The organism is Streptomyces sp. NPDC043870 (assembly GCF_056435785.1).
Genome location: NZ_JBWKDT010000035.1, coordinates 1 through 55,663, shown reverse-complemented (window position 1 = coordinate 55,663; position 55,663 = coordinate 1). Strand labels below are relative to the sequence as shown.

Here is a 55,663-nt window from a genome sequence, read left to right as displayed (position 1 = left end):
ACGTCTCCGCCGTCGTACCGGCAGCGCAGGTCCTTCGCACAGACGCTCTTCAGCGCCTGGTTGTACGCCACGACCCGGTGGTGCACCAGGGCCCGCCGCTCCTGCGCCTCCTCGCTCAGATCATCCGCGTCCCCCAGCATCGAGGCGCAGATCCCGAGCTTCCAGATCTGCTTGCCCAGCGCATTGCCCCGCCCGGTCGACCACAGCCGCTTCAGGTCCGGCACGCTCGACACATACACATGGGCCTTGGGCGCGGTGCGCCGCAGCGAGCGCATCGCCGCCGCGAACGACTCCGTGAAGTCCGTCACCGGCGTCATCTCGTCGGGCGAGTCGCGGCAGGCGTCATTGGCGCCCACCATCACCGTCACCAGCTCGGGCCGGCGGGCCGCCGCGTCCGTCATCTGCGCGGGCAGATCGGCCATCCGCGCCCCGGACCGTGCGTGGTTCCAGGCGCGCTCCGCGGCCGCCGTCGTACCGAGCAGCCGCAGCGCGAGACTCCGTACGCCGGTGTCGGTGCCGGTCGCCCAGGACACCTCGGGGCAGTCGGAGAGTACGTTGCAGGCGTCGAAGCCGCGGGTGATGGAGTCGCCGACGGCGGCGACGGACGAGGGGCTGCGGTCCCAGACCGGTGTCGGGGCGGGGGAGGGGCGTGGCCGCTTCGGCGGGCCGCTCTGTGCGATGGGCGGCGGCGAGTCGCATCCGCTCAGCCCCGCCAGTACGACGAAGACCGCCGCCGTCAATGCGGCGACCGCGGCGCGCGGTCGAAGGCCCGTTCGCCCACTCCGCCGGATTTCACGCATCCTGCCCTCCCCGTAGGCGTCCTGGCGGGTGAAACCTTGGTGCGTACGGCCCCCCGGCCGGGCGGTACGACACACCTCGGCCGCCGACGCACGGTAGCTTTTCCCCCGTCGAACCAGAGGCACCTTTGCCGACCGGCTCCGGTAAATTACATCACGTCACATGCTGTCCGTTTTTCGGGTGTTTGCGGAGTTTCACTCCCGATGCTGTTTACTGAGGCCGCTGGGAAGGCGAACCTCGTCCCACACTGGAGGTCCCGGTGACGACACGTGGAGTTCTGTACGTGCACTCCGCACCGCGCGCGCTGTGTCCGCACGTCGAATGGGCGGTCGCGGGTGTGCTCGGACTGCGGGTCCAGCTCGACTGGATCCGGCAGCCCGCGTCGCCCGGCACATGGAGAGCGGAGTTCTCCTGGAAGGGCGAGCCGGGTACGGCCTCCAAGCTCGCGTCCGCGCTCCGCGGTTGGCAGATGCTCCGCTTCGAGGTCACCGCGGAACCGTGCCCCACGGCGGAGGGCGAGCGCTACAGCGCCACCCCCGAACTCGGCATCTTCCACGCGGTCACCGGCATCCACGGCGACATCCTCATCCCCGAGGACCGCCTCCGCGCCGCCCTCGCCCGCTCGGCCCAGGGCGAGACCGATCTCGAGGCCGAGATCGCCAGGCTCCTGGGCAAGCCCTGGGACGACGAGCTGGAACCCTTCCGCTACGCCGGCGAGGGCGCGCCGGTCCGCTGGCTCCATCAGGTGGTGTAGGGCCTGTCGTTCGGATCAGGCCGTACCCCCGACATGACCGAGGGCCCCATCTCCGGAAGGGAGATGGGGCCCTCGGTCATGTCATAGACGTCAGACCGTACGGAACGCCAGCACCACGTTGTGGCCGCCGAAGCCGAACGAGTTGTTGATCGCCGCGATCGTGCCCTCGGGCAGCGTGCGCGGTTCGCCGCGGACGACGTCCGCCTCGACCTCGGCGTCGAGGTCGTCGACGTTGATGGTCGGCGGGGCCGTGCGGTGGTGCAGCGCCAGGACCGTCGCGACGGTCTCGATGCCGCCCGCGCCGCCCAGCAGATGACCCGTCATCGACTTCGTGGCGGAGATCGCCACATGGTCGAGATCGTCGCCCAGAACCTTGCGCAGCGCCTTGATCTCCGCGATGTCGCCCTGCGGCGTCGAGGTCGCGTGCGCGTTGAGGTGGACCACCTCGGACGGCTTCAGACCCGTGTTGTCCAGCAGGTTCTGCACCGCCGCGGCGACACCGCGACCCGACGGCTCCGGCTGCGCGATGTGGTGGCTGTCCGCGGACAGGCCCTGGCCCAGGACCTCGCAGTACACCCTCGCGCCACGCGCCGCGGCGTGCTCGGCCGATTCCAGGACGACCACACCCGCACCCTCGCCGAGGACGAAGCCGTCCCGGGCCTTGTCGTACGGACGCGACGCCTTCTCGGGCTCGTCGTTGTTCTTGGACATCGCCATCATGTTGGCGAACGCCGCGATCGGCAGCGGGTGGATCGCCGCCTCGGTGCCGCCCGCGATCACGACATCGGCGCGGCCGGTACGGATCATCTCGACGGCGTAGCCGATCGCCTCGGCGCCGGACGCACACGCGGAGACCGGAGTGTGCACGCCCGCCTGGGCGTTCACCTCCAGACCGACGTTCGCGGAGGGGCCGTTGGGCATGAGCATCGGCACGGTGTGCGGGGAGACACGGCGTACGCCCTTCTCCTTCAGCACGTCGTACTGGTCGAGCAGCGTGGTCACACCACCGATGCCGGAGGCGATGACCGCGCCCAGCCGCTCGGGGAGGATCTTCTCGTCCTCGCCGGCGGGGGCCTTGTAGCCGGCGTCGGCCCACGCCTCACGCGCTGCGATGAGCGCGAACTGGGCCGAGCGGTCCAGCTTGCGGGCGAGCGGCCGGGGCAGGACCTCACCCGGATCCACCGCCGCCGGAGCGGCGATGCGGACGGGCAGCTCGGCGAAGCGTTCGCCCTCGAGGGGCCGGACGCCGGAGCGTCCCGCGATCAGACCTTCCCAGGTCGATGCGGAGTCGCCACCCAGCGGTGTGGTTGCGCCGATACCGGTGACGACCACGGTGCGATTGGTCGGGCTCACAGGAATTCTTTCTCCACGGTCTAATGAGGGTTCGTGAATCAGCGGCGCCACCGCTGGGTGGCGTACCTGATCGGCCTGGATCAGGCCTGGTGCTTCAGGATGTAGTCGGCGGCGTCGCCGACCGTCTTGAGGTTCTTGACGTCCTCGTCCGGGATCTTGACGTCGAAGCGCTCTTCGGCGGCGACGACGACCTCGACCATGGACAGCGAGTCGACGTCCAGGTCGTCGGTGAAGGACTTGTCCAGCTGGACGTCCTCCGCCGGGATACCGGCGATCTCGTTGACGATGTCCGCGAGACCTTCGACGATCTCTTCCTGCGTGGCGGCCATGTGGCGCTCCTTCGGTTGTAGCTGAGGGTTGATCTGGGCGTCGCCCGGAGAACCGGAAGATCCGGATGCTGCCTAGGGGAGGGTAACGACCGTAGCGGCGTAGACGAGCCCCGCCCCGAAGCCGATGACGAGCGCGGTGTCGCCGCTCTTCGCCTGCCCGGTCGCCAGAAGCCGCTCCATCGCGAGCGGAATCGAGGCGGCCGAGGTGTTGCCGGTGGTCTCCACGTCACGGGCGACCGTGACGTGCTCCGGCAGCTTCAGAGTCTTCACCATCGAGTCGATGATCCGCATGTTCGCCTGGTGCGGAATGAAGACGTCCAGGTCGTCGGCGGTGATCCCGGCCGCGTCCAGCGCCTGCTGGGCGACCTTCGCCATCTCGAAGACGGCCCAGCGGAACACCGCCTGGCCCTCCTGGGTGATGGCGGGGAACCGCTCGACGGTGCCGTCGCGGTAGTCCGTCCACGGCACGGTCTGCTTGATGGTCTCCGACTTGTCGCCCTCGGAGCCCCAGACGGTCGGACCGATCGCCGGCTCCTTCGCGGGGCCGACGATGACCGCGCCCGCACCGTCGCCGAACAGGAAGGCCGTCGCACGGTCCTCCAGGTCGGTCAGGTCACTGAGCCGCTCGACGCCGATGACGAGCACGTACTCCGCGGAACCCTCCACGACCATGCCCTTGGCCAGGGTCAGGCCGTAGCCGAAGCCCGCGCAGCCCGCGGAGATGTCGAACGCGGCCGGCTTGACCGCGCCGATCTTGTCCGCGATCTCGGTGGCGACGGCCGGGGTCTGCTTGAAGTGCGACACGGTGGAGACGATGACGCCGCCGATCTGCTCCGGCGTGAGCCCGGCGTCGGCGATGGCCTTGCCCGCCGCCTCGACCGACATCGCGGTCACGGTCTCCTCGTCGGAGGCCCAGTGGCGGGTGGAGATGCCCGAGCGGGAGCGGATCCACTCGTCGGAGGAGTCGATCGTCTCGAGGATCACCTCGTTCGGCACGACCCGGGTGGGGCGGTACCCGCCGACACCCATGATCCGCGCGTACGGGGCGCCCTGGCTGGGCTTGATCTTCGACATGCGCTACGGCTCCTTCGTCAGGCTGAGTGCTCGGCGACGAGCGTGCGGGCCGCGTCGAGGTCTTCGGGGGTCTTCAGCGCGAGCGTCTTGACGCCCGGCAGCGCCCGCTTGGCGAGACCGGTGAGGGTGCCGCCCGGGCACACCTCCAGCAGCGCGGTCACGCCCAGCTCCTTAAACGTCTCCATGCACAGGTCCCAGCGGACCGGGTTGGCGACCTGGCCGACCAGCCGGGAGATGACCTCGGCACCGGTGGCGACGGTCCGGCCGTCCTTGTTGGAGACGTACGGCAGCTTCGGGTCCGCGACGGTCAGGGTCTTCGCGGCCTCGTCGAGCGCGTCGACCGCGGGCGCCATGTGATGCGTGTGGAACGCGCCGGCCACCTTCAGGGCCACGACACGCCGAACGCCCTCGGGCATGTCGGACTCCAGCGCGGCGAGCTGCTCCATCGTGCCGGCGGCGACGATCTGGCCCGCCCCGTTGACGTTCGCCGGGGTCAGGCCGAGCTTCTCCAGGTGCGCGACGGAGACGTCCGGGTCACCGCCGAGCAGCGCCGACATACCGGTCTTCGTGATCGCGGCGGCCTCGGCCATCGCGAGCCCTCGTGTCCGTACGAAGCCGAGCGCGGCGGTGTCGTCGAGGACACCCGCGAACGAGGCGGCCGTGATCTCGCCGACGCTGTGCCCCGCGACGGCACCGGGCGTGATGTCACCCAGCGCGGAAGCGGACAGCAGACCCGCCGCGACGAGCAGCGGCTGCGCCACGGAGGTGTCGCGGATCTCGTCCGCGTCGGCCTTGGTGCCGTAGTGGGCGAGGTCGAGCCCGATGGCGTCGGACCATGCCGCGATGCGGTCGGAGGCGCCGGGGAGTTCGAGCCAGGGAGTCAGGAAGCCGGGCGTCTGAGCGCCTTGGCCGGGAGCGACGAGTACGAGCACCCTCACACTCTCTCTTGTGGATGGTCCCGGCCGCCCGTGGGGACAGGGACCAAGAACCGTCAGGGGAATTGTTGGTGTCCGACAAAATCCTAGGGCTGCTGATCGCCGTCTACCAGACGCCCGAGGATGAGTGCGATCCGTAGAGTGAACGCGGAGCGCACATCGGAGGGTGACCATCCGGTGACGTCGGTCACACGTCTGAGCCGGTAGCGGACGGTGTTGGGATGGACGAAGAGCATCCTGGCGGCGCCTTCGAGACTGCTTGCCTGCTCCAGATAGACACTGAGGGTTTCCAGGAGCGCCGAGCCCGCTTCTTCCAGCGGTCTGTAGATCTCCTCCACCAGTTGCTCGCGCGCGGACGGGTCGCCCGCGATGGCGCGCTCCGGCAGCAAATCGTCCGCCAGAACCGGCCGCGGGGCGTCCTGCCAGGCAGAGCACGCCTTCAGTCCGGCGGCCGCGGCCTGCGCCGACCTCGTCGCGGCGAGCAGATCCGCCACGACGGGGCCCGCGACCACGGGTCCGGCCGCGTACGGGCCGATCAGCGCCTTGGCGACATGCAGCGGATTGTCGCTGCCGCCCGCGATGACGACGAGCCGGTCGCCCAGCACTCCCGTCAGCACCTGCAGCTTTGCGTGGCGCGCGGCGCGGCGGATCGCCTCGACCGTCAGTTCGCTGTCCCCGTCGGGCGCCGTGCCCAGCACCACGCACACATGCTCGGGCGAGTTCCAGCCGAGCGCGGCGGCCCTGCTGACGGCGCCCTCGTCGGCCTCGCCGGACAGCACCGCGTTCACGACGAGCGACTCCAGCCGCGCGTCCCAGGCGCCGCGCGCCTCGGCGGCCTGCGCGTACACCTGGGCGGTCGCGAAGGCGATCTCCCGTGCGTACACGAGCAGCGCCTCGCGCAGCACCGACTCGTCGCCGGGCGCGGCGACCTCCTCGATCGCCGCCTCCATGACCTCGATGGTGGTCCGCACCATCTCCACGGTCTGGCGCAGCGTGATCGCACGGGTCAGCTCGCGCGGAGCCGTACCGAAGACGTCGGTGGAGATCGCCTGAGGAGTCTCGGGGTGCCGGAACCACTCCGTGAACGCGGCGATACCCGCCTGGGCGACCAGGCCGATCCACGACCGGTTCTCCGGTGGCATCGCCCGGTACCACGGCAGCATCTCGTCCATGCGGGCGATGGCGTTCGCGGCCAGCCGCCCTGAGGACTGCTCCAGACGCTTCAGGGTCGCGGAGTGCGGGTGGGCGGCGGTCGCAGGCAGGGTGGGTTCGGGTTCGGGTTGGGGCACGGGGACAAGAGTGCCTTATCGGGACGCCCGGGCGGAGCGGCGGGGTGCGGGGCGCTGCGTCGGGTCCGGCCGGGGCGCCGTGTCGGGTCCGGCCGGGGCGCTGCCCCGGGTCCCCGGTATGCCCTGCGGGCGGCTCCGAAGAGTCCCGGTACCGTCCGGCCGGCCCGGGTGTCCGTCCTCGATCGCCGGACGGGCTTGAAACGTGCCCGGCACCGGCGGGTGGGCCGGGGTATCCGTCCTCGAACGCCGGACGGGACCGGTCACGGGACCCCTGCGCGGGCTCTACCGTGGTGGCGTGATTTCCGTATGGCGCGCCGGTGGGCGCTACCACGGTGGCGACGCGTCCGCCGGTATCGAGTCGCTGCACGCCTTCTCGTTCGGGCAGTTCTACGATCCGGACAATCTGCGCTTCGGGCCGATCCTCGCCTGCAACGAGGAGCGGCTCGCCCCCGGCGCCGGGTTCGACGAGCACCCGCACAGTCACACCGAGATCGTGACCTGGGTGGTGGAGGGCGAGCTGACGCACCGCGACACAGCGGGCCACGCCACCGTCGTACGGCCCGGCGATGTGCAGCGGCTCAGCTCGGCGGGCGGAGTACGGCACTCCGAGCGCAACGACGGCGCCGTGCCCCTGACGTTCGTGCAGATGTGGCTCGCGCCGAAGGATCCCGGCGGTGAGCCGTCGTACGAGATCGTGCACGGCATCGCCGACTCCACGCCGTACGCGCTGCCGGAGGCCGGGGCGATGCTGCACGTACGCCGCCTCGCGGCGGACGAGCGGACCGCCGTGCCGGACGCGCCCTTCGTGTACGTGCATGTCGTACGCGGTGTGGTGCGGCTGGCGGGCGACGACCTCGGCCCGGGGGACGCGGCGCGGATCACGGACGCGGAGGGTCTCGAACTGTCCGCCGCCGTGGCCGCGGAAGTACTGATGTGGGAGCTGGGCCTCTAGGCCGGGTCTTCGAAGTCACGTCTGCCCGGCGACGCCTGGCACGCCCTCCCCGTAGCCCTTCGGGCACGGGAGGTCCCCCCGCTGCGTTGTCGTCGGTCGCCGATGCTCCGCATGGACTCTCCCCCTGCCTTCGGCGGGGGCCTCATCCTCCGCCTTGCGATCGCACGGACCAGACGCCGCCGGGCCCGCCCTTCGGGCGGACGACGCTACTTTGAAGACACTCCCTGGCGGGGCCCGTCCACGAACGCCTGCCAGGCGTCCCCCGCTGCCCGGATGGCGAACACCCGCCGGAAATCAGGCTGGAAACAACGCCTCAGCGCAGCGCGCTCTTCTGCCGCCACTGCTCCCACGACAGGTTCCACGCCCCGAAACCGTTGCCCGGAGCCACCGTGCCCTTGGTGTCCGCGCCCTTGATCTCGAACGGGTCGCCGGGCCGCACCTGCCCGTAGAACCACGCGGCGTCGCCGTCACTCATCCCGATGCAGCCCGAACTCCGGTTGGCGTTGCCGAAGTACTGGGCGTTCCACGGCGCGGCGTGCGCGTACATCCCGGACCAGGTCAGCCGCATCGAATAGTCGACCATCTTGTCGTAGGCGTCGCCGAGCCCGACCGTTTCGGAGTTCATGTTGATCGTGCCCTCCTTGGCCATCAGCACAGCGGTGCCGCGCCAGGAACGCTTGTCCCCGCCGGGGGTGCCGCCGGAGACCGGGATCTTCCGTACGGCCTTGCCGTCGCGCTCCAGCGTGAGCTGATGGCTGTCGAGGTCGACCTTGACGACCTGCCGCGCGCCGACGGTGAAGGTGGCCGTGTAGTCGCGTACGAACCAGCCGCCGTCCGTGCCCGAGTCGGTGCCGTTCAGCTCGGCGTTCAGCGTGACCTTGGTGCCGGGCTTCCAGTAGTCCTTCGGCCGCCAGTCCACGCGGTCCTTGCCGGACCAGTCCTCCAGCCAGCCCCACGACCCCTCGGTGCCGTCCGAGGTCGTGATCCTGAGCTGTCTCTCCACATCGGCCTTGTTCTTCACCGGGTTGTCGAACACCAGGGAGACCGGCTGGGCGATGCCGACGGTCGTTCCGGTGCCCGGCCGCCAGTCGACCTTGTTGACCTTGCCGGCCCCGGCGGTGGTGAAGGACTCCTTGGCGGTGCCGGTCGTGCCGCCCTTCGTACGGGTCACCGCCGTGACCGTGTACGCGGTGCCGGGCGCCGCCTTGCGGACCGAGGTCCAGAGCATGCCGCCGGCCGAGACCTTGCCGGCGAGCTTGCGGCCCTTGGCGTCGGTGACCGTGACCGAGGTGAGGCTGCCGCCCGTCGCTGTGACCGAAACCGGCACACCCGCCTTCGCCTGCTGCCCGCGAGGGCTGACAGCGACGGTCGCGGGGCGGTCGTCGGCCGCTTTCGCGTCGGTGCGCGCCGGGGCGGTGCCGGAGGAGGAGCAGGCGGCGAGCGGGGCCAGCAGCACCGCCGCGGCCGCGATCCGTACACGTATCTGAGGCAACGGAATCCTCCGTCGGAGTAGGGGAGTTGCCGCGACTCTAGGGCGGGAAAAGCGCAGGTGAGCGCCTTGAGGGCAATGTGACGGCGACTGGTGGGGAACGGTCATGGTCCGGTCACATTCGCCGCGTGGGACGGTCATGGGCGGCTGTGAGCATCCTCGGCGTCCCCGCGACAGCACGGGGAGGAAGAGAGGCTCACACCGTGTCAGCTCTGCTCGTGCCGCCCGGCCGCGGTCACGAAGAACGGAACCACGCCATCCGTCTGGGGCCCGTCACCGCCGAGACCTACCGTTCCTTCCTCGCGTCCCCCTCCGGTGCGGCCCTCGGCGCCGGATTCCTCCAGTGCCCTTCCTGGGCGGACGTCAAAGAGGGCTGGCGCGCCCAGCTGCTCGGCTGGGGGCCGGACCCGGAAGCCGGCCGGCTGACCGGCGTCGCGCTGGTCCTGCTGCGGCAGTTCCCCGGCACCCGCAAATACTTCGCCTACCTCCCCGAAGGGCCGGTCGCCGACTGGGCCGACCCGGACATCGACGGCTGGCTCGCCCCGCTGATGGAACATCTGAGGGCCACGGGCGCCTTCGCCGTACGCATCGGCCCCTCGCCCACGTACCGCCGCTGGCACGCGCCCCTGCTCAAGTCGCTGACCGGCCCCGGCCGCCGCCTGACCGACGTCCTCGCCAGCGAGGTCGACCCGCTCGGCACGGCGGTCGCGGAACGGCTGCGGGCACGCGGCTGGCGGCGCTGCGGTGAGGACGTCGGTCAGGCGAGGGCCGGGGCCGGGGCCGGGGACGCCCAGCCGCGCCACGTCTTCCATATGCCGCTCGCCGGTCGCACCCCCGGCGAGCTGTGGTGCGGACTCAACCAGGAATGGCGGCGCAATGTCCGCCGCGCCCAGAAGGAGGGCGTGGAGGTGGTGGTCGGCAGCGCCGCCGAACTGCCCGAGTTCTACCGGCTGCTGCGGATCACCGAGGAGCGCGACGGCTTCCGGCTCGGCCGCTCACTCACGTACTACGAGCGCCAGTACGCGGCCCTCAACGCCGAGCAGCCGGGCCGTATGAAGCTGTATCTCGCCCGCCACCAGGGCGAGACACTCGCCGCCCACACCATGATCACGGTGGGCCGCCGCGTCTGGTACCAGACCGGCGCCTCCGCCGACCACCGCCGCGAGGTCCGCCCCTCCAACGCCCTGCAGTGGCGGATGCTGCTCGACGCCCATGCGCTGGGCGCCGACGTCTACGACATGCGCGGGGTACCCTCCACCCTCGACCCCGACGACCGCCCGTACGGGCTGCTGCGCTGGAAGCTCGGCACCGGTGGGCAGGTCGTCGAGACGCTGGGGGAATGGGAGAGACCATTGGGCGGGACCGCCAACCACACGCTGTACCGGGCCTTCCAGGTGTACATGGCCCGCCGATGAGCGCGCCCCCGGACACCTCCGTCGCCTCACCGGCCAGGGGCGGCCGGGCGCCGTCCGCGCTGCGCAGCAGCGCTGTCATGGCCGCCGGGTCCGTCGTCTCGCGCGCCACCGGATTCGTACGGTCCGCCGTGGTCGCCGCTGCGCTCGGCACCGGGCTGGCCGCCGACGGGTACGCGGTCGGCAACTCGGTGCCCACGATCGTCTACATGCTGCTGCTCGGCGGCGCCCTGAACGCCGTGTTCGTGCCCGAGCTGGTCAAGGTCGCCAAGGAGCACGCGGACGGCGGCGCCGCGTACACCGACCGGCTGCTGACCGTCTGCGTCGTCTGCCTGCTGACGATCACCGCGGGCGCGGTCTGGGCGGCGCCCGCGATCGTCGGCACGTACACCGACTACACCGGCGGCCAGGCCGCCATGACCGTCGCCTTCGCCCGCTACTGCCTGCCGCAGGTCTTCTTCCTCGGGCTGTTCACCCTGCTCGGGCAAGTGCTGAACGCCCGCGGCCGGTTCGGGGCGATGATGTGGACGCCCGTCCTCAACAACGTTGTCGTCATCGCGGTGTTCGGGCTCTACCTGGCCACCGGCGACGGAGGCACGCTCACCTCCCGCGAGACCGTGCTGCTCGGCTGGGGCACGACGGCCGGGATCGCCGTCCAGGCGCTCGCCCTCGTCCCCGCCTTGCGGGCGGCCCGGTTCCGCTGGCGGCCCCGCTTCGACTGGCGGGGCAGCGGGCTGACCCGGCCGCTGCGGTCCGCCGGGTGGCTGGTGCTGCTGGTGCTCACCAACCAGCTCGCGTACTGGGTCACGACCTGGCTCGCCACGGCCGTCGGCCAGCGCGCGGAGGCCGAAGGCATCGACGGGGGCGCCGGGTTCAGCGCGTACACCAACGCCTATGTGGTGTGGGCCGTACCGCACGGCATTGTGACCGTGTCCCTGGTCACCGCGCTGATGCCGCGTATGAGCGGCGCCGCGGCCGACGGCGACACGGCCGGCGTACGGCGCGACGTCTCCTACGCCCTGCGCAGCAGCGCGGCCGCCGTCGTCCCCGCCGCCTGCGCGCTGCTCGCCCTCGCACAGCCGGTGATGGCCCTCGTCTTCGGGTACGGCAGGACCGACGCCGACGACACGGCGGTGATGGCGGGCATCCTGATGGCCTTCGCGCCCGGGCTCGTCGCCTTCTCCGGCCAGTACGTCCTCTCCCGCGCCTTCTACGCCCTCTCGGACACCCGCACGCCCTTCCTGCTCAACCTGGTGATCGCGGGACTCAACGCGGGCCTGTCGACGGCCGCGTACCTGCTGCTGCCGACGCGCTGGGCGGTGACGGGGATGGCCGGAGCGTATTCGCTGGCGCTGGCCGCCGGGTGGGCGCTGACGGCGTACACCCTCAACCGCCGCCTGACGGTTGCGCCGCTTCCGCGCACGGAGAACTCCCGCCCGCGCACGGGTCGCCAACTGGCGCCGGGGACCGTGCCGGAGCCGCGCTCCGAGCCTCGGCCGGGCTCGGCTGCCACGGCCGGGGCGGGCGATCCGGTGCGCGGGGCAGGCGGGGTGGCCGCGGGCGATCCGCCGGGCCGGGCCGGTGGGGTGGCCGCGCGCGGGCGGGCGGGTCGCGCGACTCGTCCTTCGCCGTGGCGCTCGGCCGCGTTCGCCGGGCACGCCCGGTTGCTGCTCGCCGCGGTCCCGGCCGCGGCGCTCGGGCGCCTCGCGGCCCGGGGCGCCGCCCCGCTCGGCGCCGCCGCAGCCACCGCGGCAGGGGCCGTGGCGATCGTGCTGACCTTCGCCCTGCTCGCACGCCCCCTGCGACTCACCGAGCTGGAGGCATTGCTGTCCGGCGCCCGCCGACGGCTCGTCCGCCACTGAGGCCACCAACCACCCTTGGGATACTCCACAGATGCCACGCGTGCTTCTCATCGAAGACGACCCCTCGGTACGTGAAGGGGTCGAACTGGGCCTGCGCCGCCGCGGCCACGAGGTACGTTCCGCCGCCACCGGCGAGGCCGGGCTCGCGGCGCTCGGCGAGTTCCGGCCCGATCTGGTGCTGCTGGACCTCATGCTGCCCGGGATGAACGGTGTCCAGGTCTGCCGCCGGGTCCGCCAGGACAGCCAGCTGCCGATCATCATGCTCACCGCGCGCGGCGACGACTTCGACGTCGTCGTCGGCCTGGAGGCGGGTGCCGACGACTACATCGTCAAGCCGGCCCGTACCGAAGTGATCGAGGCCCGGATCCGGGCGGTGCTGCGCCGGATCGAGGAGCCGGGCGGCGGGCGGCCCGCTGTCGAGTTCCACGGTGAGCTCGCCATCGACCGCGCCGGACTCACCGTCGCCAAGTCCGGGCAGCACCTCGCCCTCGCGCCCTCCGAGCTGAAGCTGCTGCTGCATCTCTCCGCCGCCCCTGAACAGGTCTTCAGCCGGCAGCAGTTGCTGGAGCACGTGTGGGAGCACAGCTACCACGCCGACGCACGGCTGGTGGACGCCTGCGTACGGCGGCTGCGCAACAAGATCGAGGATGTGCCGGGCAGTCCCCGCTACATACAGACCCTGCGGGGCTTCGGCTACCGCTTCGGACCGCTGTGAAGTCCGCCCGCGCGGTGAGCACGGGCGCCGGGCCCGGCGCAGGCGAAGGCACTCGCGTCGGCACTGGCGTCGGCTGGGCACGCACCGCCGCGTTCGGGCTGCGTACCCGGCTCGTGCTCGCGTTCCTGCTGGTCGCCGCCGTCAGCGCCGGGACCACCGCCGCGCTGACCTACCGCGAGGCGCGCAACGCCATCGTCGCCACGGCGCAGGACACCGCGGTCGCGTCGTTCCGCGACCAGGTCCAGACGGCGCTCGCCATCGAGCTGCCCGTGGAGCGGGGCTCCCTGCAGGGGCACCTCCGTGACATCGCCCGGAAGGGCAAGCCTCATCCATGGGTGGTCTTCGCCGAGTACGGCTCGCTCCGGGTCTCCTCCGGGACCCAGCCCACCTCCACCGTGATCACCCCTGAGCTGCGGCGCGCGGCCGCGTCCAACCCCCACGGCAGCTTCGAGCGGGTCGACAAGGACGGCACCCCGTATCTGACCATCGCCATGCCCGCCGTGTTCCGGAACGGCGTCGACGGTGTGCTGCCCACCGGGCTCGTCCTGTACGCCGTGATGTCCATGGACGATGCGCAGGCCAACGTCGAGGCCCTGTCCACCGCGGCCCGGGACGGCGCCCTGCCCGGCCTCGCGATCGCGCTGGTGCCCGCCCTGCTCGCCGCGCGGAGTGTGCTGCGGCCCGTCCGCGAGCTGCGGCTGGCCGCCCGCAGCATGGGCAGCGGCCGGCTCGACACCCGCATCCAGGTCCGGGGCAGCGACGAACTCGCCGATCTGGCCCGTACGTTCAACGAGTCGGCGGGCGAGCTCCAACGTTCCGTGGACGAGCTCCAGCAGGCCGAGGCGCGGGCCCGCCGCTTCGCCGCCGACGTCTCGCACGAACTGCGCACCCCGCTCGCCGGGATGCTCGCGGTCACCGAGGTCCTCGACGAGGACGCGGGCCGCCTCGACCCCGACACCGCCCAGGCCGTCCGGCTGATCAGCACCGAGACCGGAAAACTCGCCGTGCTCGTGGAGGACCTGATGGAGATCTCCCGCTTCGACGCGGGCGCGGCCGAGCTGAACACCGACGAGGTCGACGCGGCCGAGACCATCCGCAAGTCCCTGGAGAACCGGCACTGGTCCGGCCAGGTGCGCACCGAGCTGCCCGACGGCATCCGCGCCCGCCTCGACCCGCGCCGCTTCGACATCGTGGTCGCCAATCTCGTCGGCAACGCGCTGCGGCACGGCGCCGCGCCCGTGACCGTACGGCTCGCCACCACGACCCGCGAGGACGGTACGGCCCTGCTGGTCACCGAGGTCGCGGACACCGGCCCCGGGATCAGTCCCGAGGTGCTTCCGCACATCTTCGACCGCTTCTACAAGGCCGACGCCGCCCGTACCCGCTCGACGGGCAGCGGTCTCGGGCTGGCGATCACCCTGGAGAACGTACGCCTGCACGGTGGCACGATCCGCGCCGCGAACGGCCCCGGGGGCGTCGGCGCCGTGTTCACCGTCGGGATACCCCTGGCCGCGGAGGAGGCGACGGCATGAGACGTCTGCCCACCGCGGTCGCGGCGCTGGCAGTGTCGGCCGCGCTGCTGCTCACCGGCTGCGGCATTCAGGAGACCGACGTCATCGAGGCGGGCGGCCCCGCCACCGTCGAGGTCTTTCCCGGCAACGAGCGCAACCGGATGCTGCTCTTCTTCCGCTCCCCGGAGGGCGGGCTGCTGCCCGTGTCCCGGGAGGCGGACGGGCTGTCCGAGGATGCGCGCAGCGATCCGAAGTCCATGGCCAAGACTCTCGCCGCGCTGTTCCAGGGGCCTGTGGAGAACGAGCGCGCGGCCGGACTCACCACCGGGCTGCCCGTACTGCCCGCCGGCAGTGCGCTGCGGGAGGCCGGACCGGCCGCTGACGGCGGGGTCGAGGTCACGCTGTCGATCGCGCTCGACGAGCTCGACGGGACCGCGCTGCGGCAGCTGATCTGCACGATCGCGTACGCCGAGGAGGCGGACGCCAGGATCCTGGTGCACCTGAGGGGCACGGACAGTGCCCTGGAGCCCGCCCAGTGCGACGCCGATGTCGACGCCTCCCGCGCACCGCGCCCGGAAGGCGTGCGGGGCCCGACGCGGATACCGAGTCCGACGGGCGTGCCGGGTTAGGTCGTGTTCTGTGCCCTGTCCGGGCCGCCGGCACGTTTTCGTAGCCGTAGCCGTAGCCGTAGCCGTAGCCGTAGCCGTAGCCGCCCCGTGCCCGTACCCGTCCCGTGCCCGTAGCCGTCCCGGACCCGGACCCGGACGCGGGCGCCGTGGTCAGCCGCGCAGCTCCGCCAGCACCGCGTCGGTGAACGGCGGCCACGCCTCGACCGCCCACGGCCCGAAGGCCCGGTCGGTCAGTGCGACGCACGCGGCCCCCGCGTCCGGGTCGATCCACAGGAAGGTGCCGGACTGGCCGAAGTGCCCGAAGGTACGCGGCGAGGACGTCGCGCCCGTCCAGTGCGGGGACTTGGAGTCCCGGATCTCGAAGCCGAGACCCCAGTCGTTGGGCTTCTGATGCCCGTAGCCCGGCAGGATTCCCGACAGTCCCGGGTGGACGACGGACATCGCCTCCAGGACGGTGCGCGCGTCGAGCAGCCGCGGCGCCTGCACCTCGGCCGCGAACCTCACCAGGTCGTCGACCGTCGAGACGCCGTCCTTGGCGGGCGAGCCGTCGAGCGTCGTGGACGTCATGCCGAGCGGCTCCAGCACGGCCTGACGCAGATACTCCGCGAACGGGATGTCCGTCGCCTTGGCGATGTGGTCGCCCAGTACCTCGAAGCCCGCGTTCGAATACAGCCTGCGGGTGCCGGGCTCGGCCGTCACCCGGTGCTCGTCGAAGGCGAGACCACTGGTGTGCGCGAGCAGATGACGGACCGTGGAACCCTCGGGACCGGCCGGCTCGTCCAGCTCGACCGCGCCCTCCTCGTACGCCACGAGCACGGCGTACGCGGCGAGCGGCTTGGTGACCGAGGCCAGCGGGAAGCGGTGCGCGGTGGGGCCGTACGCACCTGCGACGGTGCCGTCCGCGCGGACGACGGCGGCGGCCGCGGTCGGGACGGGCCAGTTCTCGGTCAACGCCAGGCTCTGCATGCGTACGAGCCTAAAGGGTCAGTCTCATGGCCGGATCGGGGGTGCGGGCGAAGCCGAGCGAGGCGTACAGAGGCTCGCCCTCGGGAGAGGCGCGCAGGTCGACCCGGCTCACGCCGCGCTCCTCGAACCAGCCGAGCAACCCCTCCATGCAGGCGCGCGAGTACCCCTGGCGGCGGTGGCCGGGGTCGGTGGCGACGCTGAAGACGTAGCCGGTGGTGCCGGTGGGGTTGCCGGGGCCGCCGAGCCGGTACTCGATCGTCCCCACCGCGCAGGCGGCGAGCCCGCCGGGCCGGTCGACCACGAAGGCCGTGAGGGTCCCGTCCGGGTCCGCGAGCCGCTGGCGCAGGGTCTCGACGGCGGCGGGCTGCCACCTGGTGTCGTGGTTCGGCGTGACGGACAGCGAGTCGTGCATGACGGTGCGCAGGCGTACCAGCTCTTCGGCGTCGCCAGGGGTCGCGCGGCGTGCGAGGCTCATACGGGTGGAGGCTAAGGGCCTGTCCGGTGGATGGGGGTGCCCGGGCACGCCGGAATTTCCGGTCCCGCTCCGGCTTGCTTGGAGTGCACTCCAACCTTCTAGCGTGGAGGCCATGACGGTGCTGGAGACCACATCCGCGACAACCGACGTCTGCGTTTTCGCGCCCCCGGCCCACCCGAGGCCCGAGGGGCAGGACCACTACACGATCAGCGAGGTCGCCGCCTGGACCGGACTCAGTGCGCACACGCTGCGCTGGTACGAGCGGATCGGGCTGATGCCGCACATCGACCGCTCGCACACCGGCCAGCGGCGCTTCCGCAACCGCGACCTGACCTGGCTGACGTTCGTCGGCAAGCTGCGGCTGACCGGGATGCCGGTGGCGGACATGGTCCGCTACGCCGAGCTGGTGCGCGAGGGCGACCACACCTTCGAGCAGCGGCAGGCGCTGCTGGAGGCGACACGGCGTGACGTACGCGCCCGGATCGCGGAGCTCCAGGACACGCTCGCCGTACTCGACCACAAGATCAGCTTCTACGCGGACGCCCCCAGGGCGCCGGAGAGGGCCTGAACCTCATGACGGACAGCAAGACGACGGCCGGCAAGCTCGAAAAGGTACGGCTCGGAACGGAAGGGCCCGAGGTCGGGCTGCAGGGTCTCGGCTGCATGGGCATGAGCGAGTTCTACGGCGACACGGACGAGGCCGCCGCCCGCGACACCCTGGACGCGGCACTGGAGGCGGGGGTCACGCTCTTCGACACCGCGGACGTGTACGGACGGGGCGTGAACGAGGAGTTCCTGAGGCCGTTCGTGAAGGCCCACCGGGACGAGATCACGCTCGCCACGAAGTTCGCGATCGTGCGGACCGACGATCCGCAGTTCCGGGGTATACGGAACGACCCCGCGTACATCCGTGAGGCGGTGGAAGGCAGCCTCCGGCGGCTGGGGGTCGACGTGATCGACCTGTACTACATGCACCGGCGCGACCCGGCGGTGCCGCTCGCCGACTCGGTCGGTGCGATGGCCGAGCTGGTCGCCGCGGGCAAGGTCAGGCACCTGGGGCTGAGCGAGGTCACCGGCGCGGAGCTGCGGGAGGCGCACGCCGTGCATCCGATCGCGGCGCTCCAGTCCGAGTGGTCGCTGTTCAGCCGTGACGTGGAGCGCAGTGCGGTGAGGGCGGCGGCGGAGCTGGGTGTCGGCGTGGTGCCGTACTCGCCGCTGGGGCGGGGCTTCCTGACCGGCGCGTTCGCGGACGCCGGCACGGACCTGTCCGAGAGCGACTTCCGGCGCTACCTGCCCCGCTTCACCGGGGAGAACGCGGCGGCCAACGCGGCGCTGCTGGAGCCGGTGAAGAAGATCGCGGCGGCGCACGGGGCGACACCCGCGCAGATCGCACTCGCGTGGGTGCAGCAGCGGGCGTCCGTGCACGGGGTGACGGTCGTCCCGATCCCCGGCACACGCAAGCGCACGCGCCTCGCCGAGAACGTGGCCGCGACCCGGATCACGCTGAGCGCGGACGAGCTGGCGCAGCTGGAGCCGATCGCCGAGCAGGTCGTGGGGCACCGGTACCTGGACATGTCGTCGACGCCCGAGGCGCGCGAGTAATCCACCCCCGGGGGGCTTCACCCCCACCCTTACCCGGCCGGTGGGTGGGCACGACCCACCCACCGGCCCGCACCGGATCGCGGTCAGGCCAGCCCCAGCGCGAACGCCCCGAACCCCGCCGCCAGCAGTCCCGCCACCGCCCGGCGCGCCGTCGTCGCACGCGTCCAGGGGGACTCGAAGCCCCGTGCGTACCGCCCGATGAGCACCAGCAGCGCCGCGAACAGCGGCAGCCAGGCCAGCCGGGCCAGGACCCACCCCAGTGAGTCCGGTGCCGTCGTCAGGCCCGCCACGGCGCCCGCGTACGACCCCGGGACCGCCGCCGCGAGCATCGCCGTCTGGTGCCAGCACAGGATCGTCATCGCCGAGAGGTTGATCACGACGACCGGAGCCCACAGCGCCGGCCGCGCGAGCAGCCGACCGAGCCGCTCGCGGAGCAGGATCGCCGCGCCGCTCTGTGCCGCAGCGAGCGCCAGGACCAGCAGCGACGGCGGGTGGGAGTTGGTGCGGGCCTCGCCGGGCACGCCCACCATCGACGCGGGGTAGTGGAAGACGATCAGCAGCGCGGCGAACAGGACCGCCCCTCCGGCCAGCAGCAGCGCCCCGCCCCGCTTCCCGATCCGCTTCTCGCCCCAGGACAGGCCGAGTTGGTACGCGAAGAGCCAGCCCGGGAGGATGTTGAGCGCGCTCAGCCAGGACGGCATGGCATCCGCGTAGGGCCCGTACCGCAGGAAGTCGACGAGGGCGACCGAGCCGAGCAGCGGCGCCGCCGCCCAGCCGCCCATGCGACGGGCGGCGCGCACGCACAGCGGCGTGAGGGCCGTGACGACGACGTACACGCCCACGAACCACAGCGGTTGCACGACCAGGGTCGCTCCGGTGCGCAGGGTGTCCTCCGGCACCCCCGCCACGGACAGGGCGGCGATCAGCGTGGCCCACACGGCGGTGACCCCGAGGACGGGCCGGCCCAGCCGGGCGACGCGGCCGCCCAGCCACTGGGCCGTCGTGTCGGGGCGGCGGTGGTACGAGAGCACCGACGCGTAGCCGCCCACCAGGAAGAAGATTCCCAGCATCTGCAGCCCCCAGCTGACCGGCGCGAAGAAGCCGAACGTGGACAGCGGGCTGGCGTTGTGGATCGCGCCGTCGGCGTCGAGCGTGAAGCCGCCGAGCAGCCAGTGCCCGGTCGGCACGGCCAGCAGCGCGAGGGCGCGCAGGCCGTCGATCGCGCGGTCGCGGTGGGCGGGGGTGGCGGACTCGATCTTTTCGACTGCCCTCGTCAGCGTGCTCGGGGTGCGCGGCGTGCTCGGGGTGCTCGGCGTCTTCATCGGGTCTCTCCCTGTGCGATCGCGGCGAAGGTGCGGAGCGAGGCGGTGCCGGGGACGAAGTAGCCGGAGTGGCCCTCGGCGTCGGTGGCGGGCACGCGGCGGGCGCCGAACGCGGGGTCGGCCGGGTCGTTGCCGTGGCCGAGCCCGAGGAACTCGACGTTCGGCACCTTGGAGATCCAGTCGGAGGGGTCCTTGGCGGCCCAGACCCGGGCAGTCGTGTGCAGATCTTCGACGGTGTCCGCGCGCATGCCGGGCGAGGCGAACACGACGATGTCCGAGGCGTCGACGTCGGCGGCGGCGAGCCCGCACACGACCGAGCCGTAGCTGTGGCAGAACAGCGCGGGCTTCGGCGCGCCGGTCGCGGCGAGGCCCTCGGTGAGACGGGCCAGCCGCTCGGCGCCGGCCTCGGCGAGTGCGCCGGTGGCCGCGTCGACGCCGATGCCGACGGGGGTGGTGTAGCCGGCCCATGCGATCACGGCGGTACCGGAATCAGCCGCGGCGCGCAGCGACTTCGCCATCCCGGCCGGGGTGCCGTACACGTCATGCGTACGGTCGAAGCTCCCCGCGTCGATGTCGGAGCCCGGCACGATCACCGCGACATGGCGGGCTTGCTCCAGATCCCCGTACACCTCGGCGATCTGACCGCGGCCGCGCGGATCGAAGGCGAGTATCTGCCGGCTCTGCCTGCCGTCCGTGAGCAGCCGTCCGTACCGGGCCGGGTCGGCGCGCAGGGCACGGGCGTTGGCCTCGTACCGCAGTGCGACGGGGACGCCGTCGAGGTTGCCGACGACGAGGGGGTGGCGCGTGGCCAGCGCCCGCTGCTGAGCCCCCGTCAGCGAGGCGAAGAAGGCGGCGACTTCGTTCGGCGCGGCGGTGGCCGGGTCGGGCAGCTCCCGTCCCAGGGAGCGGTCCGCCACCCAGGCGGCGGCCCCCGGCGGCGGCCCGGTCACCGGCGTCTGTGCATTGCCGGAGGCCCAGCCCGCGGTCCCCGCGACAACGGTCGTCGTCAGTGCCGCGGCGACCAGGGTCCTCTTGAACCGTCGCATGATCCCCTCTTCCTCCTCCGACTGCGTGGCGGAGAGGAAGGTAGGAAGACGGTGCCTGAGGGAGCGTCACACCGCGGAGCCAACTCCGGGGTGATACCCGGGTAGGGGGTGGACGACCCCGCGGCGATCCCGACGGCGGCGCGCGGCCTTACCCGGCGGGGCCGGCCCGCGGCGCCCCGCAGAGACACCGCGACGGGCCCGCGGCCCCGGGGCGATCCCGCGGCGGCCCCGGGGCTACTGGTCGCCGGGGGTGACCAGTCCGGACTCGTACGCGAAGACGACCGCCTGCGCGCGGTCGCGAAGACCGAGCTTGGCCAGGACGCGGCCGATGTGGGTCTTGACCGTCTGTTCGGCGAGGATCAGACGGCCCGCGATCTCCTGGTTGGACAGGCCGCGGGCGATCAGTGCCAGGACCTCCGTCTCGCGCGGGGTGAGACCGTTCAGGCGGAGCGAGGCGCGGTCCTTGCGCGGGGCGGGGCGCTGGGCGGCGAAGTCGGCGATGAGGCGGCGGGTCACCGAGGGGGCGAGGAGGGCCTCGCCCGCCGCGACGACCCGGACCGCCGAGATGAGGTCGGCGGGAGGGGCGTCCTTCAGCAGAAATCCGGACGCGCCCGCGCGCAGCGCCTCGTAGACGTAGTCGTCCACGTCGAAGGTGGTCAGCATCAGCACCTTGGGGACATGGACGACGCCCGGCGGCGGCTGGAGGATCTCGCGGGCCGCGGCCAGACCGTCCAGCTCCGGCATGCGTACGTCCATGAGGACCACGTCCGGGTGCGTGGAGCGGGCCACATCGACGCCCTGGCGGCCGTCCGGTGCCTCACCGACGACGTCGATGTCCGCCTGCGCGGCCAGCAGCGCCGCGAACCCCGCGCGCACCATGGCCTGGTCGTCGACGATGATCACGCGGATGGTCAAGTCGAGTCCCCCTCGGTCTTCAGCGGCATGCGTGCGGCGATCCGGAAGCCGCCGTCGGGCAGCGGACCGGTGTCCAGGGTGCCGCCGGTCAACCGTACGCGCTCGCGCATGCCGACCAGACCGTGTCCCGTACCGGTCGTCTCCAGCGGCTCGGCCGACCCGGTCGCGGGGCCGTTGACCACCAGCACCGTCAGATACGTGTCGTCGGCCTTGACCGACACCCGGGTCGCCGCGCCCGGCGCGTGCCGCACCACGTTCGCCAGGGCTTCCTGCACGATGCGGTACGCGGAGAGGTCCACCGCCTGCGGCACCTCGCCCAGCTTCGCGGGGAGCGACAGCTCGGCCGGAACTCCGGCCCGTACCGTCGCCTCGACCAGCTGCTGCATCCGGTCGAGCCCCGGCTGCGGCGCCCGCTCGCCCTCGGAGCCGTCGCTGCGCAGCACCGCGAGCAGCCGCCGCATCTCCGAGAGCGACTCCCGCGCGCTGGAGGCGATGGTCGCGAACTCCTCCTGGGCGGCTTCCGGCAGCCCCTGGATCCGGTACGGCGCCGAGTCCGCCTGCACGGTGATCACCGACATGTGGTGCGCCACCACATCGTGCAGCTCGCGCGCGATCCGCGCCCGCTCCTCCAGCAGTGTGCGCTGTGCCCGCTCGGCCTCGCTGATGGTCTCCTGCTCGGCCAGCTTCCGCTGTACGTCGCCGCGTTCGCGCAGTGCCGCTCCGATGACGAGGACCACCCCGCTGAGCACGAACAGCAGCACGCTGCTCGTGTCGCCGTGCTTCGGGGCCAACTGGCCCAGGACGAACCCGACCCCGCCGGTCAGCAGCCAGACCGTGATCAGTGTGCGGCGCGGCTCGCGCAGTGCCAGGGCCAGCATCAGGAAGACGTAGCCGACGACGACCGGCGGGGGCCACGGCCAGATGGTGTCGCGCATCGGCGGCAGGCCCGCGAGGTTGAGGGCGCAGACGATGTCGACCGGGAAGATGATCCACCAGGCCTGCAGCGGCCGGTGCGCGATCAGCAGCAACGGCGCGGCGGACCCGGTGGCGAGCGCCCCGGCGAGTCCGGCGTTCATCCCGTACAGGGCGGTAAGGACATTGATCGTCACCGGCAGCAGCGAGGACGTGAGCGCGAGCACGACGGCGTACGGCAGCACCCGCCGCCACCGCTTCGGGGAGTCGGCGAGCAGCGCGGCCTTCGCGTGCGTGGGGTGTGCGAGGCCCCGCAGGGCCTCCCGCACATAGCGCCGGCCTGCGCCGAGCAGGGCGCCGGAACGAGGCATGGGTGTCTGGGGCATGGCCCGGTCAAGGGTAGGCGGCCGACGGTACGGCGGCGTCATACCGTGGAGCCGGGCGCGATGTCATACCCGGGTATGAGGTCCTCGGCCGGCTGCGACCCGGCGGCCGGGCTCCGACGGCGGCTGCCCCGCCCCCGGTCACCCCGCACGCCCTGACGGCAACCGGCCCGCCCCGGTCACCCCCGCACGTCCCGACGGCGGCCGCCCCGCCCCCGGTTGCCCGCCCCCGGTCACCTTCGTCTCAAGCGCCCCGGCGCCCAAGGGGGTTCGGGGGCGTCAGCCCCCGGAAAGATCCCCCTACAGTTCCGCCAGCAGCTCCGCCTTCTTCGTACGGAACTCCTCGTCCGTCACCAGCCCCGCACTGTGCAGCTCTCCCAGATGACGTATCCGCTCAGCGACCCCCGCGGGGTCGTGCGCGACCGACCCGGGCGGGTGCGGGGACGGAGGGAGCGCGGGGGACGAGCCGCGGACCGCTTCGAGGACCGCCGCGGCGAAGGGGAGGGACTCGTGCACCGGGCCGTAGCCCAGGCCGAAGACGACCGCGGTCGGGTCCTGGTCGGCCTGGGCGGGCTGGTCGGCGGACCCGGACCCCGACCTGGAGCCGGCGCGCGGCAGCAGTCGCAGGTAGCCGTCGAAGACGTCGGGGGAGCGCCACTCGACCCCGCTCAGCTCGGCGACCGGGAAACTCTGGTCGCCCGCCTTCCACTTGGCGGTGGACGCGCCGCTCCACGACCAGCGGAACGACACCTTGTCCCCGTCGAACGTGGCCTTCCCGTCGTACGCCTTGAACTGCAGCGGCGCCGCGACCGAAGACACCAGATACTTCCCGGCGGGCTCAGGACCCGGTTCCGGGAGCATCGCGCGCAGTTCGTCCGCGTAGTACTCGGCGAGCGTCTCGCGGTCCGCCGGCAGCACCAGCCGGTACGGGTCGCAGCCCTCCTTGAGCTGCCCCGCGGCCGCGTCCATCAGCGGATCGGCGCCCGGTCTCGGCACCGCGTGCAGCACCACCGTGCCGCGTTTGCCGGGGGAGAGGGTCACCGACTCCAGCGCTTCGAGGGGGATGCGCCGTTCGCCCAGCGTCTGGAACAGCTTCGGTGTGCCGCGGTTCCCCCGTGTGAAGCGGATGAGTACGGCGTCCGGTTCGAACTCCCAGTCGGCATGAATTCCGGCCAGCACATCACCCATGCGCCTCATCGTATGCGGCGTGCGCCCGCGCGTCGCCCCCGAGCGCAAAGCGGACGTATGCGCCCCGCTTCCGTCCTCTACGCGCGTCAGACCTCTTCCGCACCGTAAATTCCACTGCGACACGCGCTGTTGCCGTCCGCGCAGCTGACCTTCCGGTACGAACCGATGCCTATCTCGGCGAAGTTGCTGAGGCTTTCGGTACCCGGCTCGAAATAGCCGGTGTGCCCGACCGCGCCCGCCGCCGAAAGCACCCGCGCGCCGAAGTCCGGAGCCATCGGATCGGGGCCGTGGCCGAGCCCGCCGACGTTCAGATTCGGCACGTCCTGGATCCAGTCGTCGCTGTCCCGCATCGCCCAGACGCGCGCTTTCGTCCGCAGCTGGGCCGCGCTCTCGGCGCGCATGCCGGGGCTGCCGGCGACGGCCATGTCGGCGACGCGGCCGGGCAGTTCACGGGCGGCGACCCCGCACACCACGGAGCCGTAGCTGTGGCAGAACAACGACACCTTCGTGTCGCGGCCGGGCAGCGCCGAGGTCAGTGCCACCAGCCGTTCGGCGCCGTTCGCGGCGAGCCGTCCGGTCGAGGCGTCCAGCCCGATCCCGGCCGGCGAGGTGTAGTCGGCCCAGGCGATGACCGCGGTACTGATGGAGGGCGCGGCGGCCTGCTCCGCGGCGTACAGCGACTGCGCCATGCCCACCGGGGCCGTGTACTTGCGCCGGGTCTTCTCGAACGTCAGGAGAGTGGTGTCGACGCCCGGGACGATCACCGAGACCCGCTGGGCGCGGTCGAGACTGCCGAAGACCTCGGCGACCCGGCCCTTGCCGGACGGGTCGAAGGCGAGGATCTGCCGGCCCGGGCTCAGTAGCGACTCGTACCGGTGCATCCGCCGGCCCGCCTCGAGGCGGCCGTCCGTGGAGAGCCTGCTGTCGTGCATCCGCGACTGCTCCACCTGGCGCGCCTGGGCGAGCGCGACGCGGTTGGCCCGGTAGCGCAGTGTGACCGGGGCGCCGTTGAGGTTGCCCACCACGAGCGGGTGACGGTCCGCCAGCGCGGCCGCCTGCCGCTTGCTGATGGACGCGAAGAATCCGGCCAGCAGAGCGGGCGGCGAGTCGGGGTCGGGCAGCGCCCGAGTGCCTATCCGGGCGTGGTCCCAGGCGGCGAGTGCGACGTCTCTGGGTTCGCCGGGACCGCGCTGATGTCGTACGGCGGTCCAGCCGGTGGTGGCCAGCAGCACGAAGACGACGGCAAGAGCGAGGAGGGCGCGCCAGACGTTCAGTGTGGGGGAGGAGTCGAAAGCAGTCACTGGGGGGACAGCCTAGGGGCCGCTCGGGGACGCTCGCGAAGACCGTGAGAGAGATCACGCGCCCGAGGGGCGGAGAGGGGCGTGTGGCTACTTTCCGTGTGCGCCGGTCGTACGCTCTGGTGTGCCCGGAGTCGTCGAACGGGCGGCTGATGAACGCCAGTCCGCGGCGAGCGCGGGAGCCAGGTGGTCGAGGTAGCTCTCGGTCAGTTCCCGGATGGCGTCCATGCTGGGGTCCTCGCCCTGCCCCCAGAGCCGGCCGGTCACCCGCATCACTCCGGTGAACGCGGCGACGGCGACCCGCGGCCGGGGGTCGGAGTCCACGTCGAGGCCCTCGCGGTCGGCGATCAGCCGGGCGACCTCCTCGTCCAGCTCCGCGGAGCGGCGCAGATGGACGGCGAGCAGTGCGGGCGTCGACTCGATCATCCGGTACGTCCGCATGTACAGATCGACGGGGACGACCGCCTCGATGGCCTCGCCGAGGTTGTCCCAGGCGGTCCGCACCGAGTTGCGCATCGCCGCGAACGGGCCCTCCTCGGCCGGCCGTTCGCGCAGGGCCGCCACGAAGTGGGACTCGACCATCTCCTGGACGGCGAAGGCGGCCTCTTCCTTGTTGGCGAAGTACCGGAAGAAGGTCCGCTGGGAGACCTCGACGGCGTCGGCGATCTCGTCGACGGTGGTGTGCTCGTACCCCTGTGTCGTGAAGAGCTCGAGCGCGGCGCGCAGCAGGGCGTCGCGGGTGCGCTGCTTCTTCAGCTCACGCAGTCCGGTTCCCGTCACCTCTCGGCCTTCTCTCTGCTGTCATTGCGCCGCTTTTCCCAGCTCAGCGTACCTGTGAGCTACATGACAGTTACCGACTCATGAAATGCTTTGTCAACTGTCAGTCGCTGACATTAGCTTGGAACGCATGACTAGTCAGACCACCGTCGAAAAGGCGCCGGCGGACCACGGTCCCGTACCGGCGCCGGCCAAGGGGCTCCGCGGCCACCCCTGGCTGACGCTCTTCGCCGTGGCCATCGGCGTGATGATGGTCGCGCTGGACGGCACGATCGTCGCGATCGCCAACCCGGCCATCCAGAAGGACCTGGGCGCCTCGCTCGCCGATGTCCAGTGGATCACCAACGGTTATCTGCTGGCGCTCGCAGTCGCGCTGATCACCGCCGGCAAGCTCGGTGACCGCTTCGGCCACCGCCAGACCTTCCTCATCGGCGTCTCGGGCTTCGCCCTCGCCTCCGGGGCCATCGGCCTCTCCGACTCCATCGCTCTGGTGGTCACCTTCCGCGTGCTCCAGGGCCTCTTCGGCGCCCTGCTGATGCCGGCCGCGCTCGGCCTGCTGCGCGCCACGTTCCCCGCCGAGAAGCTGAACATGGCGATCGGCATCTGGGGCATGGTCATCGGCGCCTCCACGGCCGGCGGCCCGATCCTCGGCGGCGTGCTCGTCGAGCACGTCAGCTGGCAGTCCGTCTTCTTCATCAACGTGCCGGTCGGCGTCGTCGCGCTGGTCCTCGGACTGGTCATCCTCAAGGACCACCGCGCCGAGAACGTGCCGAGGTCCTTCGACATCCCCGGCATCGTGCTGCTGTCCGGCGCGATGTTCGCCCTGATCTGGCCGCTCATCAAGGCCGGAGAGTGGGGCTGGGGCTCGGTGAGCACCCTGGGCTGGCTCGCCGGGGCGCTGGTCCTCTTCGCGCTGTTCGCCGTCTGGGAGAGCAAGGTCGGGGAGCCGCTCATCCCGCTGCGGCTGTTCCGCTCCGTCCCGGTCTCCGCGGGCACGGTGCTGATGGTGCTGATGGCCTTCGCCTTCATGGGCGGCCTGTTCTTCGTCACCTTCTATCTGGCGAACGTGCACGGCATGAGCGCCGTCGACAGCGGTCTGCATCTGCTGCCGCTCACCGCGATGATGATCGTCTCGTCGCCGCTCGCCGGAGCGCTCATCACCAAGTTCGGCCCGCGCATCCCGCTGGTCGGCGGCATGGTGTGCACGACCGTCGCGATGTTCGGCATGACCACTCTTTCGGCGGACACCGGCACGCTGCCGATGTCCGTCTGGCTGGCCCTCCTCGGTCTCGGCCTCGCGCCGGTCATGGTCGGCGCCACCGAAGTCATCGTCGGCAACGCGCCGCTGGAGCTGTCCGGTGTGGCCGGCGGTCTGCAGCAGGCCGCCATGCAGGTCGGCGGCAGCCTCGGTACGGCGGTGCTCGGCGCGGTCATGTCGGCCAGGGTCGGCTCCGACCTCGCCGGGAACTGGGCGGACGCGAAGCTTCCGCCGCTCCCGCCCGAGCAGCTCGCCAAGGCGAAGGAAGCGGTCGAGGTCGGGATGGCCCCGGTCGCCCCTCAGACCCCGAAGCCGGTCGCCGCGCAGATCACCGAAGTCGCGCACGACACCTTCATTTCGGGGATGCACATGGCCTTCACCGTCGCCGGAATCGTCGCGGTGCTGGCCGCCGGGGTCGCTCTCTTCACCAAGCGCGGTGAGAACGCGGACGCAGGTGCGGGCGCGGCCCACATCTGACGTCAATCGCGTGGTGCGACAGTCCCGCCGGATGCCTCCGGCGGGGCTGTCGCCTATCCGGGTGACCGTCCACGGCAGCCCTTCCGCGTCCCCGTCACCACCGGTCAGGGTTGCGGGTAAGTGATCCACGACGACACGGGGGTTGATCCACCATGCGTACGACCGTCCTCGCCGCCGCCCTGGCCGCGACCGCCCTTCTGGCGCCCACCGCCTCCGCCGCGCCCCGGCCCGCGCCCGGCGCCTGCGGCCCCGGCGAGCTGTGCCTCTGGCAGGAGCCCGACTTCGAGGGGACCAGGCACGTGTACGACCTGTCCGGGCTCGACATCGAGTCCTGCGTCCTGCTCCCCGCCGGCACCACCGCCCAGGCCCTCGCCAACCGCACCGGACGGCCCGTCACCACCTACCAGTCGGCGGAGTGTGCGGAGACCGGCGAGTTCGACACGTACCCGGGCGGCGGCACCTGGGTGCCGCAATCCCCGTACAAGGTGCGGGCGTTCAAGCTGTGGGAGACGTAGGGGCCTGCCCGGGCATGTCGGGCACGGCGCGCGTCGCTCCCGACAGTTGCGCCACCTCCGCCCGCAGCTCCTGGACCTCCCTGGTCAGGGCTTCGAGGAGCGCCGTCTGCCGGCGCTCCTCGGCGTTGTCGAGCTCGAAGCGGGAGATGAACCAGGCCGCGATGTTCGCCGTCACCACACCGAGCAGGGCGATCCCGGACAGCATCAGCCCGACCGCGAGCACCCGCCCGAGGCCCGTCGTCGGTGCGTGGTCCCCGTATCCCACCGTCGTCATCGTGGTGAACGACCACCACACGGCGTCACCCAGCGTCTTGATGTTCCCGTCGGGCGCGTCCCGTTCGACATGCAGCACCGCGAGCGAGCCGAACATCATCAGCCCGACCACCGCCCCCGCCACATAGGTGGTCAGAGTGATCTGCGGCGCCATCCGGGCCCGCCGCCCCACCAGCAGCAGCGTCGAGACCACCCGCAGCAACCGCAGCGGCTGCACCAGCGGGAGGAGCACCGCCAGCAGATCCAGCGGATGCTTCCGGACGAACAGCCGCTTGTACGGCGCCAGCGTCAGCCGTACGACGTAGTCGAAGGCGAACGCGCCCCACACCACCCACTCCACGACGATGCAGACCTGATGCACCCAGCGCTGTGCGTCGGGCGCCACGATCGGCACGGCGTACGCGACGCCGAACACCACGGCGAGCACGATCAGTGGCCCCTGCGTACGCGCTTCCCAGCGGACCTGGGCCGTTCGTTCCTTCATGGGGCGCATCGTAAAGGTGCGCGGGGGGACGAAGTCCCCCCGCGCGTGAAGCTACGCGTCTCCGCCCGCCGCACCCGGGTCGGCCGCCGCCACGTCCAGCAGCTGGTAGCGGTCCACCGCCTGCTTCAGCACGGAGCGGTCGACCTTGCCGTCCTTGGCGAGCTCGGTGAGCACCGCCAGCACGATCGACTGCGCGTCGATGTGGAAGTAACGGCGCGCAGCACCGCGGGTGTCCGCGAAGCCGAAGCCGTCCGCGCCCAGCGAGCTGTAGCGGCCCGGCACCCAGCGGGAGATCTGATCCGGCACCGACCGCATCCAGTCGGAGACGGCCACGAACGGGCCCTCCGCGCTGCTGAGCTTCTGCGTCACGTACGGGACGCGCTGCTCCTCCTCCGGGTGGAGCAGGTTGTGCTCCTCCGCCGCGACGGCGTCGCGCCGCAGTTCGTTCCAGGACGTCGCCGACCACACGTCGGCCCGTACGTTCCACTCTTCGGCGAGCATCTTCTGGGCCTCGAGCGCCCACGGCACCGCGACACCGGACGCCAGGATCTGCGCCGGGACCGCACCGGCCTCGCCCGCCTTGAAGCGGTGGATGCCCTTGAGGATGCCCTCGGCGTCCACGTCCGCCGGCTCCGCGGGATGCTGGATCGGCTCGTTGTAGACGGTCAGGTAGTAGAAGACGTCCTCGCCGTGCGGGTGCTCGTCGTCGGAGCCGTACATCCGCCGCAGACCGTCCTTGACGATGTGGGCGATCTCGAAGCCGAAGGCCGGGTCGTAGGCGACACAGCCGGGGTTCGTGGAGGCCAGCAGCTGCGAGTGGCCGTCCGCGTGCTGCAGACCCTCACCGGTCAGGGTCGTACGTCCCGCGGTCGCACCCAGCACGAAACCGCGCGCCAGCTGGTCGGCCATCTGCCAGAACTGGTCGCCGGTCCGCTGGAAACCGAACATCGAATAGAAGACGTAGACCGGGATCAGCGGCTCGCCGTGCGTCGCGTACGCCGAGCCGGCGGCGATCAGCGAGGCCGTGCAGCCCGCCTCGGAGATGCCGTCGTGCAGCATCTGACCGGTCGGGGACTCCTTGTACGCGAGCAGCAGGTCACGGTCCACTGCCTCGTACTGCTGGCCCAGCGGGTTGTAGATCTTCGCGCTCGGGAAGAACGAGTCCATTCCGAACGTGCGGTACTCGTCCGGCGCGATCAGCACGAACCGCCTGCCGATCTCCTTGTCCCGCATCAGGTCCTTCAGCAGCCGGACGAACGCCATGGTGGTGGCGATCGACTGCTGACCGGAACCCTTCTTCACAGCCGCGTACGTCTTCTCGTCCGGCAGGACCAGCGGCTTCGACCGCACGACCCGGGTCGGGACGTACCCGCCCAGCGCCTTGCGGCGGTCGTGCATGTACTGGATCTCCTCCGAGTCGCGGCCCGGGTGGTAGTACGGCGGCGGGCCGTCCTCGAGCTGCTTGTCGGTGATCGGCAGCCGCAGCCGGTCGCGGAAGCCCTTGAGGTCGTCGACCGTCAGCTTCTTCATCTGGTGGGTCGCGTTGCGGCCCTCGAAGTTCGGACCGAGCGTCCAGCCCTTGACGGTCTGGGCGAGGATCACGGTCGGCTGGCCCTTGTGGGCGCGGGCCGCCGAGTACGCCGCGTAGATCTTCTTGTGGTCGTGGCCGCCGCGTCCCAGCATCAGGATCTGGTGGTCGGTCATGCCGTCGACCATGGCGCGCAGCCGGTGGTCGTCGCCGAAGAAGTGCTGACGGATGTAGGCACCCGTCTCGGTCGCGTACGTCTGGAACTGACCGTCCGGCGTCGTGTTCAGCTTGTTGACCAGGATGCCGTCGCGGTCCTGCGCGAGCAGCGGGTCCCAGGAGCGGTCCCAGACCAGCTTGATCACATTCCAGCCGGCACCGCGGAACTGCGACTCCAGCTCCTGGATGATCTTGCCGTTGCCGCGCACCGGGCCGTCGAGGCGCTGCAGGTTGCAGTTGACCACGAAGGTCAGATTGTCCAGGCCCTCACGGGCGGCGATGGACAGCTGGCCCAGCGACTCGGGCTCGTCCATCTCGCCGTCGCCGAGGAAGGCCCAGACGTGCGACGCGGAGGTGTCCGCGATCCCGCGCGCCTCCATGTAGCGGTTCATCCGGGCCTGGAAGATCGCGCCGAGCGGGCCGAGGCCCATCGACACGGTCGGGAACTCCCAGAATCCCGGCATCAGCCGCGGGTGGGGGTACGACGACAGACCGTTCGGGTACTTCGACTTCTCCTGGCGGAAGGCGTCGAGCTGCGTCTCGCCCAGCCGGTCCAGGAGGAACGCCCGCGCGTAGATACCGGGCGAGGCGTGGCCCTGGAAGAAGATCTGGTCGCCGCCGTCGCCCTCGTCCTTGCCGCGGAAGAAGTGGTTGAAGCCCACGTCGTAGAGGGAGGCGGAGGAGGCGAAGGTGGCGATGTGCCCGCCGACGCCGATTCCGGGGCGCTGTGCGCGCGACACCATCACCGCGGCGTTCCAGCGGGTCGCGTTGAGGACCTTGCGCTCGATCTCCTCGTTGCCGGGGAAGAACGGCTCGTCCTTGGTCGCGATGGTGTTCACGTAGTCCGTGCTGCGCATCTCGGGCACGGCCACGCGCTTCTCGCGAGCCCTCTCGATCAGACGCAGCATGAGGTAGCGGGCGCGCTCACGGCCGCGCTCGTCCACGGCGGCGTCGAGCGAGTCGAGCCATTCCCGGGTCTCCTCCGGATCGAAATCCGGGACCTGGCTCGGAAGGCCGCCAATGATGATCGGGTTGCGATCGGATCCGGAAGCCACGCTTTTCCCTCGCTGGTCGGTTGCTGTGTCGTTTCGCCGGTCACCATCGTGTACCCCCGGGGAGCAAAACGTCATCTCTACCGAACGGTAACCAACCACCCCCGATTGGCGGACCGCGGGCTCGGAAGCGTACAAAGGTGGCGAAGGGGTGAGTGGATCTCACCAGGGCGGACGGAGCCCCGGCCGGTAGTTGCGGCGAGACGGCCGTAAACGTCACCGTTTCGGCGGTCTCAACGGCCGGGTACTTGCGCGATCCGTCCCGCCCGTGTGGACTACGGCCAATGCCTCGCGTACGCGCGCGGCTGAAGCATTTTCCGAAACAAGATCAGGAGGCAAGCCGTGAGCGCGACCGCGGACCACGCGGAGGAGCGGACCAACCCGGCGGCGAGGCTGGGGTTCGAGCCCGGACAGGTGGTCCAGGAGATCGGCTACGACGATGACGTCGAGCACGAGCTCCGTGAGGGCATTGAGGCCGTGATCGGCCAGGAAATCGTCGACGAGGACTACGACGACGTCGCGGACGTCGTCCTGCTCTGGTTCCGCGACGAGGACGGCGACCTTACGGACGCACTCGTGGACGCCATCGGTCTGGTCGACGACGGCGGAACGGTCTGGCTGCTGACGCCGAAGACCGGCCGTGACGGCTACGTCGAGCCCAGCGACATCAACGAGGCCTCCCAGACGGCGGGCCTGTCGCAGACCAAGAGCATCAATGCGGGCAAGGACTGGACCGGCAGCAGGCTGGTCACGCCCAAGTCCAAGCGCTGAGGCGCAGCTGTAGAGGGCCCCCGCCGACGACCGTCGGCGGGGGCCTTGTGCGTAGGGTGGACGCCACCGGCACGGACCGGTGCCGGAGCGGCCAGTGAAGGGATGCGTGAGTCATGGCGATCGAGGTCGGCACCTTGGCCCCGGACTTCGAGCTGAAGGACAACCACGGGCGGACGGTGACCCTCGCCGAGTTCCGTGGTGAGAAGAACGTGGTGCTCCTCTTCTACCCCTTCGCCTTCACGGGCGTGTGCACCGGTGAGCTCTGCGCACTGCGCGACGAGCTGCCGCGGTTCGTCAACGGCGACACCCAGCTGCTCGCCGTCTCCAGCGACTCCATCCACACCCTGCGGGTCTTCGCGGAACAGGAAGGCCTGGAGTACCCGCTGCTGTCGGACTTCTGGCCGCACGGCGAGGTCTCGCGGGCGTACGGAGTCTTCGCCGAGGACAAGGGCTGCGCGGTGCGCGGCACCTTCATCATCGACAAGGAGGGCGTGGTGCGCTGGACCGTGGTCAACGCCCTGCCCGACGCGCGGGACCTGACCGATTACGTCAAGGCCCTCGACACTCTGTGACTCCCCGGCCCCGGGCCGCAGTGCTTGTCCGGGGGACACCCACCCGGAACCCCCGGCCGCTGTGCTTGTCCGGGGGACACCCCCCGGAACCCCCGGCCGAAAGACTGTTTCGTCCGGGAACCGGTCACTAGGATCCAGTCGTTGATCCGAATGCCAACGCACGACGGGGGCGCTGCCCCTGAAAACCATATGGGAGGACTCGTGGGAGTCAGCCTCAGCAAGGGCGGCAACGTCTCGCTGACCAAGGCCGCCCCCAACCTGACCGCGGTCACCGTCGGTCTCGGCTGGGACGTCCGTACCACCACCGGTACCGACTTCGACCTCGACGCCAGCGCCCTGCTGGCCAACGCCGAGGGCAAGGTCACCGCCGACGGCAACTTCGTCTTCTTCAACAACCTGAAGAGCCCCGACGGCTCGGTCGAGCACACCGGTGACAACCTCACCGGTGAGGGCGAGGGCGACGACGAGCAGATCAAGGTGAATCTGAGCGGAGTCCCGGCCGACGTCCAGAAGATCGTGTTCCCCGTCTCGATCTACGACGCCGAGACCCGCCAGCAGTCCTTCGGCCAGGTGCGCAACGCGTTCATCCGCGTCGTGAACCAGGCCAACGGCGAGGAGCTCGCCCGGTACGACCTGAGCGAGGACGCCTCGACCGAGACCGCCATGGTCTTCGGTGAGCTGTACCGCAACGGAGCGGAGTGGAAGTTCCGCGCCATCGGCCAGGGGTACGCCTCGGGTCTGCGCGGCATCGCGCAGGACTTCGGCGTCAACGTCTGAGCCGACATCACCTCAGTGTCCGGCGCCGCACACCATCCGTGCGGCGCCGGACGCGCCTGTAGTTCCGTACATCCAGGGGAGGACTCACCGTCATGGGCGTCACGCTCGCCAAGGGAGGCAACGTCTCCCTCTCCAAGGCCGCACCTAACCTCACCCAGGTCCTCGTCGGGCTCGGCTGGGACGCACGCTCCACCACCGGAGCACCCTTCGACCTCGACGCCAGCGCGCTGCTCTGCCAGTCGGGGCAGGTGCTCGGTGACGAGTATTTCGTGTTCTACAACAATCTGACGAGCCCGGAGGGTTCGGTCGAGCACACCGGTGACAACCTCACCGGCGAGGGCGAGGGGGACGACGAGTCGCTCATCGTGGACCTCTCCAAGGTGCCAGCCCACTGCGACAAGATCACCTTCCCGGTCTCGATCCACGATGCCGACAACCGTGGCCAGACGTTCGGCCAGGTCAGCAATGCCTTCATCCGCGTGGTCAACCAGGCGGACGGCCAGGAGCTCGCCCGCTACGACCTGAGCGAGGACGCCTCGACCGAAACCGCGATGATCTTCGGCGAGCTGTACCGCTACGGCGGCGAATGGAAGTTCCGGGCCGTAGGGCAGGGGTACGCGTCGGGGCTCCGGGGCATCGCTCTAGACTTCGGAGTCAATGTTTCCTAAAACATTGCTCCGGCCCGGTCCAAGTCCGGGCCCGCCCTCAGGGTCTTGTGCTGGGGGTCCGGGGGTCGCCCCCCGGGAGACATCAGCGTGGAGCCGCGTGCGGCACGGGGGAGACCCGCTACGGCGGGGCCCGTACAACCGATGGGATAGGCAGTGGTCCTGAGAACATTCGGCTGGTCGTTCGCCATTACAGCGATCGGCCTTGCATTCGCCGCCTGGCAGTGGGGGTGGGAGGCGTTCGGGATCGTCCTGATCCTGTCGGTCCTCGAGATCTCGTTGTCGTTCGACAACGCGGTCGTCAACGCCGGAATCCTGAAGAAGATGAATGCCTACTGGCAGAAGATCTTCCTCACGGTCGGCGTGCTCATCGCGGTATTCGGTATGCGGCTGGTCTTCCCCGTCGCGATCGTCGCCATCAGTGCCAAGGTCGGGCCCATCGAGGCCGTGAACCTCGCGCTGGACGAGCCCGAGAAGTACGAGGCCCTGGTCACCGACGCGCACCCGGCCATCGCGGCCTTCGGTGGCATGTTCCTGCTGATGATCTTCCTCGACTTCATCTTCGAGGAGCGGGACATCAAGTGGCTCGCCTGGCTGGAGCGCCCGCTCGCCAAGCTCGGCAAGATCGACATGCTGTCGGTCTGCATCGCCCTGATCGCCCTGCTGATCAGCGCCATGACCTTTGCGACCCACGCCCACACCAGCACCGGCTACGCGGACAAGTCCGCCACCGTGCTGCTCTCCGGCGTCGCCGGTCTGATCACGTATCTGATCGTCGGCGGCCTCTCCGGCTACTTCGAGAACAAGCTGGAGGAAGAGGAGGAGCGCGAGCACGAGGAGGAGGAGAAGGCCAAGGCCGAGGGCAAGCAGGTCTCGGCGGTCGGCCTGGCCGGCAGGGCGGCGTTCTTCCTCTTCCTGTACCTGGAAGTCCTGGACGCGTCGTTCTCCTTCGACGGCGTGATCGGCGCCTTCGCCATCACCAACCACATCTTCTGGATGGCGCTCGGCCTCGGTATCGGCGCCATGTACGTCCGGTCGCTCACGGTCTACCTGGTCCGCCAGGGCACCCTCGACGACTACGTCTACCTGGAGCACGGCGCGCACTACGCGATCGGCGCCCTCGCCGTCATCCTGCTCGTCACCATCGAGCACGAGATCAGCGAGATCATCACCGGTCTCATCGGCGTCGTGCTGATCGCCTGGTCCTTCCTCTCGTCGGTGATGCGCAACCGGCGGCTCGCGGCGGAAGAGTCCGAGGAGAAGGAGCTCGCGGCGAAGGAAGTGTGACGCCGCAGGGTTTGAGGAACGCTCTCAGCGGGGCGGCCAGGAGGCACACCGGCCTCCGGGCCGCCCCTCGCGGTTGTATCGGGACCGGCCCTAGCGGGGCCGGCGCAGGCAGGGGTGGGACATGGCCTTCTGGGACGGTTTGTGGCGCGGCAGGGCAGCGCAGTTCGACTCGGGCAGTGCCTCGACCAACTCCATCCAGCTGACCAGAAGGCACCCCCAGGTCTCGCTCAGCAAGCAGGGCGCCGCCACCGGAAACCTCCGGGTCAACCTCTCGTGGCGGATGCGGACGTCCGACATCGAGGGCCGCTCCAAGCAGAGCGGCCGGCTGCTGAGGCACCCCTTCAAGCTCTTCAAGCCCGATGTGGTCCAGGCGCACACCCAGGGCGTGGTCAATGTGGACCTCGACCTCGGCTGCCTCTACGAGCTGACGGACGGCAGCAAGGGCGTGGTGCAGCCGCTGGGCAGCTTCTTCGGCAGTCTCAATGAGCCGCCCTTCGTGCGGCTCAGCGGCGACGACCGGTTCGGCGCCCCCTCCGGCGAGACGCTGTTCGTCAATCTCGACCACCGTGAGTCGGTCAAGCGGCTGCTGTTCTTCGTCTACATCTACGACCGGACCCCGGCGTTCGACCGTACGCACGCGAAGGTGACGCTCTACCCGAGCAACGGGCCGCGCGTGGAGATCGAGCTGGACGAGCGCGCCCCGCAGGCCCGCTCGTGCGCCGTCTTCATGGTGGAGAACGTCAAGGGCGAGCTGATCGTGCGCCGTGAGGTGAAGTTCGTGTACGGCTTCCAGGCCGAGCTGGACCGGCTGTACGGCTGGGGACTGCAGTGGGGCCGCGGCTACAAGACCAAGATCTGAGCAGCCGATCTGAGCAGTCGATCCGAGCAGCCGCCCGCCTGCCGCTACTGCCGGATGAACTGGGGACCCATCGGGGGCAGCCGGAAGTTCGGGTCGGGCGCCGGGGCGGCCGCGGCGGCGGGCTGCGGGTAGCCGTACGCGGGCTGCGGATCCGCGGTGGGCGCCGTCGCCGGCTGCGGATAGCCGTACGCGGGGCGCGTCGCCGGAGAAGCGGGCTGGGGGTAGCCGTAGGCCGGCTGGGTCGCGGGCGAGGCCGGCTGCGGGTAGCCGTAGCCGGGCTGTGCCTCCGGCTGCGGCTGTGCCTGCGGCTGGGTCTGAGCCTGTGGCTGGGCCTGGGCCTGGGCCTGGGTCTGAGCCTGAGCTTGCGGCTGCGGCTGAGCCTGGGTCTCGGGCCGGGCGGGCGGCTCCTCCGCCGGGGTGCTGTCGTCCACCGAGATGCCGAAGGCCGTGGCCAGGCCGATCAGCCCGGTCGGGTAGCCCTGACCCACCGCGCGGAACTTCCAGCCCTCTCCGCGCCGGTACAGCTCACCGCAGATGATCGCGGTCTCCTCGCCGGTCTCCGGCCGGACGTCGAACACGGCCAGCGGTTCGCCGTCCGACGTCGCGGCGTCGTACAGCATGATCCGCAGATCCGGTACGCCCGAGAAGGTGCCGCCGTCGGAGGAGGCCGCGATGACCACCTGGTCGACCGAGGCGTCCAGCGAGCCGACATCCGCCTGGACGGTGTCGGTGAGCCCATCGGCGAGACGCTTCTTGGGCAGCAGCCGCACCAGCCCGGAGGGGTGGCGGGGCTGGTTGTAGAAGACGAAGTCCTCGTCGGCGCGCACACGGCCGTCGGAGCCGAGCAGCAGGGCGGAGGCGTCCACGTCCGGGACCCCGGCGCCGGTGGTCCAGCGCAGAACGGCTCGGACAGCGGTCGCCCCGAGCGGAACGTTGGAGCCCTTCAGCATCGCGTGCGTCATGCCCGTCATCCTGCCTTCCCACGCCCCGCACGGACAACGCGGGGGCGCCAGGGCATGTCCCGGCCCGGTACGGGGCAGCCTGTGTCGGGGACGCGAAGGGGACGAGTTACCTGGATTTCATGCCCTTGGGGAACTCTTGACACCTGTCCCTACGTACTATTACCGGCCACCAAACGACAGGGCCGCACAGGCAGTACGGGGGACTCAGATGCGTCATTTCGGGTATATCCCGACCACTGCCCGGAAGGAATTGTTCTACCAGGAGCCGTCCGAATTCGATGCCGACTCCCCTGCCCGGATGCTCGCCTGCGCGCTCGGAGCGACGCTCTACAGCCCGGCGACCCGGCCGCGACTCGCGGACGACGTGATCAAGCAGGGCGCGCGCGGAGTCGTCTCCATGGTGCTCTGCCTGGAGGATTCGATCGACGACGCCGAGGTATCCGACGCCGAGGAGAACCTGGTCCGCCAGTTCGCCCACCTCGACGCGCGCGGCGTCGAGGTGCCGCTGCTCTTCATCCGGGTGCGCGAATCCGGCCAGATCGAGGACCTCGTCCGGCGTCTCGGTGACTCGGTCCGGCTGTTGTCCGGATTCGTACTCCCCAAGTTCACCGAAGAGCGCGGCGCCCCGTTCCTGGAGGCCCTCGGCGCCGCGGAGGCCGCGACCGGCCGCCGGCTGTACGCGATGCCGGTGCTCGAATCGCCGGAGCTGCTCCACCTGGAGTCCAGGTCCGAGACGCTCGCCGGCATCTCCCGCGCCGTCGCCAGGCACCGGGAGCGGATTCTCGCGCTCCGCCTCGGCGTCACCGACTTCTGCTCGGCGTACGGACTGCGCCGCTCGCCCGACATGACAGCGTACGACGTCAAGATCGTCGCCCATGTCATCGCGGACGTCGTCAATGTCCTCGGCCGCGCCGACGGGAGCGGATTCACCATCACCGGCCCCGTCTGGGAGTACTTCCGCCTCCAGGAGCGGATGTTCAAACCGCAGCTCCGGCGCAGCCCGTTCCTCGAGGTACGGGCCGAGAAGCTGCGCACCACGCTGATCGAGCACGACCTGGACGGACTTCTGCGGGAGATCGAGCTGGACCGCGCCAACGGGCTGCTCGGCAAGACCTGCATCCACCCCTCCCACGTACTGCCCGTACACGCACTGTCAGTGGTCAGTCATGAGGAGTTCAGCGACGCGCAGGACATCCTTCGCCCCGAGCGGGGAGGAGGAGGGGTGATGCGTTCGGCGTACACGAACAAGATGAACGAGGTGAAGCCGCACCGCGCCTGGGCGGAGCGCACGCTGCTGCGCGCCGAGGTGTTCGGCGTCGCTCGTGAGGACGTGGGCTTTGTGGAGCTGCTCACCGCTGGTCTGGCAGGCTGATGACGGAGGTATACGAAGCAGTGGTGTGGTCGGGTAGCTGGGTTTCCCAGCGGCTGGGAGTGGAGCTCGTCGGAAACGGTGACGGTGCCGACGGCGAGCTGAGGTCGCTGCTGGGCCTGGCCCTGCGGCGCAACCCGAAGCGGGCACACCTGCTGGTGTCGCATGTACTGGGCAAGCATGTGCCGCAGAGCCCGGCCGTCGTGTACGGATACGGGTTCGCGCTCGGCCTGCGCGTACGCGAGCTGCTCGGGCATGAGGAGGCCGCGCGCGCCGTGGTCCTCGGCTACGCGGAGACCGCGACCGGCCTCGGCCACTCGGTCGCCGACGGGCTGGGCCTCGCGCCCTATCTGCACTCGACGCGGCGCCCCGTCGACGGCCTCGCCAAGGCCGGTGGCTTCGAGGAGTCGCACTCCCACGCCACCTCGCACCTCCTGCTCCCGGAGGACCCGAAACTGCTGGCGGGCGAGGGTCCGCTGGTCCTGGTGGACGACGAGTTCTCCACGGGCAACACCGTGCTGAACACGATCCGCGACCTGCACGAGCGCTACCCGCGCAAGCGGTACGTGATCGTCGCCCTCGTCGACATGCGCTCGGCGGCCGATCTGGGCCGCATTGAGGCCTTCGCGAAGGAGATCGACGCCCGGATCGACCTGGTGGCCACGGCCGAGGGCACGGTGCGCCTGCCGGCGGGGGTCCTGGAGAAGGGCCGGCGCCTGGTGGCGGAGCACGAGGCCGCGACGGCGGCCGAGGGCGCCACCGCTCCGGCCGCGGCCCGGGATGCCGCCGAGTCCCGCCCGGGCGATGCCGCGCCGCGCGCGGCCGAGCGGTCCGGCGCAGCGGCGTCCGCCGTGCGCGTGGACCTCGGCTGGCCGGCCGGAGTTCCCGACGGCGGGCGGCACGGCTTCACGCCGGTGCACCGCGTCGAGCTGGAGGCGGCCCTGCCGGACATGGCGGCGCGTATCGCCGAGGCGCTCGGCGCCACGGCGCCGGACCACGCGACGCCCGGCTCGCCGGTTCATGGGGAGGCTCCCCGGGCGGCCGGTCCCGAAGAGCAGGGCACCGCCGCGCGGCAGCGCGTTCTCGTGCTCGGGTGCGAAGAGCTGATGTACGCGCCGCTGCGGCTCGCGCAGGCGCTGGAGAAGGCTGCCGGGGCCGTGGCCGAGGTGCGGTATTCGACGACCACCCGGTCGCCGGTGCTCGCCGTGGACGACCCGGGCTACGCGATACGGAGCCGGCTGGTCTTCCCGGCCCACGACGACCCGGCCGACGGACCGGGCGAGCGGTACGCGTACAACGTCGCCGGTGGCGGCTTCGACGCGGTGGTCGCCGTGGTCGACTCCGCCGCCGACACCGCCGCACTGCACGCCCCTGACGGGCTGCTGGCGCAGCTCGGCGCGCACATACCGCACGTGCTGCTCGCCGTCGTCCCCTCGTACGTACCCGAATCCTCCTGCGTGCCCGAATCCTCGTACGTGCCCGAATCCTCGTGCGCAACCGAACCAGCCCAAGCACCCGACGTAGCCGAAGTAGCCGAAGTAGCCGAAAGGGCCTCGATGCTGCCCGAGCCGCTCCGCGGACCCGACTTCTCCTCCTACGCCCCCGAGGAGGTCGGCTGGCTGCTCCAGGACCTCTCGGACGTCGCGCTCGAAGCGCCGACCGAGGAGCGCGAAGAGGCGATACAGAGCGGCGGCGCGCACTACGCCGAGTCCCTGCCGGTCGAGTACCAGCCCAGCGACCGGTACCAGGCGCTGTTCCACGACGCCCTGGAGACGTCGGCCGCCCGGATCGCCCGTGCCGTCGGCGCCGTCACCGAGACCGTGCTCGCCGAACGGTCCCCGCGACCCGTCCTCGCCTCGCTGGCCCGGGCCGGCACCCCCGTCGGCGTCCTGATGCGCCGCTGGGCCCAGCACCGCCACGGCCTGGACCTGCCCCACTACGCCGTGTCGATCGTGCGTGGCCGCGGCATCGATGCGAACGCGCTGCGCTGGCTCGCCGCCCACCACAACCCGGCCGATGTCGTGTTCGTCGACGGCTGGACGGGCAAGGGCGCCATCACCCGCGAACTGGCCGCCGCGCTCAGCGAGTTCGACGGCTTCGACCCTGAGATCGCGGTCCTCGCCGACCCGGGCGGCTGCGTCCGTACGTACGGCACGCGCGAGGACTTCCTCATCCCCTCCGCCTGCCTCAACTCCACGGTCTCCGGGCTGATTTCGCGTACGGTCCTACGCGCCGACCTGGTCGGTCCGTACGACTTCCACGGCGCGAAGTACTACCGCGAGCTGGCCGGAGCCGATGTGTCGGGCCACTTCCTCGACACCGTGGCGGCCCGTTTCGACGAGGTGGCCGACGCCGTCGACGCGGACGTCAAGGAACTGCTGTCGGCGGACCGGGCGCCGACCTGGGCCGGCTGGGCCGCGGTGGAGCGGATCAGCGAGGAGTACGGCATCAACGACGTCAACCTGGTCAAGCCGGGTGTCGGCGAGACCACGCGCGTCCTGCTGCGCCGTGTCCCCTGGAAGATCCTCGCCAAGCGGGGCGCGGCGGCCGACCTCGACCACGTACGGCTGCTGGCAGAGCAGCGCGGCGTGCCGGTCGAGGAGGTCGACGACCTCCCGTACACCTGCGTCGGGCTGATCCACCCCCAGTACACGCGCGGCGCGACCGGTGCGGACGGCAAGGCGGTGACTGCCCCGTGACCGCCCTGATCGCCAGCGATCTCGACCGTACGCTCATCTACTCGTCGGCGGCGCTGCAGCTGCCGATGCCCGATGCCGATGCCCCGAGGCTGCTCTGCGTCGAGGTGTACGACAGCAAGCCGCTGTCCTATATGACGGAGACCGCTGCCGTGCTCCTCGCGGAGCTGGCCCGTACCTCCGTCTTCGTGCCGACCACGACGCGGACGCGCGAGCAGTACGGAAGGATCCAGCTGCCGGGGCCCGCCCCGCGGTTCGCGATCTGTGCGAACGGCGGGCATCTGCTGGTCGACGGCGTCTCCGACCGCGACTGGCAGCGTGTGGTCGCGGGCCGGCTCGCGGACGAGTGTGCCTCGCTCGCCGAGGTCCGCGCCCATATGCTCGCGACGGCCGACCCGGCGTGGGTGCTGAAGGAGCGGGTCGCCGAGGACCTGTTCGCGTACCTCGTCGTCGACCGCGCGCTGCTGCCGGTGGGCTGGACGAACGAACTCGCCGCGTGGGCGGAGCCCAGGGGCTGGACGGTCTCCCTCCAGGGTCGCAAGATCTACGCGGTCCCGAAGCCCCTCACCAAGAGCGCGGCGGTCCACGAACTCGCCCGCCGCACCGGCACGGAGGTCGTCCTGGCCGCCGGAGACTCCCTGCTCGACGCCGATCTGTTGCTGGCCGCGGACCACGCGTGGCGTCCCGGCCACGGCGAACTGGCCGACACCGGCTGGTCCGCCCCGCACGCCACCGTCCTCCCGGAGCGGGGGGTCGCGGCGGGTGAGGAGATCCTGCGACGTTTCGCAGCGACGGCGGCGATGGCGACGGCAGCGATGGCGGCCTCAGTGACGACGGCGGTGACGACGGCGGTGGCGACTGGGTCGACGGCGGTGGCGACTGCGCCGACGGTCCCGACGCCGGCCCTGGCGCCGCACACGCCGGACGCGGCGGCGACGCGCTGAGAGCCGGGCTCGCCCTCGGCGCCGTCTCGACCGTCGCGGGGGCCGCCCTCGGCATGCTGCTCGGCCGTGCCCGCCGCAGCCGTGATCCCGAGCGCGCGGGCCGGCTTCTCCTCCAGGCCCACGAGGAGAGCCGGCTGGCCCTCGCCGAACTCCGCGACGTCGCCTGGCGGATCCATCCGGCCGTCCTCGACGAGGCGGGGCTGCGCGCCGCGCTGGAGTCCGTCGCCGAGCGCACACCGCTGCCGCTCCGGCTCGATTACACCGTCGACGGCGCACCGCCGGCGCGGCCGGTGGAGACCGTCGCGTATTTCGTGGTCTCCGAAGCCGTCACCAACGTCGTGAAGCACTCCGGTGCGACCCGGATCGCCGTCACGCTGACCCGGGACGGCGAGGAGAGCCCGCTGTGCCTGCGCGTCGAGGACGACGGCCGGGGCGGAGCCGACCCTTCCGGCGGCGGACTCACCGGGCTGGCGACCCGGATCGCCGCCCTCGACGGCCGGTTCGCGGTGCACAGCCCGCGCGGCGGACCCACTGTCGTCACCGCGGAGCTGCCATGCGCGTGATCCTGGCCGAGGACTCGACTTTGTTGCGGGAGGGCCTCGTACGGCTGCTCGCCGAGGAGGGCCATGAGGTGCTGGCGGCGGTCGGCGACGGGGACCGGCTTCTCGCGGCCGTGTCCGCCGAGCGGCCGGACGTCGTGGTCGCCGACGTCCGGATGCCTCCCACGCACACCGACGAGGGGCTGCGGGCGGCCCTGGAGATCCGCCGCAGGTGGCCCGGGGTCGGGGTGCTCGTGCTGTCGCAGTACGTGGAGAAGCGGTACGCGACCGAGCTGCTGACCGGGGAACCGGCGGGCGGCGGCGTCGGCTGTCTCCTCAAGGACCGGGTCGTCCAGGTCGACGAGTTCCTGGACGCCCTGGAGCGCGTGGGGGAGGGGCGGGCCGCCTTCGACCCCGAGGTCGTACGCCGGCTGCTGGTGCGCAGCAGCCATACGGATCCGCTGGCGCGGCTGACGGAGCGCGAGGGCCGGGCGCTCGCCGAGATGGCCCAGGGGCATACGAACGCGGCGATCGCGGCACGGCTGCATGTGTCGCAGAGCGCGGTGGAGAAACACATCAACGCGATCTTCGACAAGCTGGGGCTGACGGGGGAGTCGGCGGCGGGGTACAGCAGACGGGTGCTGGCGGTGCTGCGTTACCTGGACACGTAGGTACCTGGACACGTAGGTACCGGACACGTAGCGGGACGCGGCCGCTCGGCCGCGCAGTCGGTGGCGCGGCCGGGCGACCCGACGACCGGACGACTGGGCGACCAGTGGATTCTGTTGGGGCCTGTGGGCCGGCCTGTGGAGCGGCTAGCCGCAGCAGCCGCCACCACAGCAGCCGCCTCCGCCTCCGCCTCCGCCACCGGCCGGAGCCGTGCTCGTGCCGCCGACAGCGACGGCGGACAGCAGCTTCACGGTGTCCTCGTGTCCGGCGGGGCAGACCGCGGGGGCGGAGGACTCGGCCATGGGCCGGCTCAGCTCGAACGTGTCGTCGCAGGAGCGGCAGCGGTACTCGTAACGGGGCATGGACAACAGACTAGCTCTGCCCCTGGCTCTGCCCCTGGCTCTGGGTCTGTCGGCGGGCACGCTGCTCCTCGCCTGCCGCCTCGTCAGGGTGGCGGGCCCTCCAGTACGGATTGTCGTGGGGCAGGGCGCTGCCCACTCTGCCGTACATCCCGAACCACATCAGCATGACGCCGACGACGAAGCTGAAGATGACGTTCTGGATCCGGAAGTTGAGGAAGTTGGAACCGCTGTCCAGCAAGCCGAGGTTCACGAAGCCGCTGACGATGAAGAGGACGCCGAGCACCATGTTGAGGGTGGAGGCGAAGTTGCCGCCGATGACCATCCCCACGAAGAGCAGCAGTCCGACGCAGATGGACAGCACGCTCAGCCCGCCGTTGGTGCTGAGGCCCCCGACCGTGGCATTGCCGATGTCGAAGAAGCCGATGTTGTGGGTCAGCCCGAGGATCCCGAAGGCCAGCAGCACCAGCCCCATGAGCCCGGCGCCGATCCGGTAGATCTTGCTGAGGTGGTGATCGACGGGCAGGTGCTCGTCCAGCGCGACACGCAGGCCGCTCGGCTGCCGGGACTCCGAGGGCTGCTGTGCGTGAGTGGATGCCATATCGGCCTCCTTTGGCCGCGTGCGTACCTCGTTACAGCATCCGCCCGCACAGGCGACCCGACAAATCCGGCGGGGAGCAGCCAGGGGGAACGGGGAACACCGGGTGAGCGCGGGGAAGCGGCGGAGGAGCAGCGGGGAGAGGGCGCCGGAGGTGGCGGAGAGGCTTCGCCGGGTCGGGCTCAGCCGTGAGCAGCCCCCGCGCCGCGCTCGCCGCGGATCTGCTCGACGACGTGCGCCACGGTCTGCCGTACCGCTTCCGTCTCCGTCAGGAAGTGCCAGTAGTCGGGGTGGTGCCCTTCAAGACCGGCGATCGCGCGCTCCAGCCGGGCCACGGAGTCGTCCAGGGGCCGGGCGTGGCGCGGGTCCGGCGTGTTGCGGCCCGCCATGGCCAGGCGCTGGGCGTCGCGGATCGCGAAACGGGTCCGCTCGACCTCCTGCTGTGGGTCCTTCGCGACGGCGTCGAGCCGCCGCAGCCGGTCGCCGGCTGCCGAGACCGCCTCGTCCGTACTGTTCAGCAGCGCACGGACCGTACCGAGCAGGGCCGTCGCATCCGCCCAGCGCTGCTCGTCGCGAGCCTTGCCGGCCTCCTTGAGCTTCTCCTCCGCCCGGCGGACGTTCTCCGTGGCCTGCGTGGGAACGGGCTGCAGATCCTGCCAGCAGGCGGCGGTGAAGCGGCGGCGCAGCTCGCTGAGGACGGGCTCGACGCCGCTCGCACGGGTGGTGAGGGCCTGGGCGCGGGTACGCAGCGACACCAGCCGCTTGTCGATCTCGGCGGCGCGCTCCGGGAGCCGCTCCGCCTCGGTCCGTACGGCCTCGGCGTCGCGCATGACGCGGTCGGCGCGCTGCAGCGTCTCGGCCACGCCGTGCCGGCCGGCGCCTTCGTTGAGCCTGGTCAGCTCGGGGGCGAGGGCGGCGAGGCGGGCGGCGAGATCATCCGCCCGCATTCCGGAGCCCCGAACCGAATCGAGAGCATTGCTCGCGGAAAGGAGCGCCTGTCGTGCCCGCTCCACCGCCGGGGCGAGCCGGGCCAGCTGGGTCTCCGCCTTGTCGAGCAGCGGCCCGAGCCCCTGCGCGAACCGGTCGAGGTCCCCTTTGACCCGGACCAGCTCGTCCTTCGCCTTCGTCAGCTCCGTACGCGCCCGGACGGCCACCGCAGGGTCGAGATCGTCCCGGTCGAGATCGTGCGCGTCGACGGCCGTGATGTACCCGTGGCTTACCTCGTCGATCCGCCGCCCCAGCGCGGCGAAGTCGTCCACCGCCCGGCGCGCACCCGGCGAGCTGTCCACGGCCGTGATCGTCTCGATCGAGATCCGCAGATCGCGCTGCGCGGTGTCCAGCTCGTAGAACGCCGCGGCCGCCGCGTCCTTGGCGGCCTGCGCATCGGCCCGCTGACTCTCCCCGCGGCCCCCGAACCAGCGCCGCGTACCACCACCGGCGAAGGCCCCCGGCAGCACGGCGACGACCAGCGGCAGCGGCAGCAGCACCAGCGCGACCACATCCCGCACCACACTCGCTCTCGCCTTCGCCTTCGCGTGCGGTCGCGCGTGTGTCGCCGTCACATCCCTCTCCCGTGCCGTGTCCGCCCTGCCCGGTTCATTCTCCCACCCGGTAAGGACGAACACACGGGCCTGTTAGTTCGCGGTTCCTACGACAACCTCGCCGTTGTCGCTCCGCGCCGTGGTGATGTGCGGGCTCCTCGGGTCCTGCCTCACGCCCACCGAGGAACTCCGGGGTGGGGCTTTCCCCCGATCCACGGAAGATCTGGTTTGCGGCACCCACCCATGGGCCATGTACGCTGTTGCCTCATTCCAGGGTGCGTAGCTCAGGGGTAGAGCGCTGCTCTTACAAAGCAGATGTCGGCGGTTCGAAACCGTCCGCGCCCACCAGTGAAGAGGCACGACAAAGGCCCAGGTCATCCGGCGGTTTCCGGAAGCCTGGGCCTTGTTCGTTCCCCAGCCGCGGAGGCGGGGGAGGGGCGGCGTGCCATTTACGTGCCAGATGCCTCGTCGGACTCTGTCGGCCGCACCTTCCTGATCTGCTCGTCGACGTGTGCGGCGATGGCGTGGTCGCGGCCGTTCACCAGGTGCTGATAGATCAGCGCGGCCCGCAGCGAGGAGTGCCCCATCCGCTGCATCAGCTCACGCGTCGTGGCACCACCGGTCGCGGCGAGGGTGTTCCCGGTGTGGCGCAGATCGTGGAAGTGCACGTCCCCCAGCCCGGTCGTCTTGAGGGCCCGTAGCCACAGGCGGCGGAAGTTGTTCCGGCGAAGCTGCCCGCCTCGCGCCCCGGTGAACACCAGCCCGGCGCGGCCCGGCTCCGCGTACGCGGCGAGATGCGCGGCCAGGTCCACCGCCAGCGAGGCCGGGAAAGCCACGGTGCGCACACCGGCCGCGCTCTTGGGTGTCTTGACCACGATGCCGTCCGTCCGGGTCTCTGCCAGAGCACGCCGCACGGCCACGGTACGCCTTTCGAGGTTGACGTCATGGCGCTGGAGTGCCGCCAGCTCGCCGAAGCGAAGGCCGGTGAAGGCCGCCAGGAGGATGAGAACTCGAAACCGCGCTGGCACCGCGTCGGCGAGCTGGAAGACCTCGGAGACGTCTAGGAACGGGCGCTCCGCTGTCTTGGCCGTACCCGCGCCCTTGATACGGCAGGGGTTGCGCTGGATCACCTCGTCATCAACCGCGGTATTCATGATTGCGCGGAGGACCTGATACGCCTTGGCGACCGTCGGCTCACCCACACCGGACTCCAGCAGCCCGGCTCGCCAACGTCGGATCTGCGGTGTCGTGATCTCACTCAGCATCACGTTCGCGAAGGTCGGCAAGATGTGGAGCCGCAGCGCGCTGCCGTTGCGTTCACGGGTGGTCGCGGCGTAGTCGCGCTCCTTGAACCAGGCGTCGGCGTACACCCCGAAGAGAACCTTGTCGTCCGGGTTCTTCCATCGCCCATCCAGGATCTCCGCTTCCTTGCGGACGAGCCACCGGTCGGCATCGGTCTGCGAAGGGAAAGTCTCGGGCGCCGAACGTGTCAGCCCGTCCGGATCCTGGTAGCGGGCCTGAAAGCGTCCCGATGGCAGCTTGCGCACCGCACCGAAGCGGCGCCGCTTCCCCTTGTTGTTCGACATCAGGCCATCGCCCCGAACCGGCGGCGAACGGTGATCGGCTGAACAGTGTTGGCTGTGATGAACTGAACCAACGCGCCCTCAGGGATGCGGACATGGCGCCCCACCTTGACGAACATGATTCGCCGCTCAGCTATCAGCCGTCGAGGAAAGCGCGCGGTCGTACCCAGGATTGCGGCGGCCTGGTCCACCGTGAGCAGTCGGTCAGTCATTCAGCGATATCTCCTTCCTGGGGATCAGTGGCGAATGCGGCGGCGAGCCATTCCTCGCCGCGGGTGAGTCCGGCCCCGGCGTAGGTCCAGTGGGCGAGGACGAGGGTGGTCTCATCACTGTCCGGATCGGCCGGCACGGGGGTTTGGTCACTGCGTGCGATGGCGGCTTGGAGGCGTCGCCATTCGGCGCGGGCGGCGCGTAAGGCGCCGAGGGTGGTGGAGTAGCGGCGGGTCTTGGTGGAGAAGTGGCCGCGGAAGCCGAGCATGTGGGCCCAGGCACGCAGGCGGAGATCTGCGAGGTCTTTGCGTGCGCCGAGGGCCCAGGCAGTGCGGATCAGCCGCTGCGCGTGGTCGGGGAGGTTCATGCGGGCGAGTTCGGCGAGGAACCTGAGAGGGCGGTCGAGGGTGCCGGTCGCGGTTTCGGCTCCCTTGGTGGCGTACTTGGCGATGTAGGCGGCGACCGCCTTGTCGCTGAGCTCGGTGGAGTTGTCGAAGTCGGCGGTGCGGATGGTGCGGATGTCGAGCTGGCGGCCGAAGGCGAAGGTGTGGGCGCGGCCGTCGAGGATCGGGCCGGGTACTTCGGCTGCGGTGGTGGCGGCGCGGATGGCGTCGGTGAGGAGTTCGGGGGTTCCCCAGGACGGGGGTGGGTCGTCGCTGCCTGTGGGGCCGTCGAGGCGGATCACTGCGTGGAAGTGGATGGCACCACGCCGCTGGTACTCGGCGACCTTGGCGAACGAGACCCGAGCATGCTCGGCGAACTCCCGCTGGCTGAGTCCGGCCCGCTTGGCAACCTCGCGGCGCAGATAGATCGAGAAGCGGGCCCAGATCTTGGAGGCGTGCGCGTTCCACAACACCGCGCCTTGGTAGTCGTAGGTCTCGGGATCGAGCGGGGCGCCCAGTTCGGGGGCGTCTTCGGGGTGCTGGGCACCGCAGCGGCAGCGGCCCTTGGTGGGGCGGTTGTGGACGGGGCCGAAGCCGGGGGCGGTGAAGGTGGCGAACACGCGAGGGTGGGTGGCGACCGCCTCCGGGGTGCCTTTACCGCCGCGGAGCCCGGCGGTGATCAGTTGGTAGGTGTCGCGACGGTAGGTCTCCGCGCACGAGGCACAGCGGGTGGCGCGGCGGTTGTTGCAGCGCACTAGCAGGTTCCCAGCGGGCATGTCGGCCGCGTCCAGGTGATGCAGTACCGCGCCGATCTCGCCCGTGGTGGTGTTCAGCGCATGCTCGGTGCGGTGGCCGTCGAGCCGGATTGGGGTGGTGCAGCCGCCCAGGCCGCTCAGCTGGCGGACGAGAGCGGGCATCGTGCCCAGCCGGGCGAGGAAGGCGAGATCACTTACCGGCGGTGCAGTCGTGGCCGTGGTCAACGAGGGTTCCTCCTCTCCAAAAGGGAAGGGCCGGGGCACCGGCCGCCGCAGTGGCTGGCAGGGCCCCGGCCAGGGATGTCAGCGGCGGTTGAAGGCGGCAGTGGCAGCGGTGTGGAGCAGGGCGCGGGCGGCCGGGATCGTGCCGGTGCCGTCGCAGGGGCGGCAGTGGGCGGTGATGGTGTTCAGGTGTCCGGCGCGGTTGCGGCCGCCGAGGGTGATGGCGACGGAGGCGAAGCCGTCGCAGGCGGGGCATACGCGTGCCTGGGCAGGGCGGTGCTGGGGCATGATGTGAAGTCCTTCCGGATCGTTGAGTTCGGGTAGGGGCTGGGCCGTCCGGGTGGCGGAGACTTGGCGGTTTCAGGGCCGCCCGGAGGGCCGGTCAGCGCATGGGGCGCCGGGTGTCGTTCAGGAGCGAGCGCAGGACCACGGCGCAGATCGCGACCGAGGCGCCGGTGACGGCGACGGCCAGGAGCAGCGAGACCAGGACGGCGCCGACGACCAGGACCACGGCAGCGCCACCGCCGACGACGGCCAGGAGCCCGGTCGGAGTCAGCCGCAGCGACGGGCCAGCCACAGGAGCGGGCGCCGGAGCCGGGGCCGTGGCGCTGTGCTGGCAGGCGCAGGAAGCGTTGTCGTGGTGCAGTTCGACCGCCGTGGGCTGGACGAGCGGTGTGACGATGCCGGTGGGCAGCGGGTTGACCGGGATACGGGGGCGGATCATGGATGTTCTCCCTTCTGGGCGGGGTTACTTGAGGGCGGTGTCGATGGCGGGGGCCAGCACGCTGTCGGCGATGAGGTAGCCGCCAAGGAGCAGCACGAGGACGAGCCAGGCCGGGGGGCGGGTGAGCTTGACGCCGAGCCAGCCGACGACGATCAGGGCGAACCACAGCGGGACGTCCATGGGGGCGGGTCTCCTTTCGGTTCAGGCGAGTTGGGCGGCGAGCTGGTCGGCCATCGGTGCGGGCAGGCCGAGGCGGTCGCGCAGGGTGGCCGAGTCGATCGGGGTGCCGGTCTGTGCGCGGTGGGCGGCGGCGACCTTGCGGGCGTGGTCGACGAGCGCGGGTGGCACGTTCACCGGCTCCGGCTCCCGTTCCGGCTCGGCAGGAGGCGCGGGCAGAGCGGGTACCGGTACGGCGGTGTCGACTCCTTCCGCCACCGGTTCGGGCACTGGCGTGGGATGGGGGGTTGATTCGGCCGGCACTGTTACCGGGCCGGGGTCGGCGGACGTGGGTGTGTGGACGAGGAGGGTGCCGCCGAGGAAGGCCAGGGCGGGCCATCCGGCGACGAGGATGCGCAGCCAGTCGGGCACGTTCTTCAGGTCGAGGAGTCCCGCGGTGGCGACGTTGGCACCGAGTGATGCGGCCAGCGCGACGGCGAACCAGGTCCATGCCGCACGGGTCCGGGCACCGGTCGTGCGCAGGGTGCGCAGACGGCGCCAGGCGGCGACGAGGAGCAGGTCGACGGAGACCGGGTAGGCCCAGGCCTTCCAGCCGTCCTGTCCGGCCGCGGCAGCGATGTCGTGCAGGTGGGCGAAGGACAGCGCACCGGCGATCACGGCCTGCACCAGGACTGCGTCCGGTCGGATCGATCGGGTCATGGTCTTCACCTCCTTCAGGGGTGTGGGGGCCAGGGCCGGGCGGGGACGGGGTTCTCCTGCCGCCCAGCCCTGGCGGGGATCGGTCAGTTGGTGGCGTGGCCGGTGCCGAAGCAGGTGAGGCACAGGGCGGCTTGCCGGTCGGTGGTCTCGCGGGACTTGCGGACGGAGCCGACGCGGACGGTTTCGGTGGTCTCGCCGGTGCCCTTGCAGTCCGGGCACTTCTTCGCCCTGGTCGTGCGGGTGGTGGTCTTCCTGGCAGCCATGGCAGGCGCCTCCTGTCGGGGTTTGGGCATGGCTCGGGTAGGGACCTGGCGCGATGCGGTCGCGCCGACCGGGATGGGTCGGGGTGTTACGAGGTGCTGGGAGCCGCAGCGGGCTCCGGGGCCAGGACCTCGATGGGCTCTGCGGGCTGGGGTCGCCAGGCGGCGAGGGTCGGCAGGTGCGGGGTCAGGTGGGCGAACTCGCGGCAGACGGCGGCGGCTTCACCCAGGCTCGTCCTGGGGGTGCGGATGCGGGACCAGCCTCCGGAGGAGTCCCCGGCGATTGCGAGCCCGGGCCGTTCGGCCGGGATGCTGGTCGCTGCCACGACGGCGAGGTCGTTGATGTCGCCCAGGCCCATTTCGGCGGTCTGCCGGTCGTTGCAGCGGTGCACCACGCGGCCGGTGAGCTGGGCACGCAGGGCGGTAGCGCCTTTGCCGAGTTCGGCGCCGAAGCGCTGGCCGCAGATCTCCAGATGGATGCCGACTGCGCGGGAGAGCTGGGCCAGGCGGACGAGCTGGGTGACCATGCGGTCCCGGCGGGCCGCGTCCGTCTTGGAGGCGGTCAGGAACAGTTCGGCGATCTCGTCGACCAGGACCACGATCGGGACGGGCCGGATCTTCTTCGGCAGATCCCAGATGTCGGAGGTGATGTCCTCCAGCGCCGTGCCGGGCGTGATCCCCTGGTGCAGGCACAGCAGGTCGAACCGGTTCTCCATCTCCCCGACGAGGGCATCCAGCAGCCCGTCCGCATCGTCAGGTGTGGTGGCCAGGGCGGACAGGCGCGGGGCGAACGGGGTCTGTTCCACACCGCGCTTGCAGTCGATGCCGACCAGCGCCACATGCAGCGGGGCAAGCCCGGTGATCAGGCAGCGCTGCAGCATCGACTTGCCCGACTTGTTGGCGCCCAGCGTCAGACTGTGCGGGATGGCCGTGTAGTCGCGGACGAACGGCAGACCGTCCTCCCGCAGGCCCACCACCGCGGCCAGCGGACCGGGGGCCAGGCGGCGCGGCATCCGCACCCGGGCGAGGATGTCGAAGCCGGTCATGCGCAGGTCGACCACGCCCGGTTTGATCTCGGACACGTGCACGGAGTAGACGCCCCAGGCGTGCCGCAGCCGGATCGCCGACTTCACCACATCCTCCGGCTCCAGCCCCGCAGCGAGCCTCAGCCGCAGCCGAAGCCCCGTACGCGTGGGGCTGATTCCGCGGATCGTCGGGATGCCGGGCCGGGGCTCCTCGGTGCCGGTGGCCCGTTTGGCGAACACCCGCCACCACGGCGGGGCCACGGTCAGCTCGCAGGCCTCCATGGTCTGCCGGTAGGAGGACAGGACCCGGTACAGCGCGGCCGGAAGGCCGACCAGGATCCAGTAGACGGCCGGGGCCTTGACCCGGGCCACCATCAACAGCGCGACGGCTATGACCGCCAGCGCTAACAGCACTCCGCCGGACACCGGGGCTCAGCCCTTCGCGGAGGGGGCGACCAGCGCGACCGCGCGGAACGCGATCCCGAACCGCTTCTCACCGTTGAACGTGTTCTCCCAGTCCCGGGCCTTGAGACCGACGACCTTCACCGGCATGCCGAGGGTGATTCCCTCCGGGACGCCGGTCTCCGGGACCGAGACGGTGTAGAGGTTGGCCTCGCCCTCGTCCGCGATGGTCAGGCCGACCGTCATCATCTTGGCCTTGGTCTCGCGGTCGACGGCGATCTCGCCGGACTCCTTGTTGATGACCTTGTGCTTCGGCTCGACCGCAACGAACACGACAGCGGTCGAGGTGTCGATCTTGAACGATGGCATGATGGAAGCTCCCTGATAGGGGCGGAAGCGGCGGCTTGCTTGGCGGTAGGGCGCCGCTTCTGCGTTGACTTGTGGGAGTCCTGCGACAGCACCGCAGGACCTTTGCGTTCCAACTGGTGCGCACCAGTAGGTTGCATCTGGTGCGCACCAGTTGTCAAGCGTTGCCGCCATCCGGCCTTCTCAACTCGCCTTCCTGCGACGCTTCTAGAGAACCGCGCCGCTCAACCATCCGGTAGCCAACAGAGGTTCACTGCCGTGCCGTTAACCCCGCGTGTTAACCCCTGACGACCTGCGTCGACGTGAGGCATGCTGATGTAGAGCTGTTGGACCACATGCGGGGGCGGTACAGGTGCTCAACCGGCTGCGAGAGGTGAGGAACGCGCGCGAGTGGTCACAAGCGCGTCTCATCCACGAGATCGAGCAGTACGCGAGGCGGCATGCGCTCGACATCGGTTCAACCGCCAGCCTGCGCGTCTACGTCTCGGAGTGGGAGAACGGCAAGCGCTCCATCAGCGAGCGCTACGCACAGATCCTGCGACCGGTCCTGGGCGTCACCGACGAGGAGCTCTTCGGCCGGCACAGTCCTGCCGCACCGCCCGCGGCAGTCGGCGGCTATGACGAGCTGATCAGCCGCATAGACTCTGCGCGCAGCGTCAGTCTCACGATGGTGAAGACCTTCATGGACCAAACCGAGCTCCTGCGCACGGTCGATCGCCAGATGGGCGCGGCGGCACTCGTTGACCAGATGACGGGGCACCTGGCAACCCTGGAGGACGCGCTCACGTTCGCAGTGCTTCCCGAGACGCGCCGCCCTGTTGCTCTCGCTCTGGCCGGAGCCGCCACCCTTGCGGCCTGGCAGGCCCTCGATGCTGGGGGCGTCGAAAGAGCCTGGAGACACTACGAGTTAGGCAAGCGGGCTGCTCAGGAAGCAGGCGAGCCGATGTATCTCGCGCACGCCACAGCCGAGCAGGCGTATGTGCTCAACGACGCCGGTCGTCCGGAGATGGCCGTCGATCTCGTACGCGAGGCACAGCGCTTGGGCGGAAACCAGATGTCACCGCGGTTGCAGGCATGGCTGTACGCAGCCGAGGCGGAGCTCTGCGCCAAGGCCGGATTGGCAGACGACTGCCGACGCGCTCTCGACAAAGCCGACGCCGTCTTGCCCGCGGGCGCCGAAGCGCGCGACCCCGACATGCTCAGCATCTTTCTCAACGGCGGCCACCTGGCCCGTTGGCGCGGCAACGCGCTCGCTCTGCTGGGCGACGATGATGCGCTGGGCAGCCTGTACACCGCGCTCGATGAGGCAGACCCTACGTTCATCCGGGCCACATCAGGTCTGCGGTGCGACCTTGCCCAAGCGCACCTTGCGCGCGAGGAACACGCCCAGGCCCAAGAGCACCTACAGCAGGCACGCCTGTTGGCCAACCGGACGGCTTCTGTCCGTCACCGGAGGCGCATCGAGCAGCTCACACAGAAGCTGTAGGAACTCCCTGCCCACGCGAGGCCAGGAGGTGGAGCAGCGCCACGAGGGTGCCAGAGCCCATCAGCTCACCCCGGGCCATCAGCCCCGGGACGTCCGAGAGCGGCACCCATGCGACGTGCCCCGCCTCTTCGATGTCGGTGGGATCGCCGACGTGCTGGGCACCCTTGCCGACGAAGATCTCATGAGGCGAGTCGACCATCCCCACCATGGGCTGGTAGGTGACGACATGCTCAAGGGAGTTGGGACGCCAGCCGGTCTCTTCCTCGACTTCGCGAAGTGCGGTCGCCTGCGGGTCTTCCCCCTCGTCGACGATGCCGCCGGGGAGCTCCCAGCCCCACTTGTCGGGGACGAAGCGGTAACGCCAGAGCATCAGCACGCGGTCGTGGTCATCGAGCACAGCCGAGATCGCGACGTGGTGAAGGCGCACAACGTGGTGCTCGAATCGCTCAACACCCGGGGGCTCAACATCGACGAGCGCGAGCTTCACCCAGCGGTTGTCGTAGACCGTGCGCTCACCGTGGATCTGCCAGGGCTCCAAGCCGCTTGGCGCTTCAGTCGTCACCTCGTGGGAGGGCACGCGGTAGGAGCTGCGTCCGTGGACCTCAAGCACCTTCTCAGCCACGAGCTTCGCAAGGACGCGGCGAAGTTGGGTGCGACCGATGTCAAGCTCGTCCACCAGGGTGCGCTCCGATGGCAGTTTGGAGCCGGGCGCCAGCTCCCCAGACAAGACCCACTCCCGGACCGTCCGGTAGACCCTCGCGGACTTCGTTTCCATCCCCTCGGCACACTCCCGACTCATTGGCTGGCCGGGACCAGGGTAGCCGTCGGTACTGACCGCCGTCAGGGACGATCACGAGGTGACCTCAGGTGCCGAACCGGTGTCTAGTCCCAGGTGATGGCTGACGTTCTGGTCCCAGGTGATGCTTGACGGTGGGCCTAGACAACATCGGAAACTTCTCGGGGCTTGTTCGCTT

At 70.8% G+C, this 55,663-nt stretch carries 55 protein-coding genes, 1 tRNA gene and 1 pseudogene (1 of these 57 cut by a window edge); 24 read left to right on the top strand and 33 right to left on the bottom strand.

What is annotated here, in order from left to right:
• Positions 1-800 carry the 5' portion of a GDSL-type esterase/lipase family protein gene (locus tag AC0699_RS31095; protein WP_478667101.1) on the bottom strand. It extends 127 nt beyond the left edge of the window, so 800 of the gene's 927 nt are visible here — the first part of the coding sequence; the start codon lies at positions 798-800; its stop codon lies beyond the left edge, outside the window.
• 257 nt (positions 801-1,057) lie between these two features.
• Between AC0699_RS31095 and AC0699_RS31090 the strand changes: the two genes are divergently transcribed.
• Entirely contained in the window at positions 1,058-1,552 is a 495-nt protein-coding gene (locus AC0699_RS31090; RefSeq protein ID WP_453661097.1) for a DUF3145 domain-containing protein, read from the top strand.
• 90 nt (positions 1,553-1,642) lie between these two features.
• Here the strand turns inward: AC0699_RS31090 and fabF are convergent, their stop codons facing one another.
• The 5 genes from fabF to AC0699_RS31065 form a co-directional block, all read right to left on the bottom strand.
• Positions 1,643-2,905 (bottom strand): beta-ketoacyl-ACP synthase II, encoded by a 1,263-nt coding sequence (gene fabF, locus AC0699_RS31085; RefSeq protein ID WP_478667100.1) that lies wholly within the window; start codon positions 2,903-2,905, stop codon positions 1,643-1,645.
• Positions 2,906-2,985: 80 nt separating this feature from the next.
• Entirely contained in the window at positions 2,986-3,234 is a 249-nt protein-coding gene (locus tag AC0699_RS31080) for an acyl carrier protein (protein ID WP_453658626.1), read from the bottom strand.
• 72 nt (positions 3,235-3,306) lie between these two features.
• Complete coding sequence (locus AC0699_RS31075; protein ID WP_478667098.1) at positions 3,307-4,308, bottom strand: beta-ketoacyl-ACP synthase 3; 1,002 nt, start codon at positions 4,306-4,308, stop codon at positions 3,307-3,309.
• A 17-nt stretch (positions 4,309-4,325) separates the two neighbouring features.
• Entirely contained in the window at positions 4,326-5,240 is a 915-nt protein-coding gene (locus tag AC0699_RS31070) for an ACP S-malonyltransferase (RefSeq protein WP_478667096.1), read from the bottom strand.
• 89 nt (positions 5,241-5,329) lie between these two features.
• On the bottom strand, positions 5,330-6,532 hold the full coding sequence (locus AC0699_RS31065; protein WP_478667094.1) for a PucR family transcriptional regulator: 1,203 nt from the start codon (positions 6,530-6,532) through the stop codon (positions 5,330-5,332).
• Positions 6,533-6,827: 295 nt separating this feature from the next.
• Between AC0699_RS31065 and AC0699_RS31060 the strand changes: the two genes are divergently transcribed.
• Positions 6,828-7,484, top strand: coding sequence for a pirin family protein (locus AC0699_RS31060; RefSeq protein WP_478667092.1), 657 nt, complete (start codon positions 6,828-6,830; stop codon positions 7,482-7,484).
• Positions 7,485-7,797: 313 nt separating this feature from the next.
• Here AC0699_RS31060 and AC0699_RS31055 read toward each other — a convergent pair whose 3' ends face one another.
• Entirely contained in the window at positions 7,798-8,976 is a 1,179-nt protein-coding gene (locus AC0699_RS31055) for a L,D-transpeptidase (RefSeq protein WP_478667090.1), read from the bottom strand.
• Positions 8,977-9,176: 200 nt separating this feature from the next.
• Here AC0699_RS31055 and AC0699_RS31050 point away from each other — a divergent pair, with 200 nt between their 5' ends.
• From AC0699_RS31050 to AC0699_RS31030, 5 genes are all read left to right on the top strand, one after another.
• On the top strand, positions 9,177-10,388 hold the full coding sequence (locus AC0699_RS31050; protein WP_478667088.1) for a lipid II:glycine glycyltransferase FemX: 1,212 nt from the start codon (positions 9,177-9,179) through the stop codon (positions 10,386-10,388).
• Positions 10,385-12,247, top strand: a complete 1,863-nt coding sequence (gene murJ, locus AC0699_RS31045) for a murein biosynthesis integral membrane protein MurJ (RefSeq protein WP_478667086.1) — start codon at positions 10,385-10,387, stop codon at positions 12,245-12,247. The genes AC0699_RS31050 and murJ overlap by 4 nt, the downstream gene beginning before the upstream one ends.
• Positions 12,248-12,278: 31 nt before the next feature.
• The gene (locus AC0699_RS31040) at positions 12,279-12,962 is read left to right on the top strand and encodes a response regulator (RefSeq protein ID WP_469768575.1); all 684 of its coding nucleotides are present in this window, start codon (positions 12,279-12,281) and stop codon (positions 12,960-12,962) included.
• Positions 12,963-13,060: 98 nt separating this feature from the next.
• The gene (locus AC0699_RS31035; protein ID WP_478667152.1) at positions 13,061-14,494 is read left to right on the top strand and encodes an ATP-binding protein; all 1,434 of its coding nucleotides are present in this window, start codon (positions 13,061-13,063) and stop codon (positions 14,492-14,494) included.
• Positions 14,491-15,102: a hypothetical protein gene (locus tag AC0699_RS31030; RefSeq protein ID WP_478667083.1), complete on the top strand. Its 612-nt coding sequence runs from the start codon at positions 14,491-14,493 to the stop codon at positions 15,100-15,102. Before AC0699_RS31035 ends, AC0699_RS31030 begins: the two co-directional genes overlap by 4 nt.
• A 150-nt stretch (positions 15,103-15,252) precedes the next feature.
• Here AC0699_RS31030 and AC0699_RS31025 read toward each other — a convergent pair whose 3' ends face one another.
• Together AC0699_RS31025 and AC0699_RS31020 are read right to left on the bottom strand one after the other, a co-directional pair.
• Entirely contained in the window at positions 15,253-16,068 is an 816-nt protein-coding gene (locus AC0699_RS31025) for a serine hydrolase domain-containing protein (protein WP_478667081.1), read from the bottom strand.
• Between the two features lie 10 nt (positions 16,069-16,078).
• A complete protein-coding gene (locus AC0699_RS31020; RefSeq protein WP_478667079.1) occupies positions 16,079-16,543 on the bottom strand; it encodes a GNAT family N-acetyltransferase in 465 nt (154 codons plus the stop codon).
• Between the two features lie 112 nt (positions 16,544-16,655).
• Here AC0699_RS31020 and AC0699_RS31015 point away from each other — a divergent pair, with 112 nt between their 5' ends.
• The gene (locus AC0699_RS31015) at positions 16,656-17,111 is read left to right on the top strand and encodes a MerR family transcriptional regulator (RefSeq protein WP_478667077.1); all 456 of its coding nucleotides are present in this window, start codon (positions 16,656-16,658) and stop codon (positions 17,109-17,111) included.
• Between the two features lie 5 nt (positions 17,112-17,116).
• Entirely contained in the window at positions 17,117-18,145 is a 1,029-nt protein-coding gene (locus tag AC0699_RS31010) for an aldo/keto reductase (RefSeq protein ID WP_478667075.1), read from the top strand.
• 83 nt (positions 18,146-18,228) lie between these two features.
• Here the strand turns inward: AC0699_RS31010 and AC0699_RS31005 are convergent, their stop codons facing one another.
• From AC0699_RS31005 to AC0699_RS30975, 7 genes are all read right to left on the bottom strand, one after another.
• Positions 18,229-19,467: an acyltransferase family protein gene (locus AC0699_RS31005; protein ID WP_478667073.1), complete on the bottom strand. Its 1,239-nt coding sequence runs from the start codon at positions 19,465-19,467 to the stop codon at positions 18,229-18,231.
• Complete coding sequence (locus AC0699_RS31000; RefSeq protein WP_478667071.1) at positions 19,464-20,513, bottom strand: alpha/beta hydrolase; 1,050 nt, start codon at positions 20,511-20,513, stop codon at positions 19,464-19,466. The genes AC0699_RS31005 and AC0699_RS31000 overlap by 4 nt, the downstream gene beginning before the upstream one ends.
• Positions 20,514-20,747: 234 nt before the next feature.
• Entirely contained in the window at positions 20,748-21,428 is a 681-nt protein-coding gene (locus tag AC0699_RS30995) for a response regulator (protein ID WP_478667069.1), read from the bottom strand.
• A complete protein-coding gene (locus AC0699_RS30990) occupies positions 21,425-22,726 on the bottom strand; it encodes a sensor histidine kinase (protein ID WP_478667067.1) in 1,302 nt (433 codons plus the stop codon). Before AC0699_RS30990 ends, AC0699_RS30995 begins: the two co-directional genes overlap by 4 nt.
• Before the next feature lie 297 nt (positions 22,727-23,023).
• Positions 23,024-23,911: a DUF4429 domain-containing protein gene (locus AC0699_RS30985; protein WP_478667065.1), complete on the bottom strand. Its 888-nt coding sequence runs from the start codon at positions 23,909-23,911 to the stop codon at positions 23,024-23,026.
• 86 nt (positions 23,912-23,997) lie between these two features.
• Positions 23,998-25,212 (bottom strand): alpha/beta hydrolase, encoded by a 1,215-nt coding sequence (locus AC0699_RS30980; protein ID WP_478667063.1) that lies wholly within the window; start codon positions 25,210-25,212, stop codon positions 23,998-24,000.
• Positions 25,213-25,299: 87 nt separating this feature from the next.
• The gene (locus AC0699_RS30975) at positions 25,300-25,989 is read right to left on the bottom strand and encodes a TetR/AcrR family transcriptional regulator (protein ID WP_478667061.1); all 690 of its coding nucleotides are present in this window, start codon (positions 25,987-25,989) and stop codon (positions 25,300-25,302) included.
• A 127-nt stretch (positions 25,990-26,116) separates the two neighbouring features.
• Here AC0699_RS30975 and AC0699_RS30970 point away from each other — a divergent pair, with 127 nt between their 5' ends.
• Both AC0699_RS30970 and AC0699_RS30965 read left to right on the top strand, forming a co-directional pair.
• Positions 26,117-27,721, top strand: coding sequence for an MFS transporter (locus AC0699_RS30970; protein WP_478667059.1), 1,605 nt, complete (start codon positions 26,117-26,119; stop codon positions 27,719-27,721).
• Between the two features lie 152 nt (positions 27,722-27,873).
• Complete coding sequence (locus AC0699_RS30965; RefSeq protein WP_478667057.1) at positions 27,874-28,236, top strand: peptidase inhibitor family I36 protein; 363 nt, start codon at positions 27,874-27,876, stop codon at positions 28,234-28,236.
• Here AC0699_RS30965 and AC0699_RS30960 read toward each other — a convergent pair.
• Both AC0699_RS30960 and aceE read right to left on the bottom strand, forming a co-directional pair.
• On the bottom strand, positions 28,217-28,993 hold the full coding sequence (locus AC0699_RS30960) for a potassium channel family protein (protein WP_478667055.1): 777 nt from the start codon (positions 28,991-28,993) through the stop codon (positions 28,217-28,219). The two genes, AC0699_RS30965 and AC0699_RS30960, sit on opposite strands and share 20 nt — an antisense overlap.
• Before the next feature lie 51 nt (positions 28,994-29,044).
• Positions 29,045-31,792 (bottom strand): pyruvate dehydrogenase (acetyl-transferring), homodimeric type, encoded by a 2,748-nt coding sequence (gene aceE / locus AC0699_RS30955; RefSeq protein WP_478667053.1) that lies wholly within the window; start codon positions 31,790-31,792, stop codon positions 29,045-29,047.
• 339 nt (positions 31,793-32,131) lie between these two features.
• Here aceE and AC0699_RS30950 point away from each other — a divergent pair, with 339 nt between their 5' ends.
• From AC0699_RS30950 to AC0699_RS30925, 6 genes are all read left to right on the top strand, one after another.
• A complete protein-coding gene (locus AC0699_RS30950; protein ID WP_453658658.1) occupies positions 32,132-32,560 on the top strand; it encodes a DUF3052 domain-containing protein in 429 nt (142 codons plus the stop codon).
• A gap of 113 nt (positions 32,561-32,673) precedes the next feature.
• A complete protein-coding gene (locus AC0699_RS30945) occupies positions 32,674-33,132 on the top strand; it encodes a peroxiredoxin (RefSeq protein ID WP_478667051.1) in 459 nt (152 codons plus the stop codon).
• A gap of 201 nt (positions 33,133-33,333) precedes the next feature.
• Positions 33,334-33,909: a TerD family protein gene (locus AC0699_RS30940; protein WP_469768557.1), complete on the top strand. Its 576-nt coding sequence runs from the start codon at positions 33,334-33,336 to the stop codon at positions 33,907-33,909.
• 92 nt (positions 33,910-34,001) lie between these two features.
• The gene (locus AC0699_RS30935) at positions 34,002-34,577 is read left to right on the top strand and encodes a TerD family protein (protein WP_478667049.1); all 576 of its coding nucleotides are present in this window, start codon (positions 34,002-34,004) and stop codon (positions 34,575-34,577) included.
• 153 nt (positions 34,578-34,730) lie between these two features.
• Positions 34,731-35,861 carry a DUF475 domain-containing protein gene (locus tag AC0699_RS30930; RefSeq protein ID WP_478667047.1) on the top strand — a complete coding sequence of 377 codons (1,131 nt, stop codon included), beginning with the start codon at positions 34,731-34,733 and terminating at the stop codon, positions 35,859-35,861.
• Positions 35,862-35,982: 121 nt separating this feature from the next.
• Positions 35,983-36,720: a TerD family protein gene (locus AC0699_RS30925; RefSeq protein WP_478667045.1), complete on the top strand. Its 738-nt coding sequence runs from the start codon at positions 35,983-35,985 to the stop codon at positions 36,718-36,720.
• Between the two features lie 44 nt (positions 36,721-36,764).
• On the opposite strand, the gene AC0699_RS30920 is transcribed toward AC0699_RS30925, so the two are convergent.
• Positions 36,765-37,682 carry a TerD family protein gene (locus AC0699_RS30920; protein WP_478667043.1) on the bottom strand — a complete coding sequence of 306 codons (918 nt, stop codon included), beginning with the start codon at positions 37,680-37,682 and terminating at the stop codon, positions 36,765-36,767.
• 208 nt (positions 37,683-37,890) lie between these two features.
• Here AC0699_RS30920 and AC0699_RS30915 point away from each other — a divergent pair, with 208 nt between their 5' ends.
• The 5 genes and pseudogenes from AC0699_RS30915 to AC0699_RS30895 all read left to right on the top strand — a co-directional run bounded on the left by AC0699_RS30915 (position 37,891) and on the right by AC0699_RS30895 (position 43,901).
• The gene (locus AC0699_RS30915) at positions 37,891-39,054 is read left to right on the top strand and encodes an HpcH/HpaI aldolase/citrate lyase family protein (protein ID WP_478667041.1); all 1,164 of its coding nucleotides are present in this window, start codon (positions 37,891-37,893) and stop codon (positions 39,052-39,054) included.
• Positions 39,054-41,750, top strand: coding sequence for a phosphoribosyltransferase (locus AC0699_RS30910; protein ID WP_478667039.1), 2,697 nt, complete (start codon positions 39,054-39,056; stop codon positions 41,748-41,750). Before AC0699_RS30915 ends, AC0699_RS30910 begins: the two co-directional genes overlap by 1 nt.
• Positions 41,747-42,691 carry an HAD family hydrolase gene (locus tag AC0699_RS30905; RefSeq protein WP_478667037.1) on the top strand — a complete coding sequence of 315 codons (945 nt, stop codon included), beginning with the start codon at positions 41,747-41,749 and terminating at the stop codon, positions 42,689-42,691. The genes AC0699_RS30910 and AC0699_RS30905 overlap by 4 nt, the downstream gene beginning before the upstream one ends.
• Positions 42,692-42,735: 44 nt before the next feature.
• Positions 42,736-43,254: pseudogene (locus AC0699_RS30900) on the top strand (sensor histidine kinase); the annotation flags it as partial.
• Complete coding sequence (locus AC0699_RS30895; RefSeq protein WP_478667035.1) at positions 43,245-43,901, top strand: response regulator transcription factor; 657 nt, start codon at positions 43,245-43,247, stop codon at positions 43,899-43,901. The pseudogene AC0699_RS30900 and the gene AC0699_RS30895, both read left to right, overlap by 10 nt.
• A 144-nt stretch (positions 43,902-44,045) precedes the next feature.
• On the opposite strand, the gene AC0699_RS30890 is transcribed toward AC0699_RS30895, so the two are convergent.
• The 3 genes from AC0699_RS30890 to AC0699_RS30880 all read right to left on the bottom strand — a co-directional run bounded on the left by AC0699_RS30890 (position 44,046) and on the right by AC0699_RS30880 (position 46,418).
• Positions 44,046-44,261: an FmdB family zinc ribbon protein gene (locus AC0699_RS30890; protein ID WP_478667033.1), complete on the bottom strand. Its 216-nt coding sequence runs from the start codon at positions 44,259-44,261 to the stop codon at positions 44,046-44,048.
• A gap of 10 nt (positions 44,262-44,271) precedes the next feature.
• Positions 44,272-44,859 carry a DUF4383 domain-containing protein gene (locus AC0699_RS30885; RefSeq protein WP_478667031.1) on the bottom strand — a complete coding sequence of 196 codons (588 nt, stop codon included), beginning with the start codon at positions 44,857-44,859 and terminating at the stop codon, positions 44,272-44,274.
• A gap of 179 nt (positions 44,860-45,038) precedes the next feature.
• Entirely contained in the window at positions 45,039-46,418 is a 1,380-nt protein-coding gene (locus tag AC0699_RS30880; RefSeq protein WP_478667029.1) for a hypothetical protein, read from the bottom strand.
• A gap of 252 nt (positions 46,419-46,670) precedes the next feature.
• On the opposite strand from AC0699_RS30880, the gene AC0699_RS30875 reads away from it, so the two are divergent.
• Positions 46,671-46,745, top strand: a tRNA-Val gene (locus AC0699_RS30875).
• 101 nt (positions 46,746-46,846) lie between these two features.
• On the opposite strand, the gene AC0699_RS30870 is transcribed toward AC0699_RS30875, so the two are convergent.
• From AC0699_RS30870 to AC0699_RS30825, 10 genes are all read right to left on the bottom strand, one after another.
• On the bottom strand, positions 46,847-47,983 hold the full coding sequence (locus AC0699_RS30870) for a tyrosine-type recombinase/integrase (protein ID WP_478667027.1): 1,137 nt from the start codon (positions 47,981-47,983) through the stop codon (positions 46,847-46,849).
• Complete coding sequence (locus tag AC0699_RS30865) at positions 47,983-48,192, bottom strand: excisionase family DNA-binding protein (protein ID WP_478667025.1); 210 nt, start codon at positions 48,190-48,192, stop codon at positions 47,983-47,985. Before AC0699_RS30865 ends, AC0699_RS30870 begins: the two co-directional genes overlap by 1 nt.
• Positions 48,189-49,490: a replication initiator gene (locus AC0699_RS30860; RefSeq protein WP_478667150.1), complete on the bottom strand. Its 1,302-nt coding sequence runs from the start codon at positions 49,488-49,490 to the stop codon at positions 48,189-48,191. Before AC0699_RS30860 ends, AC0699_RS30865 begins: the two co-directional genes overlap by 4 nt.
• A gap of 141 nt (positions 49,491-49,631) precedes the next feature.
• Complete coding sequence (locus AC0699_RS30855) at positions 49,632-49,838, bottom strand: hypothetical protein (RefSeq protein WP_478667023.1); 207 nt, start codon at positions 49,836-49,838, stop codon at positions 49,632-49,634.
• 94 nt (positions 49,839-49,932) lie between these two features.
• The gene (locus tag AC0699_RS30850; RefSeq protein ID WP_478667021.1) at positions 49,933-50,274 is read right to left on the bottom strand and encodes a SpdD-like protein; all 342 of its coding nucleotides are present in this window, start codon (positions 50,272-50,274) and stop codon (positions 49,933-49,935) included.
• 24 nt (positions 50,275-50,298) lie between these two features.
• Complete coding sequence (locus tag AC0699_RS30845; protein WP_478664403.1) at positions 50,299-50,454, bottom strand: hypothetical protein; 156 nt, start codon at positions 50,452-50,454, stop codon at positions 50,299-50,301.
• A 21-nt stretch (positions 50,455-50,475) separates the two neighbouring features.
• A complete protein-coding gene (locus tag AC0699_RS30840) occupies positions 50,476-51,150 on the bottom strand; it encodes a DUF2637 domain-containing protein (protein WP_478667019.1) in 675 nt (224 codons plus the stop codon).
• An 83-nt stretch (positions 51,151-51,233) separates the two neighbouring features.
• Positions 51,234-51,413 carry a hypothetical protein gene (locus AC0699_RS30835; RefSeq protein ID WP_478667018.1) on the bottom strand — a complete coding sequence of 60 codons (180 nt, stop codon included), beginning with the start codon at positions 51,411-51,413 and terminating at the stop codon, positions 51,234-51,236.
• 86 nt (positions 51,414-51,499) lie between these two features.
• Entirely contained in the window at positions 51,500-52,810 is a 1,311-nt protein-coding gene (locus AC0699_RS30830; protein WP_478667148.1) for an FtsK/SpoIIIE domain-containing protein, read from the bottom strand.
• A 57-nt stretch (positions 52,811-52,867) separates the two neighbouring features.
• Positions 52,868-53,206: an SCO3933 family regulatory protein gene (locus AC0699_RS30825; protein WP_384076464.1), complete on the bottom strand. Its 339-nt coding sequence runs from the start codon at positions 53,204-53,206 to the stop codon at positions 52,868-52,870.
• Positions 53,207-53,555: 349 nt separating this feature from the next.
• On the opposite strand from AC0699_RS30825, the gene AC0699_RS30820 reads away from it, so the two are divergent.
• Positions 53,556-54,689: a helix-turn-helix transcriptional regulator gene (locus AC0699_RS30820; protein WP_478667016.1), complete on the top strand. Its 1,134-nt coding sequence runs from the start codon at positions 53,556-53,558 to the stop codon at positions 54,687-54,689.
• On the opposite strand, the gene AC0699_RS30815 is transcribed toward AC0699_RS30820, so the two are convergent.
• Positions 54,673-55,464: an NUDIX domain-containing protein gene (locus AC0699_RS30815; protein WP_478667014.1), complete on the bottom strand. Its 792-nt coding sequence runs from the start codon at positions 55,462-55,464 to the stop codon at positions 54,673-54,675. The genes AC0699_RS30820 and AC0699_RS30815 overlap by 17 nt on opposite strands.
• Between the last annotated feature and the right edge of the window lie 199 nt (positions 55,465-55,663).

Bases quoted from the DNA above. Each gene is read 5' to 3' on its own strand.
- AC0699_RS30870 (WP_478667027.1), bottom strand. From the start codon at position 47,983: ATGTCGAACAACAAGGGGAAGCGGCGCCGCTTCGGTGCGGTGCGCAAG.
- AC0699_RS30865 (WP_478667025.1), bottom strand. From the start codon at position 48,192: ATGACTGACCGACTGCTCACGGTGGACCAGGCCGCCGCAATCCTGGGT.
- AC0699_RS31015 (WP_478667077.1), top strand. From the start codon at position 16,656: ATGACGGTGCTGGAGACCACATCCGCGACAACCGACGTCTGCGTTTTC.
- AC0699_RS31030 (WP_478667083.1), top strand. From the start codon at position 14,491: ATGAGACGTCTGCCCACCGCGGTCGCGGCGCTGGCAGTGTCGGCCGCG.
- AC0699_RS30910 (WP_478667039.1), top strand. From the start codon at position 39,054: ATGACGGAGGTATACGAAGCAGTGGTGTGGTCGGGTAGCTGGGTTTCC.
- AC0699_RS30925 (WP_478667045.1), top strand. From the start codon at position 35,983: ATGGCCTTCTGGGACGGTTTGTGGCGCGGCAGGGCAGCGCAGTTCGAC.
- AC0699_RS30855 (WP_478667023.1), bottom strand. From the start codon at position 49,838: ATGCCCCAGCACCGCCCTGCCCAGGCACGCGTATGCCCCGCCTGCGAC.
- AC0699_RS31040 (WP_469768575.1), top strand. From the start codon at position 12,279: ATGCCACGCGTGCTTCTCATCGAAGACGACCCCTCGGTACGTGAAGGG.
- AC0699_RS30915 (WP_478667041.1), top strand. From the start codon at position 37,891: ATGCGTCATTTCGGGTATATCCCGACCACTGCCCGGAAGGAATTGTTC.
- AC0699_RS30895 (WP_478667035.1), top strand. From the start codon at position 43,245: ATGCGCGTGATCCTGGCCGAGGACTCGACTTTGTTGCGGGAGGGCCTC.
- murJ (WP_478667086.1), top strand. From the start codon at position 10,385: ATGAGCGCGCCCCCGGACACCTCCGTCGCCTCACCGGCCAGGGGCGGC.
- AC0699_RS30890 (WP_478667033.1), bottom strand. From the start codon at position 44,261: ATGCCCCGTTACGAGTACCGCTGCCGCTCCTGCGACGACACGTTCGAG.
- AC0699_RS30845 (WP_478664403.1), bottom strand. From the start codon at position 50,454: ATGGACGTCCCGCTGTGGTTCGCCCTGATCGTCGTCGGCTGGCTCGGC.
- AC0699_RS31025 (WP_478667081.1), bottom strand. From the start codon at position 16,068: ATGCAGAGCCTGGCGTTGACCGAGAACTGGCCCGTCCCGACCGCGGCC.
- AC0699_RS30835 (WP_478667018.1), bottom strand. From the start codon at position 51,413: ATGGCTGCCAGGAAGACCACCACCCGCACGACCAGGGCGAAGAAGTGC.
- AC0699_RS31080 (WP_453658626.1), bottom strand. From the start codon at position 3,234: ATGGCCGCCACGCAGGAAGAGATCGTCGAAGGTCTCGCGGACATCGTC.
- AC0699_RS30815 (WP_478667014.1), bottom strand. From the start codon at position 55,464: ATGGAAACGAAGTCCGCGAGGGTCTACCGGACGGTCCGGGAGTGGGTC.
- AC0699_RS30920 (WP_478667043.1), bottom strand. From the start codon at position 37,682: ATGACGCACGCGATGCTGAAGGGCTCCAACGTTCCGCTCGGGGCGACC.
- AC0699_RS30960 (WP_478667055.1), bottom strand. From the start codon at position 28,993: ATGAAGGAACGAACGGCCCAGGTCCGCTGGGAAGCGCGTACGCAGGGG.
- AC0699_RS31000 (WP_478667071.1), bottom strand. From the start codon at position 20,513: ATGCGACGGTTCAAGAGGACCCTGGTCGCCGCGGCACTGACGACGACC.
- AC0699_RS30830 (WP_478667148.1), bottom strand. From the start codon at position 52,810: ATGGTGGCCCGGGTCAAGGCCCCGGCCGTCTACTGGATCCTGGTCGGC.
- AC0699_RS31075 (WP_478667098.1), bottom strand. From the start codon at position 4,308: ATGTCGAAGATCAAGCCCAGCCAGGGCGCCCCGTACGCGCGGATCATG.
- AC0699_RS30990 (WP_478667067.1), bottom strand. From the start codon at position 22,726: ATGCCCCAGACACCCATGCCTCGTTCCGGCGCCCTGCTCGGCGCAGGC.
- AC0699_RS30945 (WP_478667051.1), top strand. From the start codon at position 32,674: ATGGCGATCGAGGTCGGCACCTTGGCCCCGGACTTCGAGCTGAAGGAC.
- AC0699_RS30935 (WP_478667049.1), top strand. From the start codon at position 34,002: ATGGGCGTCACGCTCGCCAAGGGAGGCAACGTCTCCCTCTCCAAGGCC.
- AC0699_RS30850 (WP_478667021.1), bottom strand. From the start codon at position 50,274: ATGATCCGCCCCCGTATCCCGGTCAACCCGCTGCCCACCGGCATCGTC.
- AC0699_RS30965 (WP_478667057.1), top strand. From the start codon at position 27,874: ATGCGTACGACCGTCCTCGCCGCCGCCCTGGCCGCGACCGCCCTTCTG.
- AC0699_RS30985 (WP_478667065.1), bottom strand. From the start codon at position 23,911: ATGGGTGATGTGCTGGCCGGAATTCATGCCGACTGGGAGTTCGAACCG.
- AC0699_RS30840 (WP_478667019.1), bottom strand. From the start codon at position 51,150: ATGACCCGATCGATCCGACCGGACGCAGTCCTGGTGCAGGCCGTGATC.
- AC0699_RS30825 (WP_384076464.1), bottom strand. From the start codon at position 53,206: ATGCCATCGTTCAAGATCGACACCTCGACCGCTGTCGTGTTCGTTGCG.
- AC0699_RS30970 (WP_478667059.1), top strand. From the start codon at position 26,117: ATGACTAGTCAGACCACCGTCGAAAAGGCGCCGGCGGACCACGGTCCC.
- AC0699_RS31005 (WP_478667073.1), bottom strand. From the start codon at position 19,467: ATGAAGACGCCGAGCACCCCGAGCACGCCGCGCACCCCGAGCACGCTG.
- AC0699_RS30885 (WP_478667031.1), bottom strand. From the start codon at position 44,859: ATGGCATCCACTCACGCACAGCAGCCCTCGGAGTCCCGGCAGCCGAGC.
- AC0699_RS31010 (WP_478667075.1), top strand. From the start codon at position 17,117: ATGACGGACAGCAAGACGACGGCCGGCAAGCTCGAAAAGGTACGGCTC.
- AC0699_RS30860 (WP_478667150.1), bottom strand. From the start codon at position 49,490: ATGCCCGCTCTCGTCCGCCAGCTGAGCGGCCTGGGCGGCTGCACCACC.
- AC0699_RS31020 (WP_478667079.1), bottom strand. From the start codon at position 16,543: ATGAGCCTCGCACGCCGCGCGACCCCTGGCGACGCCGAAGAGCTGGTA.